55 protein-coding genes (2 of these 55 only partly in view) are annotated in these 54717 nt (G+C 63.8%); 28 read left to right on the forward strand and 27 right to left on the reverse strand.

The window, feature by feature from the left end; translation table 11 throughout:
- The 3 genes from lgt to J5M73_RS02420 form a co-directional block, all read left to right on the forward strand.
- On the forward strand, window positions 1-114 hold the 3' end of the coding sequence (lgt, locus tag J5M73_RS02410) for a prolipoprotein diacylglyceryl transferase (protein ID WP_102862122.1). The gene continues 696 nt to the left of window position 1, outside the view; the window shows 114 of its 810 coding nt (coding positions 697-810); its start codon lies beyond the left edge, outside the window; it ends in the stop codon at window positions 112-114.
- A 46-nt stretch (window positions 115-160) separates the two neighbouring features.
- A complete protein-coding gene (locus tag J5M73_RS02415; protein WP_015637397.1) occupies window positions 161-1132 on the forward strand; it encodes a thymidylate synthase in 972 nt (323 codons plus the stop codon).
- A gap of 179 nt (window positions 1133-1311) precedes the next feature.
- Window positions 1312-1899, forward strand: coding sequence for an undecaprenyl-diphosphatase (locus tag J5M73_RS02420; RefSeq protein WP_102862121.1), 588 nt, complete (start codon window positions 1312-1314; stop codon window positions 1897-1899).
- Window positions 1900-1922: 23 nt separating this feature from the next.
- On the opposite strand, the gene cadR is transcribed toward J5M73_RS02420, so the two are convergent.
- Window positions 1923-2372, reverse strand: coding sequence for a Cd(II)/Pb(II)-responsive transcriptional regulator (gene cadR / locus J5M73_RS02425; RefSeq protein WP_092308673.1), 450 nt, complete (start codon window positions 2370-2372; stop codon window positions 1923-1925).
- An 88-nt stretch (window positions 2373-2460) separates the two neighbouring features.
- Between cadR and J5M73_RS02430 the strand changes: the two genes are divergently transcribed.
- The 7 genes from J5M73_RS02430 to J5M73_RS02460 all read left to right on the forward strand — a co-directional run bounded on the left by J5M73_RS02430 (window position 2461) and on the right by J5M73_RS02460 (window position 11624).
- Window positions 2461-4764, forward strand: a complete 2304-nt coding sequence (locus tag J5M73_RS02430) for a heavy metal translocating P-type ATPase (protein ID WP_102862120.1) — start codon at window positions 2461-2463, stop codon at window positions 4762-4764.
- A 115-nt stretch (window positions 4765-4879) separates the two neighbouring features.
- Entirely contained in the window at window positions 4880-5743 is an 864-nt protein-coding gene (locus J5M73_RS02435; protein ID WP_102862527.1) for a LysR family transcriptional regulator, read from the forward strand.
- A gap of 232 nt (window positions 5744-5975) precedes the next feature.
- Complete coding sequence (locus J5M73_RS02440) at window positions 5976-7052, forward strand: putative 2-aminoethylphosphonate ABC transporter ATP-binding protein (protein ID WP_102881196.1); 1077 nt, start codon at window positions 5976-5978, stop codon at window positions 7050-7052.
- A gap of 1 nt (window position 7053) precedes the next feature.
- Window positions 7054-8778 carry a putative 2-aminoethylphosphonate ABC transporter permease subunit gene (locus J5M73_RS02445; RefSeq protein WP_207814974.1) on the forward strand — a complete coding sequence of 575 codons (1725 nt, stop codon included), beginning with the start codon at window positions 7054-7056 and terminating at the stop codon, window positions 8776-8778.
- A gap of 48 nt (window positions 8779-8826) precedes the next feature.
- On the forward strand, window positions 8827-9852 hold the full coding sequence (locus J5M73_RS02450; RefSeq protein ID WP_207814976.1) for a putative 2-aminoethylphosphonate ABC transporter substrate-binding protein: 1026 nt from the start codon (window positions 8827-8829) through the stop codon (window positions 9850-9852).
- Window positions 9853-9942: 90 nt separating this feature from the next.
- Complete coding sequence (locus J5M73_RS02455; RefSeq protein ID WP_102862116.1) at window positions 9943-11076, forward strand: TIGR03364 family FAD-dependent oxidoreductase; 1134 nt, start codon at window positions 9943-9945, stop codon at window positions 11074-11076.
- Entirely contained in the window at window positions 11076-11624 is a 549-nt protein-coding gene (locus J5M73_RS02460) for a phosphonate degradation HD-domain oxygenase (RefSeq protein ID WP_102881192.1), read from the forward strand. The genes J5M73_RS02455 and J5M73_RS02460 overlap by 1 nt, the downstream gene beginning before the upstream one ends.
- Before the next feature lie 125 nt (window positions 11625-11749).
- Here J5M73_RS02460 and J5M73_RS02465 read toward each other — a convergent pair whose 3' ends face one another.
- Both J5M73_RS02465 and J5M73_RS02470 read right to left on the reverse strand, forming a co-directional pair.
- A complete protein-coding gene (locus J5M73_RS02465) occupies window positions 11750-13129 on the reverse strand; it encodes a GTPase/DUF3482 domain-containing protein (RefSeq protein ID WP_207814977.1) in 1380 nt (459 codons plus the stop codon).
- Entirely contained in the window at window positions 13122-14501 is a 1380-nt protein-coding gene (locus tag J5M73_RS02470; RefSeq protein ID WP_207814978.1) for a DUF2868 domain-containing protein, read from the reverse strand. Before J5M73_RS02470 ends, J5M73_RS02465 begins: the two co-directional genes overlap by 8 nt.
- Window positions 14502-14597: 96 nt before the next feature.
- Here J5M73_RS02470 and J5M73_RS02475 point away from each other — a divergent pair, with 96 nt between their 5' ends.
- The gene (locus J5M73_RS02475) at window positions 14598-15110 is read left to right on the forward strand and encodes a dihydrofolate reductase (protein WP_115581153.1); all 513 of its coding nucleotides are present in this window, start codon (window positions 14598-14600) and stop codon (window positions 15108-15110) included.
- Between the two features lie 56 nt (window positions 15111-15166).
- On the opposite strand, the gene J5M73_RS02480 is transcribed toward J5M73_RS02475, so the two are convergent.
- Window positions 15167-16558, reverse strand: coding sequence for an L-cystine transporter (locus J5M73_RS02480; RefSeq protein ID WP_102881188.1), 1392 nt, complete (start codon window positions 16556-16558; stop codon window positions 15167-15169).
- A gap of 240 nt (window positions 16559-16798) precedes the next feature.
- Between J5M73_RS02480 and J5M73_RS02485 the strand changes: the two genes are divergently transcribed.
- The 4 genes from J5M73_RS02485 to J5M73_RS02500 all read left to right on the forward strand — a co-directional run bounded on the left by J5M73_RS02485 (window position 16799) and on the right by J5M73_RS02500 (window position 22001).
- Window positions 16799-17854: a phosphorylcholine phosphatase gene (locus J5M73_RS02485; protein ID WP_102862110.1), complete on the forward strand. Its 1056-nt coding sequence runs from the start codon at window positions 16799-16801 to the stop codon at window positions 17852-17854.
- Between the two features lie 383 nt (window positions 17855-18237).
- The gene (locus J5M73_RS02490) at window positions 18238-19638 is read left to right on the forward strand and encodes an MBOAT family O-acyltransferase (RefSeq protein WP_240322051.1); all 1401 of its coding nucleotides are present in this window, start codon (window positions 18238-18240) and stop codon (window positions 19636-19638) included.
- A complete protein-coding gene (locus tag J5M73_RS02495) occupies window positions 19625-20776 on the forward strand; it encodes an SGNH family hydrolase (RefSeq protein WP_115581152.1) in 1152 nt (383 codons plus the stop codon). The genes J5M73_RS02490 and J5M73_RS02495 overlap by 14 nt, the downstream gene beginning before the upstream one ends.
- Window position 20777: 1 nt before the next feature.
- Complete coding sequence (locus tag J5M73_RS02500) at window positions 20778-22001, forward strand: SGNH/GDSL hydrolase family protein (protein WP_207814979.1); 1224 nt, start codon at window positions 20778-20780, stop codon at window positions 21999-22001.
- A gap of 148 nt (window positions 22002-22149) precedes the next feature.
- Here the strand turns inward: J5M73_RS02500 and ilvD are convergent, their stop codons facing one another.
- Window positions 22150-23991 carry a dihydroxy-acid dehydratase gene (gene ilvD / locus J5M73_RS02505; protein ID WP_102862106.1) on the reverse strand — a complete coding sequence of 614 codons (1842 nt, stop codon included), beginning with the start codon at window positions 23989-23991 and terminating at the stop codon, window positions 22150-22152.
- A gap of 314 nt (window positions 23992-24305) precedes the next feature.
- On the opposite strand from ilvD, the gene J5M73_RS02510 reads away from it, so the two are divergent.
- Window positions 24306-24872, forward strand: a complete 567-nt coding sequence (locus J5M73_RS02510) for a hypothetical protein (RefSeq protein ID WP_102862105.1) — start codon at window positions 24306-24308, stop codon at window positions 24870-24872.
- Between the two features lie 212 nt (window positions 24873-25084).
- Here J5M73_RS02510 and J5M73_RS02515 read toward each other — a convergent pair whose 3' ends face one another.
- On the reverse strand, window positions 25085-26281 hold the full coding sequence (locus J5M73_RS02515) for a class I SAM-dependent rRNA methyltransferase (RefSeq protein WP_102862104.1): 1197 nt from the start codon (window positions 26279-26281) through the stop codon (window positions 25085-25087).
- A gap of 214 nt (window positions 26282-26495) precedes the next feature.
- On the opposite strand from J5M73_RS02515, the gene J5M73_RS02520 reads away from it, so the two are divergent.
- Window positions 26496-27308, forward strand: coding sequence for an HDOD domain-containing protein (locus J5M73_RS02520; protein WP_162884160.1), 813 nt, complete (start codon window positions 26496-26498; stop codon window positions 27306-27308).
- A gap of 33 nt (window positions 27309-27341) precedes the next feature.
- Entirely contained in the window at window positions 27342-28154 is an 813-nt protein-coding gene (gene mutM, locus J5M73_RS02525; protein WP_102862102.1) for a bifunctional DNA-formamidopyrimidine glycosylase/DNA-(apurinic or apyrimidinic site) lyase, read from the forward strand.
- Window positions 28155-28238: 84 nt separating this feature from the next.
- Here mutM and J5M73_RS02530 read toward each other — a convergent pair whose 3' ends face one another.
- The 5 genes from J5M73_RS02530 to J5M73_RS02550 form a co-directional block, all read right to left on the reverse strand.
- Complete coding sequence (locus J5M73_RS02530; RefSeq protein ID WP_011064042.1) at window positions 28239-28490, reverse strand: YfhL family 4Fe-4S dicluster ferredoxin; 252 nt, start codon at window positions 28488-28490, stop codon at window positions 28239-28241.
- Between the two features lie 133 nt (window positions 28491-28623).
- Window positions 28624-29103: a pantetheine-phosphate adenylyltransferase gene (gene coaD, locus J5M73_RS02535; protein ID WP_003195136.1), complete on the reverse strand. Its 480-nt coding sequence runs from the start codon at window positions 29101-29103 to the stop codon at window positions 28624-28626.
- A 115-nt stretch (window positions 29104-29218) separates the two neighbouring features.
- Window positions 29219-30814, reverse strand: coding sequence for a GMC family oxidoreductase (locus J5M73_RS02540; protein ID WP_102862101.1), 1596 nt, complete (start codon window positions 30812-30814; stop codon window positions 29219-29221).
- Between the two features lie 175 nt (window positions 30815-30989).
- Window positions 30990-31535 carry a twin-arginine translocation pathway signal protein gene (locus tag J5M73_RS02545; protein WP_102862100.1) on the reverse strand — a complete coding sequence of 182 codons (546 nt, stop codon included), beginning with the start codon at window positions 31533-31535 and terminating at the stop codon, window positions 30990-30992.
- A 27-nt stretch (window positions 31536-31562) separates the two neighbouring features.
- A complete protein-coding gene (locus tag J5M73_RS02550) occupies window positions 31563-32993 on the reverse strand; it encodes a coniferyl aldehyde dehydrogenase (protein ID WP_102862099.1) in 1431 nt (476 codons plus the stop codon).
- Window positions 32994-33138: 145 nt separating this feature from the next.
- On the opposite strand from J5M73_RS02550, the gene J5M73_RS02555 reads away from it, so the two are divergent.
- Both J5M73_RS02555 and J5M73_RS02560 read left to right on the forward strand, forming a co-directional pair.
- The gene (locus J5M73_RS02555; protein ID WP_102862098.1) at window positions 33139-33810 is read left to right on the forward strand and encodes a TetR/AcrR family transcriptional regulator; all 672 of its coding nucleotides are present in this window, start codon (window positions 33139-33141) and stop codon (window positions 33808-33810) included.
- A gap of 33 nt (window positions 33811-33843) precedes the next feature.
- On the forward strand, window positions 33844-34698 hold the full coding sequence (locus tag J5M73_RS02560; RefSeq protein WP_102862097.1) for a sulfurtransferase: 855 nt from the start codon (window positions 33844-33846) through the stop codon (window positions 34696-34698).
- 88 nt (window positions 34699-34786) lie between these two features.
- On the opposite strand, the gene J5M73_RS02565 is transcribed toward J5M73_RS02560, so the two are convergent.
- The 5 genes from J5M73_RS02565 to J5M73_RS02585 all read right to left on the reverse strand — a co-directional run bounded on the left by J5M73_RS02565 (window position 34787) and on the right by J5M73_RS02585 (window position 40144).
- A complete protein-coding gene (locus tag J5M73_RS02565) occupies window positions 34787-35617 on the reverse strand; it encodes an AraC family transcriptional regulator (RefSeq protein WP_102862096.1) in 831 nt (276 codons plus the stop codon).
- Window positions 35610-36611, reverse strand: coding sequence for a hydrolase (locus tag J5M73_RS02570; protein ID WP_102862095.1), 1002 nt, complete (start codon window positions 36609-36611; stop codon window positions 35610-35612). The genes J5M73_RS02565 and J5M73_RS02570 overlap by 8 nt, the downstream gene beginning before the upstream one ends.
- Window positions 36612-36685: 74 nt before the next feature.
- Window positions 36686-37306 carry a 16S rRNA (guanine(966)-N(2))-methyltransferase RsmD gene (rsmD, locus tag J5M73_RS02575; RefSeq protein WP_102862094.1) on the reverse strand — a complete coding sequence of 207 codons (621 nt, stop codon included), beginning with the start codon at window positions 37304-37306 and terminating at the stop codon, window positions 36686-36688.
- The gene (locus J5M73_RS02580) at window positions 37306-38796 is read right to left on the reverse strand and encodes a pitrilysin family protein (RefSeq protein ID WP_102862093.1); all 1491 of its coding nucleotides are present in this window, start codon (window positions 38794-38796) and stop codon (window positions 37306-37308) included. The genes rsmD and J5M73_RS02580 overlap by 1 nt, the downstream gene beginning before the upstream one ends.
- Window positions 38789-40144: a pitrilysin family protein gene (locus tag J5M73_RS02585; protein ID WP_102862092.1), complete on the reverse strand. Its 1356-nt coding sequence runs from the start codon at window positions 40142-40144 to the stop codon at window positions 38789-38791. The genes J5M73_RS02580 and J5M73_RS02585 overlap by 8 nt, the downstream gene beginning before the upstream one ends.
- 355 nt (window positions 40145-40499) lie before the next feature.
- On the opposite strand from J5M73_RS02585, the gene ftsY reads away from it, so the two are divergent.
- The 4 genes from ftsY (at window position 40500) to rpoH (ending at window position 44663) form a co-directional block, all read left to right on the forward strand.
- Entirely contained in the window at window positions 40500-42008 is a 1509-nt protein-coding gene (gene ftsY, locus J5M73_RS02590; RefSeq protein WP_207814983.1) for a signal recognition particle-docking protein FtsY, read from the forward strand.
- A complete protein-coding gene (gene ftsE, locus J5M73_RS02595) occupies window positions 42005-42676 on the forward strand; it encodes a cell division ATP-binding protein FtsE (protein WP_016967614.1) in 672 nt (223 codons plus the stop codon). Before ftsY ends, ftsE begins: the two co-directional genes overlap by 4 nt.
- On the forward strand, window positions 42673-43695 hold the full coding sequence (ftsX, locus tag J5M73_RS02600; RefSeq protein ID WP_102862090.1) for a permease-like cell division protein FtsX: 1023 nt from the start codon (window positions 42673-42675) through the stop codon (window positions 43693-43695). The genes ftsE and ftsX overlap by 4 nt, the downstream gene beginning before the upstream one ends.
- Before the next feature lie 113 nt (window positions 43696-43808).
- Window positions 43809-44663 carry an RNA polymerase sigma factor RpoH gene (gene rpoH / locus J5M73_RS02605; protein ID WP_016967616.1) on the forward strand — a complete coding sequence of 285 codons (855 nt, stop codon included), beginning with the start codon at window positions 43809-43811 and terminating at the stop codon, window positions 44661-44663.
- Between the two features lie 98 nt (window positions 44664-44761).
- Here rpoH and mtgA read toward each other — a convergent pair whose 3' ends face one another.
- A complete protein-coding gene (gene mtgA / locus J5M73_RS02610; protein WP_102862089.1) occupies window positions 44762-45484 on the reverse strand; it encodes a monofunctional biosynthetic peptidoglycan transglycosylase in 723 nt (240 codons plus the stop codon).
- Window positions 45485-45558: 74 nt separating this feature from the next.
- On the opposite strand from mtgA, the gene J5M73_RS02615 reads away from it, so the two are divergent.
- The 4 genes from J5M73_RS02615 to trmB all read left to right on the forward strand — a co-directional run bounded on the left by J5M73_RS02615 (window position 45559) and on the right by trmB (window position 47903).
- The gene (locus tag J5M73_RS02615) at window positions 45559-45939 is read left to right on the forward strand and encodes a DUF423 domain-containing protein (RefSeq protein WP_207814984.1); all 381 of its coding nucleotides are present in this window, start codon (window positions 45559-45561) and stop codon (window positions 45937-45939) included.
- A gap of 71 nt (window positions 45940-46010) precedes the next feature.
- Entirely contained in the window at window positions 46011-46211 is a 201-nt protein-coding gene (thiS, locus tag J5M73_RS02620) for a sulfur carrier protein ThiS (protein WP_162884096.1), read from the forward strand.
- Between the two features lie 162 nt (window positions 46212-46373).
- Window positions 46374-47168 (forward strand): thiazole synthase, encoded by a 795-nt coding sequence (locus J5M73_RS02625; protein ID WP_007921204.1) that lies wholly within the window; start codon window positions 46374-46376, stop codon window positions 47166-47168.
- 9 nt (window positions 47169-47177) lie between these two features.
- Window positions 47178-47903, forward strand: a complete 726-nt coding sequence (gene trmB / locus J5M73_RS02630; RefSeq protein ID WP_102862086.1) for a tRNA (guanosine(46)-N7)-methyltransferase TrmB — start codon at window positions 47178-47180, stop codon at window positions 47901-47903.
- 79 nt (window positions 47904-47982) lie between these two features.
- On the opposite strand, the gene J5M73_RS02635 is transcribed toward trmB, so the two are convergent.
- The 10 genes from J5M73_RS02635 to proC all read right to left on the reverse strand — a co-directional run.
- Window positions 47983-48531 (reverse strand): RNA 2'-phosphotransferase, encoded by a 549-nt coding sequence (locus tag J5M73_RS02635; RefSeq protein ID WP_207814987.1) that lies wholly within the window; start codon window positions 48529-48531, stop codon window positions 47983-47985.
- 26 nt (window positions 48532-48557) lie between these two features.
- A complete protein-coding gene (locus J5M73_RS02640; protein WP_011064021.1) occupies window positions 48558-48881 on the reverse strand; it encodes a DUF3392 domain-containing protein in 324 nt (107 codons plus the stop codon).
- Window positions 48882-48890: 9 nt separating this feature from the next.
- Complete coding sequence (hemW, locus tag J5M73_RS02645) at window positions 48891-50093, reverse strand: radical SAM family heme chaperone HemW (RefSeq protein WP_115581142.1); 1203 nt, start codon at window positions 50091-50093, stop codon at window positions 48891-48893.
- Window positions 50090-50686: an RdgB/HAM1 family non-canonical purine NTP pyrophosphatase gene (gene rdgB / locus J5M73_RS02650; RefSeq protein WP_025131031.1), complete on the reverse strand. Its 597-nt coding sequence runs from the start codon at window positions 50684-50686 to the stop codon at window positions 50090-50092. Before rdgB ends, hemW begins: the two co-directional genes overlap by 4 nt.
- Window positions 50683-51117 carry a DUF4426 domain-containing protein gene (locus J5M73_RS02655; protein ID WP_060841544.1) on the reverse strand — a complete coding sequence of 145 codons (435 nt, stop codon included), beginning with the start codon at window positions 51115-51117 and terminating at the stop codon, window positions 50683-50685. The genes rdgB and J5M73_RS02655 overlap by 4 nt, the downstream gene beginning before the upstream one ends.
- A gap of 26 nt (window positions 51118-51143) precedes the next feature.
- Complete coding sequence (metW, locus tag J5M73_RS02660; protein ID WP_011064017.1) at window positions 51144-51764, reverse strand: methionine biosynthesis protein MetW; 621 nt, start codon at window positions 51762-51764, stop codon at window positions 51144-51146.
- Between the two features lie 7 nt (window positions 51765-51771).
- The gene (locus J5M73_RS02665; protein ID WP_102862082.1) at window positions 51772-52911 is read right to left on the reverse strand and encodes a homoserine O-acetyltransferase; all 1140 of its coding nucleotides are present in this window, start codon (window positions 52909-52911) and stop codon (window positions 51772-51774) included.
- Between the two features lie 163 nt (window positions 52912-53074).
- On the reverse strand, window positions 53075-53368 hold the full coding sequence (locus J5M73_RS02670; RefSeq protein ID WP_102862081.1) for a DUF167 domain-containing protein: 294 nt from the start codon (window positions 53366-53368) through the stop codon (window positions 53075-53077).
- Window positions 53368-53955: a YggT family protein gene (locus J5M73_RS02675; RefSeq protein WP_102862080.1), complete on the reverse strand. Its 588-nt coding sequence runs from the start codon at window positions 53953-53955 to the stop codon at window positions 53368-53370. The genes J5M73_RS02670 and J5M73_RS02675 overlap by 1 nt, the downstream gene beginning before the upstream one ends.
- Window positions 53956-53979: 24 nt before the next feature.
- A protein-coding gene (proC, locus tag J5M73_RS02680; RefSeq protein WP_102862079.1) for a pyrroline-5-carboxylate reductase crosses the window boundary here: on the reverse strand, window positions 53980-54717 show its 3' portion. It continues 81 nt past the right edge of the window; the window shows 738 of its 819 coding nt (coding positions 82-819); its start codon lies beyond the right edge, outside the window — the gene reads right to left on this strand; it ends in the stop codon at window positions 53980-53982.

A 54717-nucleotide genomic window follows, 5' to 3' on the forward strand; every position in this document is an offset into this window, starting at 1 on the left:
GCATGGAACTGGCTGACCATGGGTCAGGTTCTGTGCGTGCCGATGATCCTCGGCGGCCTGGGACTGATCTGGCTGGCTTATCATCGCGCTCCGGCCCAGAGCGCGGCGCAATAAATTCGAATCCCGGGGCGTGCCCCGGGTTCAAGGATGCAGGTAATTCATGAAGCAATATCTTGATCTGGTGGCCCATGTCATCAACAACGGCACCAAGCAGGCCAACCGCACCGGTGTGAACACCATCAGCTTTCCCGGGGCCATGCTGCGCTACGACCTCAAGGAAGGTTTCCCGGCCATCACCACCCGCAAGATGGCCTTCAAGTCGGCCATCGGCGAGATGGTCGGCTTCCTGCGTGGGGTGAACAACGCCGCCGAGTTCCGTGCCCTGGGCTGCAAGGTCTGGGACCAGAACGCCAACGAAAACGCCCAGTGGCTGGCCAACCCGTTCCGCCAGGGCGATGACGATCTGGGCGAGATCTACGGCGTGCAGTGGCGCAAGTGGCCGGCCTACAAGCAGATCAAGACCAGCAACCAGGCCGCCATTGACCTGGCGTTGAGCCAGGGCTACCGGCAGATCGCCGCCGGCGAGGAAGACGGCCAGGGTTACGTGGTGCTGTACAAGGCCATCGATCAGGTGCGCCAGTGCGTTGACACCATCATCAACGACCCGGGCAGCCGGCGAATCCTGTTCCACGGCTGGAACTGCGCGCAGCTGGATGAAATGGCCCTGCCGCCGTGCCATCTGCTGTACCAGTTTCACCCTAATGTCGAGACCCGGGAAATCTCCCTGACCCTCTACATCCGCTCCAACGACCTGGGGCTGGGGACGCCGTTCAACCTCACCGAGGGCGCTGCGCTGCTGAGCCTGATCGGTCGCCTGACCGGCTACACGCCGCGCTGGTTCACCTACTTCATCGGTGATGCCCACGTTTACGAAAATCACCTGGACATGCTCAACGAACAGCTCAAGCGCGAGCCGTTCCCGATGCCCAAGCTGGTGATTTCCGAGCGCGTGCCGGAGTTCGCCAAGACTGGCGTCTACCAGCCGGAGTGGCTGGAACTGATCGAGCCGAGCGATTTCTCCCTGGAAGGCTATGAGCACCACGCGCCGATGACCGCGCCGATGGCGGTTTAAGTCTTTTAGCGGCTGTACCCAGGGGCCGCGCGGCCCCTGTCGATTTCCCCCGATATCTTTATCGACCTTTGCCCGGGAGCTATTCCGGGCATTGCCCTGCCTGCCGGGCGTCAAGGCTCTCAGGAGTGGTCCGGGAAAGCCTGGACGTCGTCCTTTTGACGTTGATCGCGAGCCCCTGAATGGAAGAACTCAATCGCAGCCTGTTCCTGGCCATCAATGCCAGCGCCGAGGCATCGCTGCCGATGCGTGAACTGGCGATTTTTCTCGCCCAGTGGGTGGTCCTTTGTGTCCCGCTGCTGCTCCTGGTGCTCTGGGTCTTTGGCGAGCGCCGGCAGAAAATGATCGTCCTGCTGGCGACCTCGAGCATCGTGGTCGCCCTGGCCTGCAACCTGGTGATCCGTGGCCTGTGGTTTCATCCGCGGCCCTTCATGCTGGAGTTGGGGCAGAATTTCCTCGCCCATGCGCCTGGAGCCTCTTTCCCCAGCGACCACGCCAGCGGCATGTTCGCCATGGCTTTTGCCCTGATCCTGGCGTCCCTGCGCAAGACCGGGCTGGTCATGCTGGCCCTGGCCGTGCTGGTGAGCTGGGCGCGGGTCTACCTGGGCGTGCATTTCCCCTTCGATATTCTTGGCGGTTGCCTGGTGGGTTTGTTCAGCGCATGGCTGGTGCGCCTGGGCCTGGCCTGGCGACAGCTGGATCAGCGTCTGCTGGATGTGCTGGAGCTTGTGTATCAGCGACTGCTGGCGGCGGGGCGCCGGGGTTCCTGAAACCACGGCGCCCAGCCCCAGGCTCAATGCCCGTGGCTGCGGCCGACATGGGACGGCTCGGCCTCGCTAGGAGCCACCGAACCGCTGACTTCCAGGCGCTGGAGGATGCCGCAGTGATCCAGGTCCGGCCCTTCGCTGCAGCGCTGGCGCAGGTCCAGCAGTTGTTCCTGGAGCACCAGTAGCCCGTCGATGCGCGCCTTGACGTGGTGGATGTGCTCGTCGATCAGGGCGTTGACGCTGGCGCACTGGCCTTCGGGGCTGTCCCGCAGGTTGAGCAGGCTGCGGATTTCCTCGAGGGTCATGTCCAGGCTGCGGCAGTTGCGGATAAAGGTCAGGCGCTCGGTGTGGGCCTGGGTGTAGAGGCGGTAGTTGCCTTCGCTGCGGGCCGGTTCCGGCAGCAGTCCTTCGCGCTCGTAGTAACGGATGGTCTCGACCTGACAGTCGGTGAGTTTCGCCAGTTCGCCAATCTTCATTGCCGTCGTCTCCGAATGGGTGCTTGACCCTATAGTGGCTACAGGGTGTTCACTTGGCAACAAGCACCTTTATACGGACGCGACCCCTATGAGCGACTCCATTCACAACCCGCGCAAACCCGACGCCCAGCACGCCCATGCTGATCACGACCACAGCCATGCCCCTGCCTCTGCGGGCAAGCTGCAGCCGGTCAAGGCGCACGATCACGCCACCCACGGTGCCTCCTGCTGCGGTTCTGCCGGCCCGGCGCCGTCCAAGGTCACCCTGAGCGAAACACCGACTGCCGGCGCGCGTCTGAGCAGCTTCCGCATTGAAGCCATGGATTGCCCCACCGAGCAGACCCTGATCCAGAACAAGCTGGGCAAGCTGGCGGGGGTTCAGGCGCTGGAGTTCAACCTGATGAACCGCGTGCTGGGGGTGACCCACGACCTGCCGAGCACGACGCCGATCATCGAAGCGATCAAATCCCTGGGCATGCACGCCGAGCCTCTGCAGCAGGATGGCGCCGAAGTCGCGCCTGCCGCAGCGCCGGTGAAAAAAGCCTGGTGGCCGCTGGCCCTGTCCGGTATCGGCGCGCTGGCCGCCGAAGTCATTCACTTCACCAATGCCGCACCCGACTGGGTCGTGGCGCTGGTGGCCCTGGTGTCGATCCTCAGTGGCGGCCTGGGCACCTACAAGAAGGGCTGGATCGCCCTGAAGAACCGCAACCTGAATATCAATGCGCTGATGAGCATTGCCGTGACCGGTGCAGTGCTGATTGGCCAGTGGCCGGAAGCGGCGATGGTGATGTTCCTGTTCACCGTGGCCGAGTTGATCGAGGCCCGCTCCCTGGACCGGGCGCGCAACGCCATCAGCGGCCTGATGCAGATGACCCCGGAACAGGTCACGGTGCAGCAGGCGGACGGCAGCTGGAGCGAACTGGAGGCGAAAAACGTCGAACTGGGCGCCCACGTGCGAGTTCGCCCGGGAGAGCGCATCGGTCTGGACGGCGAGGTCGTGTCCGGCAGCTCCACCATCGACCAGGCGCCGATCACCGGTGAAAGCCTGCCGGTGGAAAAAACCGTGGGCGACAAGGTGTTCGCCGGCACCATCAACCAGGCCGGTTCCCTGGAGTATCGCGTGACCGCCGCCGCCAACAACTCGACCCTGGCACGGATCATCCACGCCGTGGAGCAGGCCCAGGGCGCCCGGGCGCCGACCCAGCGCTTCGTCGATACCTTCTCGAAAATCTACACCCCGGCGGTATTCGCCTTCGCCCTGGCCGTGGCGCTGATTCCACCGCTGTTCATGGGTGGCGTCTGGTTCGACTGGATCTACCGCGCCCTGGTGTTGCTGGTGGTGGCCTGTCCCTGTGCCCTGGTGATCTCCACCCCGGTGAGCATCGTCAGCGGCCTGGCGGCTGCGGCCCGCAAGGGCATCCTGGTCAAGGGCGGGGTCTACCTGGAGGGCGGTTACAAGCTCGACTACCTGGCCCTGGACAAGACCGGCACCATCACCCACGGCAAACCGGTACAGACCGATTTCCTGTCCCTGGACCCGTTGGCGCAGGACACGGCTCCGGCCCTGGCCGCGAGCCTGGCGGGACGTTCCGATCATCCGGTGTCCCTGGCTATCGCCCAGGCGGCTGTGGATAAGCAGCTGGCGCTGCATGCTGTGGATAACTTCGAAGCCCTGACCGGGCGCGGAGTGCGCGGCGAGATAAACGGCCAGCTGTATCACCTGGGCAATCACCGCCTGGTGGAAGAGCTGGGCCTGTGCTCCCCGGCCCTGGAGGAAAAACTCTTCGCCCTGGAGAAGCAGGGCAAGACCGTGGTCCTGTTGCTGGACAGCAATGGCCCCCTGGCACTGTTCGCCGTGGCCGACACGGTCAAGGAATCCAGCCGCGAGGCCATCCAGCAGTTGCATGAGCTGGGGATCAAGACCCTGATGCTCACCGGCGACAACCCTCACACCGCCCAGGCCATTGCGGCCCAGGTGGGCATCGATCAGGCCCGGGGCGACCTGTTGCCCACCGACAAGCTGCAAGCCATCGAGGCGTTGTATGCCCAGGGGCATCGGGTGGGCATGGTGGGCGACGGCATCAACGACGCCCCGGCCCTGGCCCGTGCCGAGATAGGTTTCGCCATGGCCGCGGCAGGCACCGATACGGCCATCGAGACTGCGGATGTAGCGCTGATGGACGACGATCTGCGCAAGATTCCGGCTTTTATTCGCCTGTCGCGCCAGACCTCGGTGGTGCTCAAGCAAAATATCGCCCTGGCCCTGGTCATCAAGGCGATCTTTCTTGGGGTAACCTTTGCCGGGCTCGCCACCATGTGGATGGCGGTGTTCGCCGACATGGGCGTCAGCCTGCTGGTGGTATTCAACGGCCTGCGCCTGCTGCGCAAATAGGCCACCGTAGCGGCAAGCAACAAGCAACTGAGGGGAGAACCAGAGTGATGAACTCACACGCACCGGCTTCAGCTTGCGGCTTGCCGCTCAAAGCTTGCAGCTGCGGCAAGCCGCCATGCTGAGTGCCGAGCTGAAGGCTTTTTACATGGTCGCCCGCCTGGGCAGCATCACCCTGGCGGCGAAGAAGCTTGGCCTCAGTCAGCCGACGGTGACCACGCAGATCCGCAACCTGGAAAGCCAGTATTCGGTGGAGCTGTTCTACCGCGGCGGTCGGCGCCTGAGCCTCAGCGACGAAGGCACGCGCCTGCTGCCCATGGTCAAGGACCTGTTGCAGCAGGAGGCTGACATCGAGTTCTTCCTGCGCAACAGCGGGCAGGTGCAGGGCACATTGCGCATCGCTGCCACCGCGCCGTACTACATCCTCGATCTGGTGAAGACTTTCCGCGAGCGTTTGCCCCAGGTCGAAGTGTCGGTGGAGATCGGCAACTCCCAGCAAGTCCTCGAAGCCCTGGAAGACTACCGGGTGGATGTGGCGGCCTCCTCGCAACTGCTGGAGGATGCGCGGCTGATCCGCCGGGTATTGGGCAGTGATCCGCTGGTGCTGGCGGTGCATCGCAACCACCCCCTGGCGGCGCTGGATCACGTGCCGCTCAATGCCCTGGCCGGGCATACCCTGTTGATGCGTGAACCGGGCTCCACCACCCGCAGCCTTACTGAAACCTTGCTCAAGGACGCCAACGTCAGCTTTGGCCCGCTGCTGGAAATCGGCAGTCGCGAATCGATCCGCGAGGCGGTGCTGCGCAATATCGGCATCAGCATCATTGCCCGTCAGGAAGTGCCCCACGATCCGCAACTGCGGGTCCTGACCATCGAGCATGCGCCGCAGATCGTCGAGTACCTGTACTGCCTCAAGGAGCGCAAGAACGCGCGCCTGCCCGCGGCCTTCCTCGGCCTGGCCCAGGAAATGGCTCCCGCCTGAAAGACCTGCATCGGCCATGCCGATGCCTTCGCGAGCAAGCTCGCTCCTACATTGAAATGCATTCCCCCTGTGGGAGCGAGCTTGCTCGCGAAGGCGTCAGATCAGGCAGCACCTGACTTGCAGGTTGAACCAAAATCCCTGAATACCACTATCGGTCGTTTTTGCCTTACTGCCATATGGCCGACGCATTACAACTCTAGGATTTGCCTCATCTGCTAGATGAGGTCCGTCCATGAACCACTCCACTGCAACTGCCCTGAGCAACCCCGGCGCGCCGATGAAGGTGCGGGGTATCCAGAAGCGTTTTGGCGCCTTCACCGCCCTGGACAACGTGTCCCTGGACGTCGCGGCCGGCGAACTGGTGTGTCTGCTGGGCCCGTCCGGCTGCGGCAAGACCACACTGCTGCGCTGCATCGCCGGCCTTGAGCGCCAGGACCAGGGCGAGTTGTACCTGGGGGATCGGGATGTTTCGCTGCTGGCGCCACAAGCCCGGGACTACGGCATCCTGTTCCAGTCCTATGCGCTGTTTCCCAATCTCACGGTGGAAGCCAACATCGCCTACGGCCTGGCCGGTAGTGGCCGTGAGGAAGTGCGCAAGCGTGTGGCACAGATGCTGGAACTGGTCGGGCTGACCGGCAGCGAGAAGAAATACCCCGGCCAGCTGTCTGGCGGCCAGCAGCAGCGCGTCGCCCTGGCCCGTGCCCTGGCGCCGTCACCGTCGCTGCTGCTGTTGGACGAACCGATGTCGGCCCTGGACGCCCGGGTCCGCGAGCACCTGTGCACCGAGCTGCGCCAGCTGCAACGGCGTCTGGGGATCACCACCCTGATGGTCACCCACAATCAGGACGAGGCCATGTTGATGGCCGACCGCATCGCCGTGATGAACAACGGCAAGGTCGAGCAGTACGCCACGCCCCAGGAAATCTACGATCGTCCGGCCACGCCCTTCGTCGCCGAGTTCGTCGGCCAGGGCAACTGGCTGCCTTTTAGCCGCAACAGCGACAGCCACGCCCAGGTCGGCGGGATGAATGTGCGCCTGGCCGACGATTCGGCCAAGGCCGCTTCGGGTCGCCTGTTCTGTCGTCCGGAAGCCATCAGCGTGAACCCGCCGGTGCATGAGGAAAACCTGTTCCCGGCCAAGGTCCGCGAGATTACTTTCCTCGGCAATCGCTGCCGCATGAGCTTTGAACTCAACGAGCTGCCGGGGCATGCACTGCTGGCGGAGCTGGCCCCGGAAGCCATGCCGCGCCTGGGCGCCCAGGACATCTGGGTGGCCTTGCCGCCGCGCAGCCTCCAGGTGTTTGCCTAAGATGAGCGTGCCAATGTCCCTGTCGCTACCTGCCAAGCGGGCGCGCCAGGCTTCTCGTGCCGAGATCGGCGACCGTATCTTTGTCGTCGGCGGCAAGGTTCTGCTTCTGCTCCTGCTGGGTGTAGCGGTGCTGTTGCCCCTGTTGGCGATCTTCTGGCGCGGTTTCAGCGCCGAGGCCGGGCAGGGCGGTGGCTGGGTGGCGGCCCGTGAACTGGTGACCAGCGACAACTTCCACTGGTTGCTGGGCAACAGCCTGAAAGTCTCCCTCAGCGTGGCCGCCATCGTGGTGCCCCTGGCTTATCTGTTCGCCTACGCGCTGCAACGCACGCTGATTCCCGGCAAGGGCCTGTGGCGTGGTCTGTCGCTGTTGCCGCTGATGGCGCCGTCGATGCTGCCGGGCATTGCCCTGGTCTATCTGTTCGGCAACCAGGGGATGCTGCGTGGCCTGTTCGCCGAGAACATCTACGGCTTCTGGGGCATCGTTCTCGGCGAAGTCATCTACACCTTTCCCCATGCCCTGATGATCCTGCTCTCGGCCCTGTCCCTGGCGGATGCGCGGCTGTTCGATGCCGCATCGAGCATGGGCGCCAGCCCCGCCAAGGCCTTTCGCAGCATCACCTGGCCGGCCACCCGGCAAGCGGTGTTCGCCGCGTTCTGCCTGGTGTTCACCCTGACCATCACCGACTTCGGCGTGCCGGTGGTGGTGGGCGGCGACTATCAGGTATTGGCCCTGGAGGCCTACAAGGCGGTGGTGGGCCAGCAGCAGTTCGGCCGCGGCGCCTTGATCGGCATGGTGTTGCTGCTGCCGGCGTTGTTCAGTTTCGGCGTCGATGCCTGGTTGCGCCGTCGTCATGGCGACTCCATGAGCGGTCGTGCCCAGGTGTTCAAACCGGCGCCGTCGCGGCTGCGCGATGGTTGCTACCTGACCATCGTGCTGCTGATCTGCGCGACCTTGCTGCTGGTGTTCGGCATGGCGGTGTATTCCTCCCTGGTGAAGTTCTGGCCCTACAACCTGTCGCTGTCGCTGAATCACTACCAGTTCAACGACACCGCCGGTGGCGGCTGGCTGGCCTACCGCAACAGCCTGACCATGGCCCTGTGCACAGCGTTGATCGGCAGTGTGGTGATCTTCACGGGGGCCTACCTGATGGAGAAAACCAGCGGCCAGCGTGGCCTGAACCTGGCGTTGCGCATGCTCAGCTTCGTGCCGATGGCGGTGCCCGGTTTGGTGCTGGGCCTGGGCTATGTGTTCTTCTTCAACCTCAACGGCAATCCGCTGCATGTGTTCTACGGCAGCATGGCCCTGTTGGTGGTGTGCACCATCGCCCACTACCTCACCACCGCGCAGATGACTGCCACCACCGCCCTGCGCCAGTTGGATGCCGAGTTCGAGGCCGCCGCGCTGTCGCTCAAGGCGCCGCTGTACCGGCACTACCTGCGGGTTACCGTACCGATCTGCCTGCCGGCGTTGCTGGACATCGTGCGCTACCTGTTCGTCTCGGCCATGACCACGGTGTCGGCAGCGATCTTCCTCTACAGCCCCGACACTATCCTCGCCGCCGTGGCCGTGCTGAACATGGACGACGCCGGCAATGTGGGCGGCGCTGCGGCGATGTCGACCCTGATCCTGTTCACCTCGGCCGGCGTCTCGCTGCTGCTGGCGGGGGCTTCCCGCGGGCTGTTGCGCCGCTCCCAGGCCTGGCGGCAAAGCGCCCCGGGCCACTGATTTCCTGCTCACTCACCCTCTGATCTGCACTCACTAAGGAACCGCACCATGTTCAAGCCCCTGGCTCTTGCCGCTGCCGTCCTCTCTGCTGTCAGCCTGAACGCCTTTGCTGCGAAAACCGAACTGACGGTCTACACGGCCCTTGAAGCCGAGCAATTGAAGTCCTACAAGCAAGCCTTCGAAAAGGCCAACCCGGACGTGGAGATCAAGTGGGTGCGTGATTCCACCGGGATCATCACCGCCAAGCTGCTGGCGGAAAAAGCCCGTCCACAAGCGGACGCGGTCTGGGGCCTGGCGGCGTCCAGCCTGGCGATCCTCGATCAGCAGGGCATGCTGCAAAGCTATGCGCCCAAGGACCTGGGCAAGATCGGCCCGAACTACCGCGACGCCGCCAACCCACCGACCTGGGTCGGCATGGACGTGTGGGCCGCGACCATCTGCTTCAACACCGTGGAGGCCGAGAAGCAGGGCCTGAGCAAACCGGTGAGCTGGCAGGACCTGACCAAGCCCGAGTACAAGGGCAAGATCGTCATGCCCAACCCGGCGTCTTCGGGCACCGGCTTCCTTGACGTCAGCGCCTGGCTGCAGACCTTCGGCGAGAAACAGGGCTGGCAGTACATGGACGACCTGCACCAGAACATCGGCCAGTACGTCCACTCCGGCTCCAAGCCGTGCAAGCTGGCCGCCGCCGGCGAGTTCCCGATTGGCATTTCCTTCGAATACCCGGCCGTGCAGCTCAAGCGCCAGGGCGCGCCGCTGGACATCATCCTGCCCAAGGAAGGCCTGGGCTGGGAAATCGAAGCCACCGCAGTGATCAAGGGCACCCCTCATGAAGAGGCGGCGAAGAAGCTCGCCGACTTCTCCGCCAGCCCCGAAGCCATGGAGCTGTACAAGGAAAACTTCGCCGTCCTGGCTCAGCCGGGCATCGCCAAGCCGCAGACCGAGCTGCCAGCGGACTACGAGCAGCGCCTGATCAAGAATGACTTTGCCTGGGCCTCGAAGAACCGCGACCAGATACTCGCCGAATGGCGCAAGCGCTATGACGGCAAGTCGGAAAAAGTTGCCAAGCAGTAACCGATCAATCGCTTTCGCCGGCCAGCCGCTCCTACCGGGTTTGTAGAAGCCGGCTCGCCAGCGAAGGCGCTTCCCACCAGGACACCACTCATGACCCATCACAGCGATCTACTGATCGTCGGCGCCGGCATCCTCGGCCTGTCCCACGCCTACGCGGCTGCCAAACGCGGTCTGCGGGTGCGAGTTTTCGAGCGCAGCGCCACGCCTTTGGGCGCTTCGGTGCGCAACTTCGGCCAGGCCCTGGTCACCGGCCAGCCACCGGGCCGCATGCTGGAGCTGGCCCGTGCCAGCCGCGATATCTGGGCGGATTGGCAACAACTGGCAGGCCTGCCACTCAAGCGCAACGGTTCTTACCTGTTCGCCCGCAACGAAGCCGAAGAGCAGTTGCTGGAGGCCTTCTGTGCCGGCCGCGCGCGCGAGCACGGCTACCGCGTCGAGCTGCTTCAGGGCGCGGCGCTGAATGATCTGTACGGTGGCCAGTTCCGCCATCATCGGGCGGCGTTGCATGGCTTGGACGACCAGCAGCTGTATTCCCGGGAAGCCATTGCGCTGTTGATCGACTACCTGCGCCGCGACCTGGGGGTGCAGTTCCACTTTTCGACCCTGGTGCGTGACATCGAGCCGGGGCAACTGCACAGCACCGCTGGCCGCTTCCAAGCGCCACGCATCGTGCTGTGTTCGGGGCACGATTATCAGACCCTGCTGGCCGAACAGATCGCGGCCTTGCAACCGCAGATCTGCCGCTTGCAGATGCTTCGCGCCCGGCCCCAGGTCAACCTGAACCTGCAACATGCGTTGCTCACCGGGCTCAGTTGCGTGCATTACGGCGCCTTTGCCGATCTGCCGGAAGCGGCCGCCGTACAGGCGCAGATCCTGCGTGAGGCGCCACACCTGCATGAGCACGGCATTCACTTGCTGATCAGCCCGACTCCTTATGGCGAGGTGATCATCGGCGATTCCCATGATTACGGCAGCGATCCGTCGCCTTTCAATAGCGAACAGGTGGATAACTGGCTGATCGAGCTGGCCGAGCAGACCCTGGGCTGCAAGGTCCAGGTGGTGGAGCGCTGGCAGGGCGTCTATGGTGCTCGCGGGCCTGGGCCGTTCTCCTTCCTGGAGGCGGCCCCCGGGCTCTATGTGGCGCTGATGCACACTGGGGTGGGCATGAGCGTCGGTCCGGCCATGGCCGAGGGCAATATCGTCCGGGTACTGGAGGAGGCGTGATGAGTCGCCAGCAAGTGATTGATGAGGTTTTCGGCCTGTACGAGCGCTTTGGCGATGACGACTACATCGGCGAGCCGGTGTCGCAGATCGAGCATATGTCCCAGGCGGCGCAGTTGGCCCTGGCGGAAGGTTATGACGACGAAGTGGTGCTGGCGGCGTTCTTCCACGATATCGGGCACATCTGTCAGCAGGATGCCGAGAACATGGGCGGTTTTGGCGTGGTCAGCCATGAGCGCCTGGGGGCCGATTATCTGCGCCGGGCGGGCTTCAGCGAGCGCCTGGCGCGACTGGTGGAATACCACGTCCAGGCCAAGCGTTACCTGACGTTCAAGGAGCCGGGGTATTACCAGCGGCTGAGCGAGGCCAGCCGACGTACCCTGGCGTATCAGGGTGGGGTGATGAGCGCGGCAGAGGCGGCGGCCTTTGAACTCGACCCGCTGTGTGCGTTGAGCTTGCGCATGCGTCACTGGGACGAGCAGGCCAAGGAAATGTGGGTGCCGGTGATGGACCTGCAGATCCTCAAGGACAAGGCCTTGGCGCTGCTTTGATCGTGGTTCAGGCTTGGTTTTTGTAGCTGCTGCCGCAGGCTGCGAACGGCTGCGCAGGAGGCGCCGCTTCTGGGAGTGTTGAAGGTCCTGCGGCCCTTGGCGCAGCCTCGCGGGCTTGGCAGCGGCTACAGCAGATGTTGAGCCAGGGCCTCGATCTGCTCCTGGCGCTCGGCCTGGCTCAGGCGCGCATGGGGATTGAGCGATGACCACTGCGGATGAGCCCGAGCCTTGCTCAAGGCTTCCGGCAACTTGCCCTCGCGCCAGCTCTTATCCTCCGGCGTGGCCAGGCGGATGCTGTCCATGGCCGCGTGTCCGCGCAGGTTCAGCGCCTGCACCAGCTGCCGCTGACGCAGGGCCAAGAGGCGCAGCACGCTGTCGTCCACGGTCAATTCGCGCTGGCCCTTGAGCTTGCCCAGCAGGCGACTGCCATAACTGCGTGCGGTCTGCAGCGCGCCGCCGGCAATGGCCCCGGCCAACGCCGCGGCGCCCAGGGTCAAGCCGCCCACCAGCAGATCCACGCCGGCCCCGGCCGCCGCGCCCGCGGCGATTCCGCCACCGACACGCACCCCCAGTTGCTTGAGGGTTTCCGGGTTGAACAGGTCGTCGCCCCAGCGCCCGTCCAGCAGCGGCAGATCGCTGGCCGAGGCGTCCTGAGGGCGGAAAGCGTAGAGCTTGAGCAGGGCTTCGACGCAGCGCTGTTCACGCTGGCGAATCGCCTGACGCAACTCACTGATGGCTTGCTGTTCCTGCTGAGTGTCGCTGGCTACGCTGCGGCGGCAGGCGGCGCAGTCCACCAGCAGTTCGGCAATCAGCCGTGCCGCACTTTGCTGGCGCACCAGACGTTGGGCCTGCTGGTCGTCGATCAGCCGTTGCAGGGCCGGGCGCGCATGCTCCAGCAGCAGGGACAGGCTTTCATACAGGCGCCGTTCGCCGTCTTGCGGTGGCGCCACGCTGTCGAACCGCACCAGGGCGTGCAGCCCCAGGCGGGCCAGGGCTTCGCGCCAATCGCCTTCACGCTGCTCGGCGCTGCTGACGAAGTTCAGCACCGGCAGCAGCGGCTTGCCGCAGCCGCTCAGCACTTCCAGCTCATCCCGGTACTTGGCCAGCACCGGTTCCCGGGCGTCGATCACATAGAGCCCGGCGTCCGAGGCCAGCAGCTGGCGCAGGACCTTGGCTTCCTGCTCGAAGCGTTGCCGAGCCTCACTGCCGTCGAGAAAGCGTGCCAGCCGGGCCGGGCCGTCCATGCGCTCGCCCGGGCGTTCCAGGCGCTCCAGATAGTCCAGCAGGGCGATGGCGTCTTCCAGGCCCGGGGTGTCGTAGAGCTCCAGCAGGGGTTGGCCATCCACCGACAGGCGGGCGCCCTCCACATGCCGGGTGGTGCTGGGGCGGTGGGAGACTTCGCCAAAGTCCACGTCCCGGGTCAGGGTGCGCAGCAGCGAGGTCTTGCCGACGTTGGTGTGGCCGACCACCGCCAGTTTCAGGGGCTTTTGGCGAACATCAGTCATGACCGGTCTCCAGCCAGTTGAGGGGCGCGCAATCGGCGAACGGCAGCTCCAGCTGCTGCAGGGCGGTGTGCCAATCCCCCAGGCGGTCGGCATCCAGGGCCTGGCCGGGCGGAGCTTGCAGCAGCCAGACCCGGGTGGCGCTGGCGCTGCGGGCCAGTTCGGCGATCAGCCCCAGGCTGCCGCGATCCGGCGAGCGTCGTGGATCACAGGCGATCACCAGGCGCGCCGGGGGAAAGCGGCTCATCTGCTCCAGCAGGCGGTTGCGCGACTCGCGGCTGTCGAGGATGCCGGCGTCCTTGACGCTGTCCGGCAGTTGCGGCGGCCAGGGGCGCTGGTCGTCCAGCTCGATGGCCACCAGCAGGGCGCCGCTGCTGTCCTGGGCGCTGACGCCGCCTTCGACGCGGTGCAACTGCTCGGGTGCGGAATCGTTGACCCCCAGGCGCTCGCTACTGGGCATCAGGCGCTCACGCAATTGGGCGTAGCCCGGCAGCTTGAGGTCCAGTTGCAGGCGGGCCTGTCCGCGTTTCCAGCGCCAGCGGCAGAACAGCATCAGCAGCAGGCGCGGCAGCACGCCGTAGATCATCACCAGCACCACCAGCCAGATGGCCCAGGACTGGCGGATCAGCTCGGTGTTGTAGACGTCCCGGGTGCTGGCCTGGATGCTCGCCACGCTCGGCGCGCCGAAGCCCAGGCTTCGGGGCATGGCACTGAGGGCGTTGGTAATGGCCACGAAGGCATCGCTGCCCAGCAGGGTGCTTTCCCAGACAAAGCTGTAGCGGTGGGTGGTCAGCAGCAACAGCAGCATGACCACGGCGCTGAACAGGGCCAGGCACCACAGGCCGTTGACCAGGGCGCCCAGGGCCCAGCGATTGAGCTTGCGCCGCTGCAGCAACAGCAACAGGGCCGGTGGCAACTGCGCGGCTTTGGCGTCGCGGGAGAACTTTTCACTCAGCCATAGCCACAGCCGGCCCAGGCTGGCGCTGTGCTCGCCGGCGAACAGCAGGCCGATCAGCCAGCTCAGCAGCAGGATCAGGTTCAGGCCCAGCAGGCTGCCCAGGGCCCAGAACACATTGACCGGTTGCTGGGTGTTGCCCAGGGCGCTGAAGGCCAGGCCGGCACCGCTGAGGACCGCCAATACTGCCAGCATCAGCAAGGCCAGGCGGGCGCCTTGCAGCCAGTGCAGCAAAGCGCTGTGCAGACCGTCGCGCTGGGCCAGCCACAGGGCTCGGGTCTGGATGCGGGTGGCCAGGTCGCCGCCCTGGTTGCGGGCCAGGCGGTTGGCTTCCTGATCGTCCAGTGGCCCGGCGTGCTGCTCGCGCAGGCGCACGGTTTCGGTCAGCCACAGTCGTTGCAGGGGAGTCAGTGCAGTCACGCGTCATTCCATCGCTTTAAAGTGCGCTGAGCATAACTGCTGCAGCGGCGGTCGGGTGAAGTTGCCAGGCTTGGGCCCTCTGGTATCCTCGCCGGCATGAAAAAATCTCTCCCTCTCAGCCTGATCGCGGCCCTCGGTGAAAACCGCGTGATCGGCGTCGACAACAGCATGCCCTGGCACTTGCCGGGGGATTTCAAATACTTCAAGGCCACGACCCTGGGCAAGCCGATCATCATGGGGCGCAAGACCTGGGACTCCCTGGGCCGGCCCTTGCCGGGGCGGTTGAATATCGTGGTCAGTCGTCAGACCGATCTGGTGCTCGAAGGTGCCGAGGTTTATCCGTCATTGGAGGCCGCGGTGGTCCGTGCCCAGGAGTGGGCCCTGGAGCAGGGGGCCGACGAGCTGATGCTGATAGGCGGCGCGCAGCTCTATAGCCAAGGCCTGGAGCAGGCCGATCGTCTGTATCTGACGCGGGTGGCCTTGAGCCCGGAAGGGGATGCCTGGTTTCCAGCGTTCGATCTGGACCAATGGCAGTTGGTGTCGGATGTGCCGAATCCGCCGGAAGGGGACAAGCCGGCGTACCGCTTCGAGGTGTGGGAGAAGCGTTAAGCGCTTCGCCGGCAAGTCGTCCCTCGTCGGGGGTGGCTTGCCGGCGAAGAGGTCAATCAAGCCTGAGCCAGTTCCGCGTGCTCATCGGCGTCCAGCAACGCCTTGTCGGTTTGCTGCATCACTTGGCTGGTGATGGCGCCGGCGGTCATCGAACCGCTGACGTTCAGCGCCGTGCGGCCCATGTCGATCAGCGGCTCCACGGAAATCAGCAACGCCACCAACGACACCGGCAAGCCCATGGCCGGTAGTACGATCAGTGCGGCGAAGGTCGCGCCACCGCCCACGCCGGCCACGCCCGCGGAACTCAAGGTCACGATTGCCACCAGGGTGGCGATCCACAGCGGGTCCAGCGGGTTGATGCCCACGGTGGGGGCAACCATCACCGCCAGCATGGCCGGGTACAGGCCGGCGCAACCGTTCTGGCCGATGGTGGCGCCGAACGAAGCGGCGAAGCTGGCGATGGACTGGGGAATGCCCAGGCGCCGGGTCTGGGCTTCGATGCTCAGGGGAATGCTGGCGGCGCTGGAGCGGCTGGTGAAGGCGAAGGTCAGCACCGGCCAGATCTTGCGGAAGAAGCGCAGCGGGTTGATCCCGGCCAGGGCCACCAGCAGGCCGTGGACCACGAACATCAGGCCCAGGCCGAGGTAGGACACCACCACGAAACTGCCGAGCTTGATGATGTCCTGCAGGTTGGAACCGGCCACCACCTTGGTCATCAGCGCCAGCACGCCGTACGGGGTCAGCTTCATCACCAGGCGCACCAGGCGCATTACCCAGGCTTGCAGGGTGTCGATGGCGTTGAGCACCTTCTGGCCCTTGTCGGCGTCATCCTTGAGCAGTTGCAGCGCCGCGACACCGAGGAAGGCGGCGAAGATCACCACGCTGATGATCGAGGTCGGCTTGGCCCGGGCCAGGTCGGCGAAAGGGTTCTGCGGGATGAACGACAGCAGCAGCTGCGGCACGTTGAGGTCGGCGACCTTGCCCGCGTAATCGCTCTGGATCACTTGCAGGCGGGCCATTTCCTGGGTGCCGGCCACCAGCCCTTCGGCCGTCAGGCCGAACAGGTTGGTCAGGCCGATGCCCACCAGCGCCGCGATGGCGGTGGTGAACAGCAGGGTGCCGATGGTCAGGAAGCTGATCTTGCCCAGGGACGAGGCGTTGTGCAGGCGGGCCACGGCGCTGAGGATCGAGGCGAACACCAGTGGGATCACGATCATCTGCAGCAACTGCACGTAGCCATTGCCCACCAGGTCGAACCAGCTGATGGAGGCCTTGAGCACCGGGTGGCCGGCGCCGTAGAGGCTGTGCAGGGCGATGCCGAAGACCACGCCCAGCACCAGGGCCAGCAGGACCTTCTTGGCCAGGCTCCAGGTGGTGTGGCGGGTTTGTGCCAGGCCCAGCAGCAGGGCCAGGAACACCAGCAGGTTGAGGATCAGCGGCAGATTCATTGGGGCTCCGATAAGACTTGTGTCAATCGCGGCTCAGGGCGATTGCGAACCGGCAAGCCTAACAGCTTGAAATCTATTGAATTAATAACGATATCGCATGGCAACTGTCGTTTTTGGAATAAGCGGCTGACGCTCAGGCGCATGTGGTTGGCGCTCTCGGGACGCAAGCGGTCGCGTGGAGACGGGAACTGTCACAGGGATTTGTTAGCGTCGAACCTTTCACTCAGGGAGAAACCGCAGATGAAGTTCGCGCCGAAATTTCTAGCCGTTGCACTCTGCCTGGGCCTTGCCGGCCAGGCCTTCGCTACCGAGTTGAAGCACTGGCCGCAGGAGCAGGCCAAGCAGCTGGACGCGATGATCGCGGCCAACGCCAACAAGGGTAACTTCGCGGTGTTCGACATGGACAACACCAGTTACCGCTACGATCTGGAAGAGTCCCTGCTGCCCTTCATGGAAAACAAGGGGCTGATCACCCGCGAGACCCTCGACCCGTCGCTGAAACTGATTCCGTTCAAGGACACCGCCGAGCACAAGGAAAGCCTGTTCAGCTACTACTACCGCCTGTGTGAAATCGACGACATGGTCTGCTACCCCTGGGTGGCGCAGGTGTTCTCCGGCTTCACCCTCAAGGAACTCAAGGGCTACGTCGACGAGCTGATGGCCTCCGGCAAGCCGGTGCCGAGCACCTATTACGACGGTGACGTGGTCAAGACCATCGAGGTCAACCCGCCCAAGGTCTTCACCGGCCAGACCGAGCTGTACAACAAACTGATGGAGAACGGCATCGAGGTCTATGTGATGACCGCCGCCTCCGAAGAGCTGGTGCGCATGGTCGCCTCCGATCCCAAGTACGGCTACAACGTCAAGCCGCAGAACGTGATTGGCGTGACCACCCTGCTCAAGGACCGCAAGACCGGCGCCCTGACCACCGCGCGCAAGCAGATCACCGACGGCAAGTACGACGAGAAAGCCAACCTTGGCCTGGAGCTGACGCCTTACCTGTGGACCCCGGCCACCTGGATGGCGGGCAAGCACGCGGCGATCCTGACCTACATCGACGAGTGGAAGAAACCGGTGCTGGTAGGTGGCGACACCCCGACCAGCGACGGCTACATGCTGTTCCATGATGTGGACGTGGCCAAGGGCGGCATCCACCTGTGGATCAACCGCAAGGACAAGTACATGACCCAGCTCAACGGCATGATGGCCAAGCACGCCGCGGCCCAGGCCAAGGAAGGGCTGCCGGTGACCGCCGACAAGAACTGGGTGATCGTCAAGCCCGAAGACATCCAGTAATCCTGCCCCTACACCGCCCCTCTGTAGGAGCCGGCTTGCCGGCGAACAGGCCTTTGGGTCTGGCGTCGCCCTCGTGGACGCTTTCGCTGGCAAGCCAGCTCCTACGGTAAACCGATCCGCCAAGCCGCTTTCATCCGTAGGAGCCGGCTTGCCGGCGAAGAGGTCCTTGGATCTGGCATCGCCCTTGTGGACGCTTTCGCTGGCAAGCCAGCTCCTGCAAGGGGCGCCTGTCGTTCGGTGCGGAGCCGGCGTCCGCTCCAGGCGGAGGATGTTTCAACTTGTGACTGCCAAACCCCCTCTGCCATAATCGCGCCCGTTTCCACTCCTCCTGCCTGCTCTCCCTGTGCCGGGTTTGTCCCCGTCTGCACGTAATGGACTACGTTGTGAGCTATCTCTCGATCGAATTCGGCCTCTGTTTCATCCTGTTCTTCATTCTTTATTGGGGGTTGGGCTTCAGCCTGCGCCTGCAGAACGGCCTGCTACTGGCCGCCAGCTACGCGATCCTCGCCAGCTTCAGCCTGAACTTCCTCTACATCCTGCTGGGCTATACGGCCCTGGTGTATCTGCTCGGCCTGTTGAGCCAGCGTTACCCCGGGCGGGGCTGGGTCAATGGCCTGATGTTGCTGCTGGTGCTCGGGGCCTTTTACCTGTTCAAGTATCAGGATTTCTTCACCAGCACGGTGCAGAACGCCTTCGCCCAGTTCGGTATGGAAGTGTCGTTGCCGCTGCTGGAGGTGCTGTTGCCGGTGGGGCTGTCGTTCTATGCCTTCCACTCGGTCAGCTACCTGGTGTCGATCAACCGTCGAGAGCTGACGCCGGGTTCGCCCTTCGACCTGGCGCTGTACCTGGCGTTTTTCCCCAGCCTGATTGCCGGTCCGGTGAACCGGGCGATCCCCATGCTGGAACAGATCAACCCGCCGCAGTTGCGTCAGGTGCTGGAGCCGCAGCGGGCCCTGGGCCTGATCGCCGTGGCGGTGGTCAAACTGTTCTTCCTCAGCTCGTGGCTGGCCAATGAATGGGTCGACCCGGTGTTCGACAGCCCGGTGGCCTTCTCGGCCGAGCAGATCCTGCGGGCGGTGTACGGCTATTCGTTCCTGATCTACTTCAACTTCAGCGGCTACACCGATCTGGTGACCGGTATCGCCCTGTTGCTGGGCTTCCGCCTGCCGTTGAACTTCAACTACCCCTATGCGGCGCGCAACCTCAAGGAGTTCTGGGGGCGCTGGCACATCAGCCTGTCGACCTTCATCCGTGACTACGTGTACATCCCCCTGGGGGGCAACCGTGGCCCGGTGTGGCGCGGCAACCTGAACATGCTGCTGGCGATGCTGATCTCCGGCCTGTGGCACGGCGCCAGCGCCAACTTCATTATCTGGGGCGCGCTGCACGGCGTTGGCCTGGCGCTGTACAAACTGTGCAGCCCGTTGCTGGCCCGGGGGCCGAGCTGGATCGGTTCGGATCTGATGGCTCGCCTGCTGACCTTCCACTACGTGGCTTTTGCCTGGATCTTCTTCCGCTGTGCGACCTTGTCCGACGCCATGGACATGCTCAGTGGCCTGGGTGGCCTGTCCTTCAGCGGGCTGGCCAGCAGCGCCTTGAGCCTGTTGGGCTGCCTGTTGTTCGTCGCCTTCTACCCACGGATCGTGGCGCTGCTGCAGCGCCTGTTCGCCGCTGCCACCGGCTTGCCATGGCTGTTGTATCCAGTGCCGCTGGGGCTGTTCATCTGCGTAGTCATCTTCGCCTCACCGTCGGGCGTGCCGGGGTTCATCTATGCCAGTTTCTAACCGTTCGCCCTTATCGGTCAGCCTCGGCAGCGCAGCCAAGGTGTTCTATGCCCTGGTGGTGACCAGCCTGTTACTGGTGTGGTTCAACCAGCAGTCGATCCGTCTCTACTGCCAGCAGAAGTACCACGATGACTGCGAGATCCCGGGGCTGTCGCAGAACCCGCAGTGGCGCTTTGGCGCGCAGCTCAACCAGGCCCTGGAAAATGCCCGGGTGGCCTTTGTCGGCAGCTTTGCCGCAACCGCCGACCTGAGCCTGGTGGCCCAGGCTGAAGCAGCCGCGGACGAAGAGCCTGCGCCGTTGCCGAAGGTCGCGGCGGCACCGGCGCCCGAGCACCCGCCGCTGAGTGCTGCTCACGCGGCACCGACCCATACGGCCACCCAGGCTCCTGTCCCGGCCCCGGTGCATCCGCAGCCAGTGGCCGTGGCTCCCGTGGTCAGCCATCCGCCTCAGGTCGAGCCGGGACGCACGGCGCCGCTGATGGCCAGCCTGGCCACGGGGGATGAGGTGTTCTTCGTCGGTGACTCCTTGATGCAGGGCGTGGCGCCGCACATGGCCAACACCTTGCGCAAACGCTACAACGTCAAGAGCCTGAACCTCAGCAAGCAGAGCACTGGCCTTGCCTACCCGAGCTTCTTCAACTGGCCCAAGACCGTTGAGAGCACCTTGGCCAGCAACCCCAACATCCGCCTGATGGTGATCTTCCTCGGTCCCAACGATCCGTGGGACATGCCGGTGGTCAAGGGCAAACCGTTCCTGCGCTTCAAGACCCCGGACTGGGAAGCAGCCTATCGCCAGCGCATCGATTCGATCCTCGACACCGCCCAGGCCCACAATGTGCAAGTGATCTGGGTCGGTCCGCCGAACATGGAGAAGCCCAAGCTGTCTACGGCCATGGCTTACCTGAGCGACCTGTACAAGAGCCAGATCGAGCGCTATCAGCAGCATTTCGTCTCGGCCAACGAGATTCTCGGCTACCAGAACGACGAGTTTTCCTATTACCGCACCACCGGCGATGGCAAGAAGGTCAAGACCCGGGTCGACGACGGTATTCATTTCACCACCACTGGGCAGAAGCTGATCGCTGAGCGTGTGATCTCGCTGATCAACTTTCCCAGTCAACAATTGACGGAGCACTGATATGGGGCGACTGCAAGGCATTGCGCTGTTGCTGGGCATTACCTTGCTGAGCAGTTGCAGCCCGACCACCGAGGTCCAGGCCACTCCGGCCTCGGCCCTGGCCCGGTCCGGGAGCGGAACCAAGAAAGTCGTGACCACCGGCACCGACCCGAACCTGGCACTGCTGGCGCGCAAGTTCAGCACCTCCAACCGCACCCCCATCAACATCGTGCAACTGGGTGACTCCCATACCGCCGCCGACCTGTTCAGCGGCGAGATGCGTCGCCTGTTGCAAGCGCAGTACGGCGATGGCGGCATTGGTTTCGTGGCGGCCACACCGGTGCCCGGCACCCGCTATGAACGGGTGATCCTCGGGGCGGCCAAGCGCCAGTGGTCCCTGGTATCGGCGCGCAACCAGCAGAGCAACCAGTTTCCCCTGGGCGGTTACCTGTCGCTACCGATGACCCCGGGGGCTCGGGTGCATATCGCCGAGCGCCAGCCGAGCAACCAGCAGTACCGCATTTCCGCGCTGTACCAGGCGTCCAGCAACAACACCCTGACCGCCCGGGACAACCTCAACAAAAGCAGCCGCATGCTGGCCGCCACCGGGGGCCAGTGGCGCTTCAGTCCGCCGTTCAACAATCTGACTCTGCCGCTGGACTTCAACGTGGCCAACAACCAGGGCCTGGCCCTGGGCGGCTGGAACATCCTCGGGCAGAAGAGCGCCGGGGTGATCTACTCCTCCCTGGGCATCAATGGCGCGCGCCTGGATGTGCTGGACAAGTGGCAGCCCGGCTGGCTGGAAACCCTCAAGGCCCTGCGCCCGGACATGGTGGTGCTGGCCTATGGCACCAACGAAGCCTTCGATGACGATCTGGATCTGCAGCTGTACCGCAGCCAGTTGCAGGAAAAGGTCAGGCTGCTGCGCAAGAACCTGCCTAAGGCCGTGATCCTGCTGGTGGGGCCGCCGGACTCCATCAAGCGCCGCAATGCCGGGAGTTGTGCGGCATCGCAGCCGCAGCCACTGCGGCAGATCGTGCAGATCCAGAAGGACGTGGCGAAGACCAGTCGCACCCTGTTCTGGGACTGGCAGGCGTTCATGGGCGGGGATTGCTCCATCAGCAAATGGCAGGGCAGCGACCTGGCGCGTAACGACCTGGTGCACCTGACCGCCGACGGCTACCGCAAGAGTGCCGATGGCCTGTACCGCTTCCTGCGCGGGCAGTTGGGCGAACGCATGCCCTGAGAACCCGGAACCGGCTCCTACGGTGGCGGCGCTAGCACCTCGAATGCTGCTGTGGGAGCTGGCTTGCCAGCGAAGGCGTCCGCAAGGGCGATGCAAGGCCAAAAAAATGCCCCGCACTTGGCGGGGCATTTTCATTTGCGGGCGACGATCACAGGCCGTCGAGCATGGCCTTGTTGCGTACCGCGCCCTTGTCGGCGCTGGTGGCCAGCAGGGCGTAAGCCTTCAGCGCGGTGGTCACTTTGCGTGGGCGAGCTTCCACGGGCTTCCAGCCTTTCTTGTCCTGTTCGACGCGGCGCGCCGCCAGTTCCTCATCGCTGACCAACAGGTTGATCGAACGGTTGGGAATGTCGATCAGTACCTTGTCGCCGTCCTGCACCAGGCCGATGGCGCCGCCGGCCGCCGCTTCTGGCGAGGCGTGGCCGATGGACAGGCCTGAAGTGCCGCCGGAGAAGCGGCCGTCGGTGAGCAGGGCGCAGGCTTTGCCCAGACCCTTGGACTTCAGGTAGGAGGTCGGATAGAGCATTTCCTGCATGCCCGGGCCGCCTTTCGGACCTTCGTAACGGATGATCACGATGTCGCCTTCTTTCACTTCGTCGGCGAGGATGCCGCGCACGGCGCTGTCCTGGCTTTCGAAGATCTTGGCGTTGCCTTCGAACACGTGGATCGACTCGTCGACACCGGCGGTCTTCACCACGCAGCCGTCCAGGGCAATGTTGCCGTAGAGCACGGCCAGGCCACCTTCTTTCGAGTAGGCATGCTCGACACTGCGGATGCAGCCATTTTCACGGTCGTCGTCGAGGCTGTCCCAACGGGTCGACTGGCTGAACGCGGTCTGGGTCGGGATGCCCGCCGGGCCGGCCTTGAAGAAGTGGTGCACGGCTTCGTCGCTGGTCTGGGTGATGTCCCACTGGGCGATGCCCTCGGCCAGGGTCTTGCTGTGCACGGTGGGCAGGTCGGTGTGCAGCAGCCCGCCACGGGCCAGTTCGCCGAGGATGCTGAAGATGCCGCCGGCGCGGTGCACGTCTTCCATGTGGTACTTCTGGATGTTCGGCGCCACTTTGCACAGCTGTGGCACGTGGCGCGAGAGGCGATCGATGTCGCGCAGGTCGAAGTCGATCTCGGCTTCCTGGGCGGCGGCCAGCAGGTGCAGGATGGTGTTGGTGGAACCGCCCATGGCGATGTCCAGGGTCATGGCGTTCTCGAACGCCTTGAAGTTGGCGATGTTGCGCGGCAGCACCGACTCGTCGTTGTCGCCGTAGTAACGCTGGCACAGCTCGACGATGGTGCGCCCGGCCCGCAGGAACAGCTCTTCGCGGTCGCTGTGGGTGGCCAGGGTCGAACCGTTGCCCGGCAGGGCCAGCCCCAGGGCTTCGGTCAGGCAGTTCATGGAGTTGGCGGTGAACATGCCGGAGCACGAACCGCAGGTCGGGCAGGCGCTGCGCTCGTACTCGGCAACCTTCTCGTCAGAAGCGCTGGAGTCGGCGGCGATGACCATGGCGTCCACCAGGTCCAGGCCGTGGCTGGCGAGCTTGGTCTTGCCGGCTTCCATCGGGCCGCCGGAGACGAAGATCACCGGGATGTTCAGGCGCAGGGCGGCCATCAGCATGCCGGGGGTGATCTTGTCGCAGTTGGAGATGCAGACGATGGCGTCGGCGCAGTGGGCGTTGACCATGTATTCCACGGAGTCGGCGATGATCTCGCGGCTCGGCAGGGAATACAGCATGCCGTCGTGGCCCATGGCGATGCCGTCGTCCACGGCGATGGTGTTGAATTCCTTGGCCACGCCACCGGCGCGTTCGATCTCACGGGCCACCAGCTGACCCAGGTCCTTCAGGTGCACGTGCCCCGGGACGAACTGGGTGAAGGAGTTGGCAATGGCGATGATCGGCTTCTTGAAGTCGGCATCTTTCATCCCCGTGGCGCGCCACAGGGCGCGAGCACCGGCCATGTTGCGGCCGTGGGTGGATGTTTTCGAGCGGTAATCAGGCATGGAGCACTCCGGGCGGCTAAATCAGGGAACAAATGGGGAGTGAGCTTCTATTGACCTTGGGAACACTCAGAAATGGCCGTGTGTCCGAAAGCTGCCGATGACGCCGCGGGATCGCCGCGCGCCTCAGCCTGAGCTCATAAACCCGCCGGGGGATGACTGGCGATGAATTCGCCGATTCTACACCGCTGGCGTCAGGAAGGAATGCCGTGGCCGCTCTGTGGCGTGCGATTGCCAGGATCTGAGAGGGAGGCTGCCCGTCTGGCCGCTCCTGGTTTAGACTCGCCGCCCCTCGATCACCTTCCAATGGAGCTGGAATGTCCGCGAACATGCGATCCCTGAGGTTCTACCTCGGCACGGGCCTGCTGCAAGGGCTGATGCTGATGTGGCTGGTGCTCTATAGCGACTGGCCCGGCAGCACCATGGCCGTGGTGGGCGCGGCCCTGCTGACGGGCGGCGGCTTCGTGCAGCTGCTGGCCGGGCAGCGGCGCCAGTGGCGCACCTGGAAGGCCGCACTGTTGCTGGCCTTTGCGGCGGCGGTCGTGGTGCAGGCCTGCAGTGAGTTGCCTTTCACCCGCGGGGTGATCTACAGCGTGGTGGCGCTCCTGCTGCTGATGACGCTGCTCAGCGCCACCTGGCTGCCGGGACGTGACGGTTTTAAACGACGGCTGTTGGGTGACGGAGCCTGGATGCTGGTGGCTCTTTGCGCTGCGTGGCTGGTGCAGGCGTTGTTCGATTTCTGGACCCGCGAGCACCATCTGGACCCCTTCAAGAGCGGGTTTTTGTCCTTGCGCTACTTCACTGGCCCGCCCTTGGCGTTTTCCTTCCTGCTGTATCTCAGGGATCTGTGTCGTCTGCGCGATCTTCAGACGCAAGCGCCCTGATAACGACGGTTGACCGGGCTGTTCAGGCCCTGGGCGGCAGCGCTCAGCAGCAGAATGACTACCGAGGTCTTTTTCGTGGTCGCGGGGGAGTGGCCCATGGTGTGGCGCTCTCGGTCCTTGAGAAGGTGCCGAGAATCGAACCATGGTCGTGCAAAGTCAATCGAGGGCGGTGGCCATTCCCGCGCTGGGCAGGAATGGCCGTCGGCCCGGGCTCAGCTGTTAGGCAGCAGGCGGCAGGTGATGCTCTTGATGTAGCGGGTTTCCGGGATGGCTGGGTGCACCGGGTGATCCGGGCCCTGGCCGCCGCGTTCCAGCAGTTGGATATTGCGGTCCAGGTGACGGGCACTGGTCAGCAGAATGTTCTGCAGGTCGTCCTCGGGCAGGTGCATCGAGCACGAGGCGCTGACCAGGATGCCGTCCTTGTTGAGCAGGCGCATGGCTTGCTCGTTCAGGCGGCGGTAGGCGCCTTCGCCGTTCTTCAGGTCTTTCTTGCGCTTGATGAAGGCGGGTGGGTCGGCAACGATCACGTCGAAGCGCTCTTCACTGGCTTTCAGTTCTTTCAGGGCTTCGAAGACGTCGCCTTCGATGCAGGTCATTTTTTCGGCGAAACCGTTCAGCGCGGCGTTGCGCTCCACGCCATCGAGGGCGAAGGCCGAGGCATCGACGCAGAACACTTCACTGGCGCCGAACGCCGCGGCTTGCACACCCCAGCCGCCGATGTAGCTGTACAGGTCCAGCACGCGCTTGCCCTTGGCGTACGGCGCCAGGCGGGCGCGGTTCATGCGGTGGTCGTAGAACCAGCCGGTTTTCTGGCCCTGGATCACCGGGGCTTCGAACTTGACGCCGTTCTCTTCCAGGGCAACCCATTCCGGCACCAGGCCGAACACGGTTTCGACGTAGCGGTTCAGGCCTTCGGCGTCACGGGCGGCGGAATCGTTCTTGAACAGGATGCCGCTGGGCTTGAGCACCTGGGTCAGGGCGGCAATCACGTCGTCCTTGTGGGTTTCCATGGTCGCCGAGGCGATCTGTACTACCAGGATGTCGCCAAAACGGTCGACCACCAGGCCCGGCAGCAGGTCGGAGTCGCCGTAGACCAGGCGGTAGAACGGTTTGTCGAACAGGCGCTCGCGCAGGGACAGGGCCACGTTCAGGCGGTGCACCAGCAGCGACTTGTCCAGGGCCAGCTTGGCGTCCCGGGACAGCAGGCGGGCGCAGATCAGGTTGTTCGGGCTCATGGCGACGACGCCCAGGGGCTTGCCGCCGGCGGCTTCCAGTACCGCCTGGTCGCCTGCTTTGAAGCCGTGCAGAGGGGTGGCGGCTACATCGATTTCGTTGCTGTAGACCCACAGGTGGCCGGCGCGCAGGCGGCGATCGGCGTTGGCTTTGAGGCGCAGGCTTGGCAGGGACATGACGTCGCTCCGGAAAAAAGGGCGCGATTATACCTTGCTGCGCAACTTCAGCGACGGCCAATGGACCTGCGGCTAAAGGCGCAGGGTAAAGTTCCTGTCCGTTCGCCCAACATTGGCTCGTTAGAGGTTAGAATCGCCGCCTCAGCCAGAGTGTGTACTTATGTCCCAAGAGCTATCAGCCGAACAGATTCAGCAGGCCCTGCAAGGCATCAGCGTGCCGCCTCAACCGCAAATCATGGTGGATTTGCAGATGGAGCAGTACATGCCCGACCCCGACCTGGAAGTGATTGCCAAGCTGATATCCCAGGACCCGGGCCTGTCCGGCGCGCTGCTGAAGATCGTCAATTCGCCGTATTACGGCTTGAGCAACAAGATCGCCTCGATCCAGCGCGCGGTGAATCTCTTGGGCAGCCGCTCGATCATCAACCTGATCAACGCGCAGTCGATCAAGGGCGAGATGAGCGATGAAACCATCGTCACCCTCAACCGCTTCTGGGACACCGCCCAGGATGTGGCCATGACCTGCCTGACCCTGGCCAAGCGCACCGGCTCCCAGGCGGTGGATGAAGCCTATGCCCTGGGGCTGTTCCACGACTGCGGCGTGCCGCTGATGCTCAAGCGTTTCCCCGACTACATGAGCGTGCTGGAAGAAGCCTATGGCAGTGCCGGGCCGGAGCAGCGGGTGGTGGACACGGAAAACCGTGCCTTCAACACCAACCACGCGGTGGTGGGGTACTACACCGCCAAGTCCTGGCGCTTGCCGGAGCATGTGACCAATGCCATCGCCAATCACCACAACGCCCTGGCGATCTTCAGCGACGAGTCCTCGCGCAACAGCCAGCTGAAGAACCTGCTGGCGATCCTGAAAATGGCCGAGCACATCTGCGCGTCCTACCGGGTGCTGGGCAACCAGGTGGAAGATCACGAGTGGAACAGCATTGGCCATCTGATTCTCGACTACGTCGGTCTGTCGGATTACGACTTCGAGAACCTCAAGGAAACCGTGCGCGAGCTGGGCGCACACTGATCCTTCATTTCGCAATGAGTGCCAGGGGCGGACATGCCTGAATTACCTGAAGTCGAAACCACCCGGCGCGGGATCGCACCGCACCTGGAAGGCCAGAAGGTCAGTCGGGTCATCGTCCGTGACCGGCGTTTGCGCTGGCCGATCCCCGAGGATCTGGATGTGCGCCTGTCCGGGCAGCGCATCGTCCAGGTGGATCGTCGGGCCAAGTACCTGCTGATCAATGCCGAGGTCGGCACCCTCATCAGTCATCTGGGCATGTCGGGCAATCTGCGCCTGGTGGAAATCGGCCTGCCGGCGGCCAAGCACGAACATGTGGATATCGAACTGGAGTCGGGCCTGGCCCTGCGCTACACCGACCCGCGCCGGTTTGGCGCCATGCTCTGGAGCCTGGACCCGCTGAACCACGAGCTGCTGGCGCGCCTGGGGCCGGAGCCGCTGACCGACCTGTTCGATGGTGAGCGCCTGTTCCAGTTATCCCGGGGACGCTCCATGGCGGTCAAACCGTTCATCATGGACAACGCGGTGGTAGTGGGGGTGGGCAATATCTATGCGACCGAGGCGCTGTTCGCCGCAGGCATCGATCCACGTCGTGAAGCCAAGGGCATTTCCCGGGCCCGCTATCTGCAACTGGCGATCGAGATCAAGCGCATCCTGGCGGCGGCCATCGAGCGGGGCGGCACCACCTTGCGCGACTTTATCGGCGGCGACGGCCAGCCTGGGTACTTCCAACAGGAGCTGTTCGTCTACGGACGTGGCGGGGAGCACTGCAAGGTCTGCGGCACGGGGCTGCGGGAGATCAAGCTGGGCCAGCGGGCCAGCGTCTATTGCCCACGTTGCCAGCGCTGAGAAGCTGCGCCGGCAAGCCGGCTCCTACGAACGCCGTAGGAGCCGGTTTGCCGGCGAAAATGCCCTGAAGGGCCGCTGAATTCCTCAAGCCTTGCCGGTGATCTTCCGGTACTTGGCCATCAACTCTTCTTCGGTTTCCGGACGCGCCTCGTCCAGCGGAATGCAATCCACCGGGCATACCTGTTGGCATTGCGGCTCGTCGTAGTGGCCGACGCACTGGGTGCACAGGTTCGGATCGATGACGTAGATCTCCTCGCCTTGGGAGATGGCCGCGTTGGGGCACTCGGGTTCGCAGACGTCGCAGTTGATGCAATCGTCGGTGATGATCAGGGACATGGGGGACTCCGGCCTGGGCGGCAGGCCCGGGCATGTAAAAACGAATGCGCGCAATTGTGCCGTATTGACGCCCGCAGTGCACGCGGGCGCGATGGCTGACGCCTGGCAAGGGCCCTCTGCGGGGCCGCACGGCTTATTTCTTGAAGCGCAGGGTCAGTGCATCGGCGACGGCCGGATGGACGAACTTGGTGATATCGCCACCCAGGGCAGCAATTTCACGAACCAGCGTCGAGGAAATGAACGAGTAGCGCTCCGACGGCGTCAGGAACAGGCTTTCCACGTCCGGCGCCAGTTGGCGGTTCATGTTGGCCAGCTGGAACTCGTATTCAAAGTCCGAAACTGCTCGCAGGCCCCGCAGAAAGACATTGGCGTTCTGCTCCTTGGCAAAGTGCGCCAGCAGGGTGGAGAAGCCGACGACTTCAACGTTGGGCAGGTGCTTGGTCACCTCTTGCGCCAGTTCCACGCGTTGTTCCAGGGGGAACAGCGGGTTTTTCTTGGGGCTGGCGGCAACGGCGATGATCACGTGGTCGAACAGCCGGGAGGCGCGCTCGACCAGATCGCCGTGGCCCTTGGTAATAGGGTCGAAGGTACCTGGGTACAACACTCGGTTCATCGCGTCGTCCTGGCGGGAATCCGTTGGGGAGTCGGATGGTATCGCAGCCTTCCCGGTCGGCCAAGTCGCCTTTTAGGGAAGAAAGCACTATAGACGACGAAAATACCCCGCTTTTTCACGCCGTTTTCAAGCGCTCCGCCAGGGCCGTGGCCAATTGCGCGGTCAGGCCGTAGACCGACAGCTGCGGGTTGGCACCGATGCTGGTGGGAAACAGCGAGCCGTCGTGGATCGACAGATTGCGCAGTTGATGGTGGCGCCCGAGGCTGTCGGCCACGGCGTTTTTCGGGTCTTCGCCCATGGCGCAGCCACCCATCACGTGGGCGCTGCCCAGGCGGGTGCGGTACAGCGTCAGGTCCAGGCCGTCGATCTGGGTGCGGACTTCATTCAGGGTCTTGGCGAAGCGGGCGTCGCTGTGCAGCGGCTTGACCGCCTTGGCGCCGCCGGCGAACTGGATCTCCGCCATGCTGTGGAAGGCCCGGCGCAGGCCGTCCCAGGCGTAGGGCGAGACCTGATAGTCGAGCACCGGGGTGCCGTCACCGCGCAGCTCGACGTTGCCGCCGGTGCTGTCGGGGTGGAAGCCGTCCCGCAGCAGGGCCAGCATGGCGTGGGTGTGGGGCAGTTGCTCCATGGACAACCCGCTCTGCGGCCCGAAACCACCTAGCAGGGTGCTGGCCAGGGCCGGTTGCAGGGGTGGCACTTCAAGTTTGTAGGACATCTTGCCGGTGGTGCCGTCCTGCCACTGGAAATGGTCGGAGTAGATCGATTGCGGCGCGCCGTAGAACGGGTTGATCACCTCGTCGAACTGGCCGGCGGAGAAGTTCACCAGGTGCAGGAAGGTGCGTTTGCCCAGGCGCGAATGCGGGTCCGGGGCATCGGAGCGCAGCAGCAGGGCGGGGCTGTTGATGCCGCCACCAGCCAGCACGTAGTGCCTGGCCTTGACCGTGATGGTGCGCCCGGTGGGGGCGACGCAGCGGGCGTCCATGGCCTGGCATTGCAGGCCGCTGACCTTGTCATCCTTGATCAACAGGCGTTCGGCCCGGGCCAGGTACAGCAGCTCACCGCCTTTCTCCAGGGTTGCCGGAATGGTGGTCACCAGCATCGATTGCTTGGCATTGGTGGGGCAGCCCAGGCCGCAATAGCCCAGGTTCCAGCAGCCACGGACGTTGCGCGGAATCACGTGCCAGCTGTAGCCCAGGGCTTCGCAGCCCTTGCGGATCACGTCGTTGTTGGCGTTGGGCGGCATGACCCAGGGCGCCACCCCCAGGCGCTGCTCCATTTTCTCGAACCAGGGCGCCATCTCCGCCGAGCTGTGGCCCACTACCCCGTGTTCCCTGGCCCAGTGTTCCAGGGTCGGGTCGGGAGTGCGGAAGCTCGATGTCCAGTTGATCAGGGTGGTGCCGCCCACGGCGCGGCCCTGGAGGATGGTGATGGCGCCGTCCTTGCTCATGCGCCCGATGCCTTCCTGATAGAGGCTGGTGTAGGCCTGGTCCTCCAGCATCTTGAAGTCGTCGCTGGTCTTGAGCGGGCCTTCCTCGATCAGCAGCACCTTGTAGCCGGCGGCGCTGAGGATTTCGGCGGTGGTGCCGCCACCGGCGCCGCTGCCGATGATGGCGACATCGGCTTCCAGGGTCAGGTCCTGCTCCAGCTGCGAGCCGTTGTAGGTTTTCCAGCCACGGTTCAGGCCTTCGCGGAACAGATCAGGTACAGGCATATCGAACGCTCTCTTATTATTGAAGGCTCGGCGCGGATCCACTGTAGCCGCTGCTGAGCCTGCGAAGCTGCGAAAAGGCCCGCAGGGCCTTGCTTGACGATCCCCAGCCGCTGCCCCATCGCCCCACGAACCTAAGCGCTCGTGCGCAGCCTGTGGCAGCGACTACAAAGGCCGGTCAGACCTTCGGTGGCCCGGGATAACCGCAATGGGCCCAGGACTCAGGGCGGGTGTACCAGGCCATCATCACCAGTTGCAGCAACGAGGCATGGCCCATGCGCAGCAGGGCCAGGAAGCTGTTTTCCCAGCGGCTGAGGAAGTTGCGGATGGCCTCGGCGCTGGCGTTTTCCCAACTGCCCCAGATCCCCGTCAGCGGGCCGCGGGTGACCGCCATGCCCAGCACATCGAACAACTGCTGGGTGAGCTTGAACATTTCCGGCGATAGGTGATTGAGGGCGTTGTCCAGGTTGGCCAGGGTGCCGTCGATGGCGGCGGGCATCTTGTCCGCCGCCACGGCGCCTTCAAGCATCACCGGGATCAGCGCCCGCAAAAACGGCAGGTCATTGCTGCGCAGCATGGCGAAGCCGCTGGCGGGCGTGCTGGCAGAGCAACCGCTGAGGCTTGCGCCCAGTCCCGCGGTGGCCAGGAAGGCGCTGGCGCAAAGGCTGATTTTCAGCAATCCGCGCCGTGACAGCGCGGGTGTTTCAGACAGGCTAGGGGTCATTGTTGTTATTACCCGGCGATGTACTGGTTAACGAATGAACAGCTTCTGGATGAGTTTCTGGATCGATTTTCCATAAGGTGGGTAGATCAGGCGCGCCGCGTTGAAGCGCTGCTTGATGAACACTCCCTTGGCCTTGCTGAAGGTCAGGAAGCCTTCATGCCCGTGGTAGTGGCCCATGCCGGAGGGGCCGACACCACCAAACGGCAGGTCATCCTGGGCCACATGCAGCAGGGTGTCGTTGAGGCACACGCCGCCGGAGTGGGTTTCGTTGAGCACCCGCTGCTGTTCGGACTTGTCGTAGCCGAAGTAGTACAGGGCCAGGGGGCGCGGACGCTGGGTGATATAGGCGAGGGCCTGGTCCAGGGTCTTGTAGGGCACGATGGGCAGGATCGGACCGAAGATCTCGTCCTGCATCACGGTCATGTCGTCGGTGACATTCAAGAGCAGGCTATGGCCCAGGCGCCGCTCCTGGCTCTGTTCGAACAGCGGCACCAACAGCGCGCCCTTGCTGGTGGCGTCGCTCAGGTAGCCGTTGAGCCGGGTCAACTGGCGCTGGTTGATGATCGCGGTGTAGTCGGGGTTGTCCGCCAGGGTCGGGAAGAAACCACGCACCACCTGGCGATAGGCTTCGACAAAGGCACCGATGCGTTCTTCCGGCACCAGCACGTAGTCCGGGGCGACGCAGGTCTGCCCGGCGTTCAGGGTCTTGCCGAAGGCGATACGTTCGGCGGCGTCCTTGAGGGGCACGGTGTGGGACACGATGGCCGGGGACTTGCCGCCCAGCTCCAGGGTCACCGGGGTCAGGTTTTCCGCGGCGGCGCGCATCACATGCTTGCCGATGCTGGTGGCGCCGGTGAACAGCAGATGATCGAAACGCAGCTTGGAGAACGCCATGCCCACTTCGGCTTCGCCCAGCACCACGCACACCAGATCCTCGGGGAACACCCGGGCCAGCAACTGTTTGAGCAACTGGCCGGTGGCCGGGGTGGATTCACTGAGCTTGAGCATCACTCGGTTGCCGGCGGCCAGGGCCCCCACCAACGGGCCCATGCACAGGTACAGCGGGTAGTTCCACGGCACGATGACGCCCACCACCCCCAGCGGCTGATAAACCACCTTGGCCGAGGCTGGCTGGAAGGCCAGGCCGACGGCGCGACGAGACGGCTTCATCCATTTTTTCAGGTGCTTGCTGGCGTAGTGAATGCCATGCAGGCTGGGCATCAGCTCGGCCAGCAGGGTTTCATCGGCGCTGCGGTTGCTGAAGTCCTGGCTGATGGCATCGATCAGCGCCTGGCGTTCGGTGTCGAGCAGGTTCTGCAGTGATTTGAGCCATTGTTGGCGTTGTGCGGCCGGTGGCATGGGATTGGCGGCGAAGGCCCGGCGCTGGGCTTCGAACAGCGCATGCAGCTCGTCCTGTTGCTGAAGGGAATCCTGCAGGTAAGCGATTTCGGCAGACATGGACGGGCTCCGGTTTTTATAGGGTGGCTAGTTTTTTAGAGCTTATGCTCTAAATTGTCAAATACCATCCGGTGCCGGTCGCGATTTATCCACAGGGGGATAGAACGTAAGATGCACCCCAGCCTTCTGATTAAAGCCCACGCCCATGGCCCCACGTATAAAAACCCGCGAGCGCATCGTTCAGTTCAGTCTTGAGCTGTTTAACCAACAGGGCGAGCGCAACGTCAGTACCAACCATATTGCTGCGCACATGGAGATTTCTCCGGGCAACCTGTACTACCACTTCCCCAACAAGCAGGCGATCATCGCCGTGTTGTTCGCCGAGTACGAGAGTCTGGTGGACAGCTTCCTGCGCCCGCCCCCCGGGCGTGCGGTTACCGTCGAAGACAAGCGCTATTACCTGCAGGCGCTGCTGGCGGCCATGTGGCGCTACCGCTTCCTGCACCGCGACCTGGAGCACCTGCTGGACAGCGACGCCGAACTGGCGGCTCGCTACCGGCGCTTCTCCCAGCGCTGCCTGATCCAGGGCATGGCCATCTACGGACGTTTCGTCGAGGCCGGGATCGTCGCCATGGACAAGGTGCAGATCGAATCCCTGACCCTCAATGCCTGGATCATCCTCACCTCCTGGGTGCGTTTTCTGTGCACCACCCGGGAGAACTCCACCCACCTGAGCGAGGAAGCCATCAAGCGCGGCGTCTATCAGGTGCTGGTGCTGGAAGCCGGTTTTGTCACCGAGCAGGCCCGGGAAGCGGTCAACGGCCTGTTCGAAGAGTTTTACGTGCCGCTGGCCCAAGCCCTGGAAGAAGTGCAGTAGGATCAATCTCCGACTTACTCACAGGAGCCCGCTATGCCCCTCGCGCAGTTGATCAGCCCGCTTGCCCTGGACCAGAAAAAACAACAGCCCGGCCTGGTGATTCTGGATTGTCGCTTTGCTCTGGAAGACCCGGATTACGGCCAGCGCAGTTACGCCGACGGGCATATCGCCGGGGCCCATTTCGCCGATCTGAACCGGGATCTGAGCGCGCCGGTGATCAAGGGCGTGACCGGCCGGCATCCGTTGCCGGAACCGGCGCAACTGGTGGCCCGCCTGCAGGCCTGGGGCATCGATAACGACAGCGAGATCGTGCTCTATGACGACGGCCCCGGTGCCTACGCTGCCCGCGCCTGGTGGTTGCTGGCCTGGTTGGGCAAGCGTGATGGCGTGTTCATTCTCGATGGCGGCCTCAAAGCCTGGCACGCCGCGGGCCTGCCCCTGAGCCTGGATGCACCGCAAACCGTGCCGGGCCGGTTCGCCGGCCAGCCCGACCACAGTCTGCTACTGGATGCCGAGCACTTGCGCCAGCGCCTGGGCCAGGCGGACCTGACCCTGCTGGATGCCCGTGGCCTGCCGCGTTTTCGTGGTGAGGTGGAGCCCATCGATCCGGTGGCCGGGCATATTCCCGGTGCCCAATGCGCGGCATTCACCGACAACCTGGGCGAGGACGGGCGCTTCCTTGCGGCCGACCGACTCAAGCAGCGATTCGCGCAAAAGCTCGCCGGACGCTCCCCGGAGCAGTTGGTGGCTTACTGCGGCTCTGGCGTCACCGCTTGCCACAACCTGTTCGCCTTGTGCCTGGCCGGCTACCCGCTGGGGCGCCTGTATGCCGGTTCGTGGAGCGAATGGATCACCGATGCCCAGCGGCCTGTCGCCACCGGCGATTGACGGGCTGCCCCCGTCGGCCTCTTCGCTGGCAAGCCAGCTCCTGCGGCCCGCAGGCCCCCGCGAACCTGCTCGCGAAAGCCGCGCCGCCCTACTTCAGAGCGGCGCTGCGATAAGCCGCCGGCGTCACCCCATACACCTGTTTGAACTGCCGGCTCAGATGGCTTTGGTCGGCAAATCCCAACTGTGTCGCCACTGCCAGCGGCAGGCAGCCATCACGCAACAAGGCCCGGGCTTTGGCGATGCGCTGTTGCATCAACCAGGTATGGGGTGCAATCCCGGTGGTCCGGCGAAACACCCGGGCGAAATGAAACGGCGACAGGTTTACCGCCGCCGCCAACTCTTCCAATGACGGCGGCGCGGCCAGTTGCGAGCGCAGCAGTTCCTTGGCTTGGACAATCGCCCGGTGTTCCTGCCCAGGTTCACCCGGTGCCCGGACGCCGGCGTGGCGCTGCAACAGCATCAGCAGCATTTCACGCCACTGGGTCTGTTGTTGCAGGGCGGTGGCCGGGCTTTCCAGCAGGTGGTGCAGGCGGGCAAAGCCCTGCACCAGATCCGGGTCTCGATACAGGGTGGCGCCAAAGGCCGGCAGGCTGCCGCTGGGCAGTTCCAGTTCATCCAGCAAGCCGAGAATCTGCCGGTTGTCCGGGTAAAAGGCCCGATACAGCCAGCCGTCTTCAACACCCTTGGCCCCGGTGTGCAATTCGTCCGGGTTGATCAGCACCAGGGTGCCGCTGCCCGCCAGGTGTTCGGCCCCGCGGTAGCGGTAGCGCTGAGCGCCAGCCATGATCATGCCGATCACATAACCCTCGTGCACATGGGGCACGAAGCGCTGTTCGATATAACGCGCGGCCAGCAACTCGACCCCGGCCAGGGGCGCGGTCTGCCAGAAGCGGATCGACTCCCGGGCGGGCTTATCCATGGCGGTCCAGGCCGGTCAGCCATTGTGGGATGCGTTGTTCCAGGTAGTAGCTCGGGTGTTTCAGGCTGCCTCCGACAAAGCCCACGTGGCCGCCCTTGGCCTGCAGTTCGAACTGGGTACTGGCGGACAGTTCGCCGGCCTCGGGCAGGCTGTGGGGGAACACAAAGGGATCGTCCGCGGCCTGGATGATCAGGGTCGGGGTACGGATTTCCCCGAGGTAATAGCGGCTGGAAGCGCGGCGGTAGTAGTCCTGGGCATCGGCAAAGCCATGCAGCGGCGCGGTGACCCGGCCATCGAAGTCCCAGAAGGTGCGCATCTTGGTCAGCGGGCCCAGTTGCGCCAGGGTCGCCAGGCCTTCATGGCGACCGTCGTGCTGGAACTGGCGTTGCTTGTCCTTGATGTAGGCCAGCATCTCGCGCATGAAGTGGGCCTGATAGACCTTGGAGAACCCCTGGCCAATGCGGTCGGCGCACTGGTCCAGGCGAAACGGCACCGACACCGCCGTAGCCCCTTGCAGCGGACTGGCGCTGCCGCTTTCCCCCAGGTACTTGAGCAGTACATTGCCTCCCAGGGAGTAGCCCACCGCGTACAGCGGTGCCTGGGGGCGCTTGGCCCGCAGATGGGCAATGGCCGAAGCCAGGTCTTCGCTGGCGCCGGAGTGGTAGCTGCGGGGCAGCAGGTTGGGTTCGCCGGAGCAGCCGCGCCAGTTCAGCGCTGCGCTGGCCCAGCCTCGGGCGGCGAGGGCCTGTTGCAGGCCGGCCACATAAGGTGAATTGGAAGAACCGGTCAGCCCATGCAGCACCAGCACCAGCGGGGCCTCGGCGCTATGGGGGCCGTGCCAGTCAAGATCGAGAAAGTCGCCGTCATCCAGCCACAGACGTTCGCGCTGGCGCTCAAGGTGGGTGGTCGGGCGCCACAGCGGACCCCACAGCGTCTGCAGGTGCGGGTTGCCAAGGCCGAAGGCGGGGATGAAACGATCAGGCGAGTTGGGCACGGGGTGAGTCTCGATGCGGCGCTGCGCAGCCCGGGTGGGCTGCGCAGCTTGTTCCGGCCGAGCGTAAACAGGTTCTACGCGGCGCTGTCTGCCATACGTTGCCACAAGGAGTAATACACCTGCCCGGATTTTTGTTCACGGTGCAGGCGCCAACTGCCGGGCAGACCCAGGGTCGATGGCGCGGTTTCGCTTTCGGTGTAGATCCAGGCGTCGTCCGCCAACCAGCCGCGTTCCTCCAGCAGGGCGCAGGCGGCGGGCAGCAGGTTCTGGTTGAACGGCGGGTCCAGAAACGCCAGGTCGAACGGCGTGGCCGGCTGGGTTTCCAGGTAGCGCAGGGCGTCAGCGGTCTGCGCCTGGCCCACGGTGCAACGCAGCGTTCCCAGGTGCTCGCGCAGGCTGGAGACCGCTACGTTGCTGCTGTCCAGGGCCAGCCCCGAGGCGGCGCCGCGGGACAGGGCTTCAAGGAACACTGCACCGCTGCCGGCGAACAGGTCGATGACCTTGGCCCCGGCCACATAGGGGGCCAGCCAGTTGAACAGGGTTTCGCGCACCCGGTCCGGGGTCGGGCGCAGCCCCGGCAGATCGGGGAAGCTCAGCTTACGGCTGCGCCACTCGCCGCCGATGATGCGCAGCTGGCCCACGCCATTGTGCTGGTTGTGGACGGGCTTCTTGCTGGGACGGGCTGGACGGGCCATCAGTGCTCCGGAACCCCGAGCGGCTGCTCGGCGGGTTTGTCAGTGGGGGGCGGCAACGGCTTCTGCGCGACGGTGGGGCCGGCGCTGACGATGACCATCTTGTCGACGCCGAGGTGTTTGTTCATGGCGGCCTTGACCTGTTCCACCGTCAGTGCCTGGGATTGACGCATGAAGTCTTCCAGGTAGCTCAACGGCAGGTTGTAGAAGCCCATGGCGCCCAGCTGGCCGACGATATCGGCGTTGCTCGCGGTGGACAGCGGGAAGCTGCCGGCCAGTTCGCGCTTGGCGTCATCCAGTTCCTTCTGGGTCGGGCCGTTTTTCAGGTAATCGGCGAACACGTCCTGCACCAGTTTCAGGGTGCCTTCGCTCATTTCTGCGCGGGTCTGCAGGTTGATCATGAACGGCCCGCGGGCCTGCATCGGGGTGAAGCCCGAGTACACGCCGTAGGTCAGGCCGCGTTTCTCGCGCACTTCACTCATCAGCCGGGTGCCGAAGCCGCCACCGCCGAGGATCTGGTTGCCCAGGGACACGGCGGCGTAATCCGGATCGTCACGGTCGATCCCCAGTTGCGCCAGCAGCAGGTTGGTCTGGCTCGACGGGAATTCGATGTGGCCGATGCTGGCCTTGGGTTCAGTGGGTTGCTCGACCTTCGCCAGGGCCGGGCCTTTGGGCAGGGCGGCGGAGACTTGCGCGGCAATTGCCTCGGCGTCGCTGCGGGACAGATCGCCGACCAGAGCGATCACCACGTTGCCGGCGGTATAGGCCTTGGCGTGGAAGGCCTGCAGTTGCGCCTGGGTGATAGTCGGAACGCTCTTGGCATTGCCTTCGCTGGCATGCGCATAGGGATGGCTGCCGTACAGGCGCTGCATCAGCTCCAGGCTGGCCAGCTTGCCCGGGTTCTGCTTCTGGTACTCGAAGCCGGCGAGCAACTGGTTCTTGATCCGCGCCAGGGAGTCGGCAGGGAAGGTCGGCTTGCCCACCACTTCGGCGAACAGCTCAAGCGCCGGTTCGCGTTTATCCACAGCGCTGAGGCTGCGCAGCGAGACCACGGCCATGTCCTTGTAGGCACCGTTGCCGATATCCGCGCCCAGGCTTTCAAAGCCCTGGGCGATGGCGCCCACATCCTTGCCGGGCACGCCTTCGTTGAGCATGGCGTTAGTCAGCAGGGCCAGGCCGGAAGTGTTGCCGTCCTGGCTGCTGCCGGCGGCGAAGATCAGGCGCATGTCGAACATCGGCAGCTCGCGGGCTTCGACGAACAGCACCTTGGCGCCTTCGGCAGTGTTCCAGGTCTGCACATTGAGGTTGCGATGGCTGGGGGCCTTGCCATCCAGCTCGGCCAGAGATTGCAGCTTCTGGCTGCTCTTGGCGTTGTCCAGGGCCTGGCTGGCATTGCTCTCGCCGGAGCGCGACAGGTACAGGCCACCGGCGGTAAGCAGGGCGACCAGGGCCAGGCCCAGCAGGACCGGTGAAGCATTCTTGCGCTTACTCATGAGCGGACTCCTCAGGCAGTACATGGGCCACGCTCATACGCTCCCGAGTGAAATAGGTGCGGGCGGCTTTCTGGATGTCTTCCGGGGTCACGCTTTGCAGTTCCGCCAGCTCGGTGTCCATCAGCTTCCAGGACAGGCCGACGGTTTCCAGCTGGCCGATGGCGCTGGCCTGGCTGGTGATCGAGTCACGCTCGTAGACCAGCCCGGCAATCACTTGTGCCCGGACCCGCTCCAACTCTGCGGCCGACGGCGGGGTGGTTTTCAGTTGGTCCAGCAGGCGCCACAGCCCGGCTTCGGCCTGGGCGATGGTTTTCTTCTTCTGGCTGTTGGGGGTGGCCGAGAGCATGAACAGGCTGTCGCCTCGGGTGTAGGCGTCATAGCTGGTGGAGCCGTTGGACAGCAACTCTTCGCCGCGCTCCAGCTGGGTCGGAATGCGCGCGCTGTAGCCGCCGTCCAGCAGGGCCGCGGCCAGGCGCAGGGCGTTGACCGAACGCTTGTCTTCAGCTGTGGCGATGCTGGGCACGTTGAAGGCCAGCATCAGACTCGGCAGTTGGGTCTTCACATGCAGGGTGATCAGGCGCTCGCCGGGTTCGGCCAGCTCCAGGGGGATCTTCGCCGGTGGCACGTCGCGCTTGGGGATGGCGCCGAAATAGCGTTGGGCCAGAGCCTTGACCTCATCCGGGGTGACATCGCCCACCACCACCAGGGTGGCGTTGTTCGGCGCGTACCAGGATTGGTACCAGTGGCGCAGTTCCTCGACCTTCATCCGGTTCAGGTCGGCCATCCAGCCGATGGTCGGCGTGTGGTAGCCGCTGGCGGGGTAGGCCATGGCCTTGAAGCGCTCGTAGGCCTTGGACAGCGGCTTGTCGTCGGTGCGCAGGCGGCGTTCTTCCTTGATCACTTCGATCTCGCGGGCGAACTCGTCGGCCGGCAGGCGCAGGCTGGCCATGCGGTCGGCTTCCAGCTCCAGGGCTACGCCCAGGCGGTCGCGGGCCAGGACCTGGTAATAAGCGGTGAAGTCGTCGCTGGTGAAGGCGTTCTCTTCGGCGCCAAGATCCCGCAGGATCAGGGACGCTTCACCCGGGCCGACCTTCTCGCTGCCCTTGAACATCATGTGTTCCAGGGCGTGGGACAAACCGGTCTGGCCCGGGGTTTCGTAGCTGGAGCCGACCTTGTACCAGACCTGCGACACCACTACCGGTGCGCGATGGTCTTCGCGGACCACCACTTTGAGGCCGTTGTCGAGGGTGAATTCGTGGGTGGGTTGCGGGTCGGCAGCCAGGGCTGCAAGGGGCAGACAAACTGTGCTGAGCAGCAGGCCTGCAGCGCGGCGGGCTAGAGCATTCATTCGTTTTTAAACCTGTTGGGCTGCCCGCTTGGTCTTAGCCTGTGCGGGCGAGGAGGTGCTAGGATACTGATCCGTTTTACTGGCGGCCACGCCTATCAGGCTTGCACGAATCAGAGTGTGCTTGAGCAGGTTGTATGAGTTACCGGCAAAAAGCCTTGATTTGTCAGCTAAACTTCGACTTTTCGCCGATTTTGCCGTTCCAGTCCTTAAGTAAAATCGATCCTTGAAGTGCTTTTGGGCATTTCGACAACATGTTGCGCGTGAACAAGCTGGATGAAACACAGTCTGTTCTGCATCGAATATTTATTTACCGAAGCGCCCACTGGCGCATCGCTACCTTGAGATAGCCGTCTCCATGTTTGGTTCCAACGACGACAAAAAGACCCCAGCCGCGGCTGGCGAGAAGAAAGGCCTGTTCGGATGGCTGCGCAAAAAGCCGCAGGAACCCGTCGTCGAACAGCCGCAAGTGCCTGTCGAGCCGGTGCCGGCTCCAGTTATTGAAACCGCTCCCGGCGTTGCCCCGAGTGAGCCGGTTGTGCTGTCGACCGGCGAGCCGGTGCTGCAACCCCGGGGCGAGGCCGAGCCGGTAGCGGCCGTTGCGCCCGAGTTGCCCCTGACTCCGAGCCCGGAGCACAAGCCCTGGCTGACTCTACCGGTAGCGGAAGAGCCGGTGGCCCTGGTGGAGGACGCTCAGGCGGAGCACGTCACTCCGCCGATTCCAGCCCTGACCCCAGCATCTGAACCGGTGGTCGAAGCGCCGGTTGTCACCCCGGCTCCTGTGCTCGAAGTGCAAACGCCGGTAGCGCCGGTAGCGCCGGTATTCGTCGCGCCGGAGCCTGTTGCTCCTGCTCCTGCTCCTGTTGCCGAGCCGGTTGCCCAGGTGGCGGAGCCCGAGCCCGTGGTCGAGCCGGTCCGTCCTGTTGAAGAGAACAAGGTCGGTTTCTTCGCCCGCTTGAAGCAGGGCCTGTCCAAGACCAGCGCCAGCATTGGCGAAGGCATGGCCAGCCTGTTCCTGGGCAAGAAGGCCATCGATGACGAGTTGCTGGAAGACCTGGAAACCCGTCTGCTGACTGCCGACGTCGGGGTCGAAGCGACTTCGGTGATCATCCAGAACCTGACCCAGAAGGTGGCGCGCAAGCAACTCACCGACTCCGATGCGCTGTACGCCTCGTTGCAGGCCGAACTCACCAGCATGCTCAAGCCGGTGGAGCAGCCGCTGAAAATCGTCGCCCAGAACAAACCCTTCGTGATCCTGGTGGTGGGCGTCAACGGCGCCGGCAAGACCACCACCATCGGCAAGCTGGCGAAGAAACTGCAGCTGGAAGGCAAGAAAGTCATGCTGGCGGCTGGCGACACCTTCCGCGCCGCGGCGGTGGAGCAACTGCAAGTCTGGGGCGAGCGCAACAAGATCCCGGTCATCGCCCAGCACACCGGAGCCGATTCCGCTTCGGTGATCTTCGACGCCGTGCAGGCGGCCAAGGCCCGTGGTATCGATGTGCTGATCGCCGACACGGCGGGGCGCCTGCACACCAAAGACAACCTGATGGAAGAGCTGAAGAAGGTTCGCCGGGTGATCGGCAAGCTCGACGCCGATGCGCCGCACGAGGTGCTGCTGGTGCTGGACGCCGGTACCGGCCAGAACGCCATCAACCAGGCCAAACAGTTCAACCAGACCGTGGAATTGACCGGCCTGGCCCTGACCAAACTCGATGGCACGGCCAAAGGCGGGGTGATCTTCGCCCTGGCCAAGCAATTCGGTCTGCCGATCCGTTATATCGGGGTCGGTGAAGGCATCGATGACTTGCGTACTTTTGAAGCAGAACCCTTTGTCCAGGCACTGTTTGCCGAGCGGGAGCGTTCATGATTCGTTTCGAACAGGTCGGTAAGCGCTATCCCAATGGCCACGTTGGCCTGCATGAGCTGAGCTTTCGCGTCCGTCGTGGCGAATTCCTGTTTGTCACCGGCCATTCCGGCGCCGGCAAAAGCACCTTGCTGCGCCTGCTGCTGGCCATGGAACGTCCGACCTCCGGCAAATTGCTGCTGGCGGGTCAGGACCTGGGTCAGATCAGCAATGCACAGATCCCTTTCCTGCGGCGGCAGATTGGCGTGGTGTTCCAGAATCACCAGTTACTGTTCGATCGCACGGTGTTCAACAACGTCGCTCTGCCGTTGCAGATCCTCGGTCTGTCCAAGGCGGAAATCGCCAAGCGCGTGGATTCGGCCCTGGAGCGCGTGGCCTTGTCGGACAAAACCGATCTTTACCCAGGTGATCTGTCCACCGGTCAGCAACAGCGCGTAGGTATTGCTCGGGCCATCGTCCATCGCCCGGCTCTACTGCTGGCGGACGAACCCACCGGTAACCTCGACCCGCGTCTTGCGGCGGAAATCATGGGCGTGTTCGAAGACATCAACCGCCTGGGCACCAGCGTACTGATCGCCAGTCACGACCTGGCGCTGATCGCGCGCATGCGTCACCGCATGCTGACCCTGCAGCGCGGCCGATTGATTGGTGACGGGGAGGCCGGCGTATGAGTGCCACACGTACTCCTAAAGTGGCGGAGCGCGTAGCGCCCAAGGCCTCCGAAGCACCGCCACCGAAGAAAAAACGCGACGAGGACGACGGTCCGGATTTCGCCACCCTGTTGCATGCCTGGATCGAAAGCCATCGCGCCAGCTTGCTGGACAGCCTGCGGCGCCTGGGCAAGCAGCCCATCGGCAGTTTCTTTACCTGCCTGGTGATGGCTGTGGCCCTGAGCTTGCCCATGGGCCTGTCGTTGCTGCTCAGCAACGTCGAGCGCCTGGGCGGTTCCTGGCAGCGGGCAGCGCAGATTTCGCTGTACCTGGATCTGGGGGCTTCAGCCAGCGAAGGTGAGAAGCTTGGCGAAGAGATCAAGGGCCTGCCCGGTGTGGCGGATGCCGAGTTCATCAGTAAGGAAAAGGCGCTGGAAGAATTCCAGCAGCAGTCCGGCCTGGGTGAGGCTTTGCGCGAGCTGCCCCACAATCCGCTGCCGGGCGTAGTGCTGGTCACGCCGAGCGAAGTGGACAAGGCGACCCTGGAGGCCTTGCGTCAGCGGTTGTCGGAAATGCCCAAGGTGCAACTGGCGCAGTTGGACCTGGTATGGGTCGAGCGGCTGGCGGCCATCCTCAAGCTGGGGGACCGTTTTGTCTTCGGCCTGACGGTGTTGCTGGTTTCTGCATTACTTTTGGTGATAGGCAATACCATTCGTCTTCATATTGAAAACCGCCGCACAGAGATAGAAGTGATTAAACTCGTCGGCGGCACAGACAGCTATGTGCGCCGTCCCTTCCTTTATATGGGCGCGTTGTATGGCTTCGGTGCGGGGATTCTGTCCTGGGGCGTATTGGCGTTTGGCCTGAACTGGCTGAACGACGCGGTGATCGGCTTGGCCGGCTTGTACGGCAGTGATTTTGCCCTGGCAGGGGTGCCGGTTGCTGATGGTCTATCGCTCTTGCTTGGTGCGGTGCTGTTGGGTTATATCGGTGCGTGGATTGCGGTGGCCCGCCACCTGAGGGAGTTGGCACCGAAGTAATGTCATTTTGCTTGTATTGACCTTTCAGAATATTTGGGAACTTGTTTCGCGGTTTCCGGTCAATTTTCGCAGTGCTGAACTGCACGAGTTATGTGAGTCGGAGGTTTTTTCGTATGACCACTTCTTTGCAACCTGCTTACGCATTGGTTCCAGGCGCAAACCTGGAGGCCTATGTGCACACGGTGAACAGCATTCCATTGCTGACGCCCGAGCAGGAGCGTGAACTGGCCGAGAGTCTCTACTATGAGCAGGATCTTGAGGCGGCTCGGCAGATGGTGCTCGCCCACCTGCGTTTTGTCGTACATATCGCCCGTAGCTATTCCGGCTACGGGTTGGCCCAGGCTGACCTGATCCAGGAAGGCAACGTTGGCCTGATGAAAGCCGTGAAGCGCTTCAACCCGGAAATGGGTGTGCGCCTGGTGTCCTTTGCGGTGCACTGGATCAAGGCGGAAATTCACGAGTTCATCCTGCGTAACTGGCGGATTGTGAAAGTCGCGACCACCAAGGCTCAGCGCAAGCTGTTCTTCAACCTGCGCAGCCAGAAGAAGCGTCTGGCCTGGCTGAACAATGAAGAAGTGCATCGCGTGGCGGAGAGCCTGGGCGTTGAGCCCCGTGAAGTGCGCGAGATGGAAAGCCGTCTGACCGGCCAGGACATGGCCTTCGATCCGGCTGCTGAAGCGGATGATGACAGCGCCTTCCAATCGCCGGCCAACTACCTGGAAGACCATCGCTACGACCCGGCGCTGCAACTGGAAGATGCCGATTGGAGCGACAACTCCACCCACAACCTGCACGAAGCGCTGGAAGTGCTGGACGAGCGCAGCCGTGACATCCTCTACCAGCGCTGGCTGGCCGAAGAGAAAGCCACGCTGCACGACCTGGCGCAGAAGTACAACGTTTCGGCCGAGCGTATCCGCCAGCTGGAAAAGAGCGCGATGAACAAGTTGAAGCTGTCCATCGCCGCTTAAGCCTGAAGCGTCATGCAAAACGCCCCGAGATGATCGGGGCGTTTTTGTTTGCGCGTCTTTTGTAGGGGCCGGCTTGTCGGCGAATAGACCTGGTTTACCTAACCCGCCCACGGCGCTTTACGGGCTTCATTCAACCGATTCAGGTAATCGGCCCCACCCAACTGGCTCATCTGCCGCCGAACCCAGCCCGCCCGCTGCATCACATAAGTGCTGGGCCGCGCTGCGCTCCACACCCTTGGATTGGGCAGGACAGCGGCCAGCAGGCTGGCTTGCTGGCGTGACAGGTTGGCCGCGCTGACGCCGAAGTGATGGCGCGCCGCGGCTTCTGCCCCGAACACCCCTTCATCCCATTCGACACTGTTGAGGTAGACCTCAAGAATCCGCTGCTTGGGCCAGAACACCTCGATCAGCGCGGTGAACCAGGCTTCCAGCCCCTTGCGCAAGTAGCTGCGGCCGGACCAGAGGAACAGGTTTTTCGACACTTGCTGACTCAGGGTGCTGGCACCACGGATCGAACCGCCCCGTTCGTTGTGGATCAACGCTGCCTGGATTGCATCGATATCAAAGCCCCAGTGCTCGGGGAATTTCTGATCCTCGCCGGCGATCACCGCCACCTTGAGGTTGTCGGAGATTTCATCCCAAGGCTTCCAGGTGCGTTGCAGGTCGATGGGGTCGTTGTCGATCCAGGATTCGACCTTGCGCTCCACCATCAGGGCGGTGCCCGGCGGCGGCACGAAACGGAACAGCAGCACCAGCAGCACGCTACCGACGACGAACCACATCAAGGCTTTTACAAGGCGACGAAACAGATAACGCAGCATAGAGATGGCTTGGCCGAACCCGTTGAGCGCGCCATTATACAGACCCTTTGCGCTGAATCTGACTGGAGTTCCTCATGTTGCGTGGCTTCCTGATGCTGGCCGCTTTCTTCGGTTTCACCGGGGTCGCCCTCGGCGCCTTTGCCGCTCACGGTCTGAAAAACCGCCTGAGCACCGAGTACCTGGCTATTTTTCATACAGGGGTCACTTACCAGCTGGTGCATACCCTGGCGCTGTTCGGCGTCGCCTTGCTGGCGGCGCATATTCCAGGGCGGCTGGTGACCTGGGCCGGTATCGCGTTCACCCTGGGCATCCTGTTGTTCTCCGGCAGCCTGTACCTGCTGACCCTGAGCGGCATCAGCAAGCTGGGCATCGTCACCCCCTTCGGTGGCCTGGCCTTCCTGGTTGGCTGGTTTCTGCTGGGCCTTGCCGCCTGGCGCCTGCAAGGGGCCGGCTGACGCTTGTAGCTGACCTTTAGGTCACGATCGGGCTAGAATGCTGGCCCCTAAAAATGATGGCGGCCTCGAGCATGCGCATTCAGTTGAACGGTGAATCCTTTGAACTGCCCGACGGCTCGACCGTTGCGGCCCTGCTGACCCGTCTGGACCTGACCGGACGCCGGATCGCGGTGGAACTCAATCTGGATATCGTTCCGCGCAGCCAGCACGCCGAGACCGCCCTCAACGAGGGCGACCAGGTGGAAGTGGTCCACGCCATCGGCGGCGGCTAGCCACTGGCGTCAATCGCGCTGCTACGTATTCCGCGCAGCGCCCTGGCCCGGCTCCGGGCCTCTCCCATGGAAGACGCGTTCACCGGCCCCGGAATGAGGGCTCCAGGGCCCCGGGCCTGATGAAGAATTCTGCAAGAACCTCACCCCAACAGAGGATTTCCGATGAGCAACGTTCGTAGTGACAAGCCTTTCGTCCTGGCCGGTCGGACGTACCAGTCGCGTTTGCTGGTAGGCACCGGCAAGTACCGCGACATGGAAGAAACCCGCCTGGCCATCGAGGCCTCGGGTGCCGAGATCGTCACCGTCGCCGTGCGCCGGACCAATATCGGCCAGAACCCGGGCGAACCGAACCTGCTGGATATCCTGCCACCGGATCGCTACACCATCCTGCCCAACACCGCCGGCTGCTATGACGCAGTGGAAGCGGTACGCACCTGCCGCCTGGCTCGCGAACTGCTGGACGGCCACAACCTGGTCAAGCTGGAAGTCCTGGCCGACCAGAAGACCCTGTTCCCCAACGTGCTGGAAACCCTCAAGGCCGCCGAAGTGCTGGTCAAGGAAGGTTTCGACGTGATGGTCTACACCAGCGATGACCCGATCATCGCTCGCCAACTGGCGGAAATGGGCTGCATCGCGGTCATGCCCCTGGCGGGCCTGATCGGCACCGGGCTGGGGATCTGCAACCCGTACAACCTGCAGATCATCCTCGAAGAAGCCAAGGTCCCGGTGCTGGTGGATGCCGGTGTCGGCACTGCCTCCGACGCCACCATCGCCATGGAGCTGGGGTGTGAAGCGGTGCTGATGAACTCGGCCATCGCCCATGCGCAGCAACCGGTGCTGATGGCCGAAGCCATGAAACACGCAATTGTCGCGGGCCGCCTGGCGTACCTCGCCGGTCGCATGCCGAAGAAACTCTATGCCAGCGCCTCCTCGCCGCTGGATGGTCTGATCAAGTAAGAGCCATTGATGACTGAATCAAACGACACGCCAATCCAGCCGGAAGCCGGCGACGAGCGCCAACACCGCCGCATCAAGAGTTTCGTGATGCGCGCCGGGCGCATGACCGAAGGCCAGCAACGTGGCCTGGACCAGGGCGCGCCGCTGTACGTGCTGCCCCTGGCTGACGCCCCGGTGGACTACGACCAGGTGTTCGGCCGTTCAGCGCCGCGCTCTTTGGAAATCGGCTTCGGCATGGGTCACTCGCTGCTGGAAATGGCCGCGGCGGCTCCGGAGCAGGACTTCATTGGTGTGGAAGTTCACCGTCCGGGCGTCGGCGCGCTGCTCAATGGCGTGCTGACTCAGGGCCTGACCAACCTGCGGGTCTACGATTGCGACGCCATTGAAGTGCTCAATCGCTGCATCGCCGACAACAGCCTGGATCGGCTGATGCTGTTCTTCCCCGATCCGTGGCACAAGAGCCGGCACCACAAGCGCCGCATCGTCCAGGCCTCTTTCGCCGAACTGGTGCGCAGCAAGCTCAAGGTGGGCGGCATTCTGCACATGGCCACCGACTGGGAGCCCTATGCCGAATACATGCTGGAGGTGATGAACGTCGCTCCGGGTTACCGCAACCTGGCCGAAGACGGCAAGTGCGTGCCGCGCCCGGCCGAACGCCCGATCACCAAGTTCGAGCGTCGTGGCGAGCGCCTGGGGCATGGCGTGTGGGATCTGAAGTTCGAAAAGCTCGACTGAGCCCCGTACAGCCGCTGTTGTAGGCGCTGGTTTGCTAGCGAAGGTGCCCTCAAGGACGCCTTCGCCAGCCAGCTGACTCCTACAAGGCTTTGATGAAACTGACCGGCACCTGGTCGGTCAGCCACACCCCATTCTCTGCCTGATAGAAGGTGAAACCCTGGGCCTGCATGGCCTGGGCGTCGATCTGCAGGATCACCACCTTGCCGTAACGCTGGCCCACGGCCCGGGCGGTGTCGATTTCCTGGGACAGGTGCACGTGATGGCGTGAGCCCGGGATCAGCCCCTTCTCATTGATCGAATCCATGAAGCGCGTGGCGGTGCCGTGGTAGAGCACGGCGGGCGGTTGCTTTGCCTCAAGCTGCAATTGCACGGCCTTGTTGGAGTGTCCCTGAACGGCGCGGATTTGCTGGCCGTCAGCGGAGAGGGCGAAGCGCTTCTTGTCGTTGCCTTCGACCACCCGCTCGATCAGTTCCCGGCTCAGTTGCCGGCCGTTCTTGGCCGCGCCGCTGATCAGCGCGTCGAGATCGCCCCAGCCTTGGCTGTCCAGCTCAAGACCGATGGCCTGGGGCTCGTGGCGCAGCACGTAGCTGAGGAACTTGCTGGTGTCTTCGATGACTTTCTTGCTCATGTTCTTCCTTGATAGCGGGCTGCAGGTCAGCGGCGGTCGGCGACCACGCCAATCAGCACCAGCACCACCAGCAGCACTGGCGCCAGGCTGTAGTTGTTGAACTGGCTCAGGCCGCGGACGATCCACGGCGTGGCGTAGATCAGCGCCAGGCCGCTGCCGACCATGCACAGCAGGGCCATCAGCGGCACGCGCAGGGCGCCGGCGATGCCGCCCAGGCGCTGCTCGACCCAGCCCTTGATGTCCGCGCCGAACAGCACCAGCAGGCAGCCCACCAATGCCAGGGCGATTTCCGAGAGGTTGCTGCGACTCCAGCGGGACACGGTGGCAAGCAGGTCGAGTACCAGATCCATGTGATTTCCTTAGATCAGAAAGTATTGCAGCAGGTCATTGAGGAAGAGTTGCCCGCGGGCCGTGGCCGCCAGGCGTGACGGTTCGACCTGCAACAAGCCACTTTGTTCGGCCTGACGCCGACCTTCGGCAAGGCTGGCCAGATCCAGGCCGGTGCGCTGGGCGAACAGTGCGGCGTCGACGCCATCGGTGAGGCGCAGGGCGTTCATCAGGAACTCGAACGGCAGCTCGTCGTTGCCCAGGGTCTTCTCGCCAGCCTTGAACGGCTTGGCCGGGTTCAGGTAGTCCTTGGGCAGGCGGGTCTTCCAGGTGCGCAGAATGCGCCCGTCCGGGTGGCTGAGCTTGCCGTGGGCGCCGGCACCGATGCCGATGAAGTCGCCGAAGCTCCAGTAGTTCAGGTTGTGCCGCGCCGCGCGTCCGGGCTGGGCGTAGGCCGACACTTCATACTGGGCGTAGCCATGCTCGGCCAGCAGTGCCTGGCCGGCTTCCTGGATATCCCACAGGGTGTCGTCCTCCGGCAGCACCGGCGGCTGGTTCCAGAACACCGTGTTGGGTTCCAGGGTCAGCTGATACCAGGACAGGTGGGTCGGCTTCATGGCGATGGCCTGACGCAGATCGCCCAGGGCATCGTCCAGGGACTGATCCGGCAAGCCGTGCATCAGGTCCAGGTTGAAGTTGTCGAACCCGGCCTGGCGCGCCATACCGGCGGCGCGTACCGCTTCGTCACCGTTGTGGATGCGGCCCAGGGCCTTGAGCTTCTGTTCCTGGAAGCTCTGGATGCCGATGGACAGGCGGTTGATTCCCAGGGCGCGATAGGCGGTGAATTTCTCCTGCTCGAAGGTCCCGGGGTTGGCTTCCAGGGTGATTTCGATATCGCTGGCGAAGGCGATGCGTTGTTCCACGCCCTGGAGCAGCCGCCCCAGGGCCTGGGCACTGAACAGGCTCGGGGTGCCGCCGCCGAAGAAGATCGAACTCAGCTCGCGGCCATGCACCGCGTGCAGCTCCAGGTCGAGGTCGGCCAGCAGGGCGTCGACGTACTCTTCTTCCGGCAACGTCGGGCTGGCGGCGTGGGAGTTGAAATCGCAATAAGGGCATTTGCGTACACACCACGGGATGTGGATGTACAGCGCCAGGGGCGGCAACTGGGGCAGCGCCGCCCGAGGCGTTGGCGCGCCGCCGAGAATCAGCGGCGACGCGGATCGGTCCTGGCTCATTTCAGGCCCAGGCGTTGCCGCAGAATGGCCATGGCGCGGGCGCGGTGGCTGAGCTGGTTTTTCTCCACGGGGCCCAGCTCGGCGCTGGAGCAGTCACGTTCCGGCACCCAGAACAGCGGGTCGTAGCCGAAACCGTGTTCGCCACTGGCGGCGGTGAGGATGCGCCCGTGCCACAGGCCTTCGCAGAGGATCGGCAACGGATCGTCGGCGTGCCGCACCAGGGCCAGGACGCAGACGAACTGCGCGCCGCGCTGGGCTTCGGGGACGTCTTTCAGGGCTTCGAGCAGCTTGGCGTTGTTCGCCGCGTCGCCCTGGCCGTCGGCATAGCGCGCCGAGTAGATGCCCGGCGCGCCGCCGAGAAAGTCCACGGCCAGGCCGGAATCGTCCGCCAGTGCCGGCAGGCCGGAAATGCGTGCGGCATTGCGCGCCTTGAGGATGGCGTTTTCGACGAACGACAGACCGGTTTCTTCCGGCTCGACGCTGCTGAACTCGCCGATCGAGCGCAGTTGCACCGAGGCGCCGAGCATGGCCTGGAGTTCTTTGAGTTTGCCGGCATTGTGGCTGGCCAGTACGAGTTGCGTAAGGTTCATTATTCGCCCGGGAATAGCTCTTGGTTGAAGCTGAAGCTGTTGGTATCGCCACCCGTTTGCACGGTGATGGTGAAGGTACGGGTTTCCTGCTGTTCCACCGGGAACTGGGCGATGTAGTAGATCGCGCCCTGTTCGGTGATCTGGCGGAATTTCAGCGGGATGCTCTTGCTGGTCAGGTCCTTGACCGTACCGCTGACCTGGCCGACCAGCGGCTTGCCGTCCTTGATCAGCGAAACGTTGATCACGCCCTGGTTCTTGCTGCGAACCAGCTCCGCGGCCCTGGCGACGTCAGGTTGCAGGTAGGTGGAGTTGAAGGTGTTGTAGTGCACGGTGATGTCACCGAACACCTCCTTGCGCTCGCTCTTGATCGGGTCTGCCGCCAGGGCACTGAAGCTCAGGCAGGCAGCCAATAGAAATGTCACCAGACGTCCCATGATGGTTCTCCTCGATGCAACGTGGTTTATACCGCGACCTTGTGATCTTGCAGGCCGGGACTGCTGACGCGGTAGATGCCGATCTCTCCCAACAGATTAGGCCATAGCTTACTGGCCCACCCGTGACGGTGTTGTTGATCGACGGCAAGGCGGTTGATCACCCGGGCTTGGCGCTCGCGGCACAGCTCTTCGAAGTCCTCGAAGGTGCAGAAGTGGATGTTCGGCGTGTTGTACCAGGTGTACGGGAGGAACTCCGAGACCGGCATCCGCCCCTTGCTGGCCAGGTACCAGCGGCAGCGCCAGTGGCCGAAGTTGGGGAAAGTGATGATGCACTGGCGGCCGACCCGGAGCATTTCGTCGAGGATCTTGTCCGGGTAGTGCACGGCCTGCAGGGCCTGGGTCATGACCACGATATCGAAGCTGTTGCTGGCGAAGTTGCCCAGACCCTTGTCCAGGTCCTGCTCGATCACGTTGATGCCCTTGGCCACGCACTCGGCAATGTTGTCCGGGTCGTTTTCCAGGCCGTAGCCGGTGACTTGCTTGTGTTCCTGCAGCCAGCTCAGCAGCTCGCCGTTACCGCAGCCCAGGTCGAGGACGCGGCTGCCGGCGGGGATCCATTCCTGGATGATTTCCAGATCGGCTCTCATCGTGTCCTCACAAGGTAATGCGGTTCATGTAGTGACTAAAGGCCTGCAAGTAGCGCGGGATCGGGATCAGGAAGGCGTCGTGCCCCTGGGGTGCGTCGATCTCCAGGTAGCAGACGTCCTTGCGCGCCGCCATCAGCGCGTCCACCAGCTCCCGGGAACGGGCCGGGGAGAAGCGCCAGTCGGTGGTGAAGGACATCACGCAGAACTTGGCGCTGGCGTTGGCGAAGGTCTTGGCCAGATCGTCGTCGAAGTTCGCCGCCGGGTCGAAATAGTCCAGGGCCTTGGTCATCAGCAGGTAGGTGTTGGCGTCGAAACGCCCGGAAAACTCTTCGCCCTGGTAGCGCAGGTAGCTTTCCACCTGGAATTCGACGCTGTGGAAGTCGTAGTTGAGCTTTTCGCTCTTGAGGCCGCGGCCGAATTTCTCGCCCATGGAGTCATCGGACAGGTAGGTGATGTGCCCGACCATGCGCGCCAGCATCAGCCCGCGTTTAGGGATCACGCCTTGTTCCTGGAAAGAACCGCCGTGGAACTCCGGGTCGGTGAGAATCGCCTGGCGTGCCACTTCGTTGAAGGCAATGTTCTGCGCCGAGAGCTTGGGCGCCGAGGCGATGGCCAGGCAGTGCCGTACCCGGTCCGGGTAGGTGATGGTCCATTGCAGGGCCTGCATGCCGCCCAGGCTGCCGCCGATCACCGCTGCCCACTGGGCAATGCCCAGGCGGTCCGCCAGGCGCGCCTGGCTGTGCACCCAGTCTTCCACGGTGAGCACCGGGAAATCGGCGCCGAACGGCTTGCCGGTTTCCGGATTGAGGCTGCTGGGGCCGGTGGAGCCGTTGCAACCGCCGAGGTTGTTGAGGCTGACCACGAAGAACTTGTTGGTATCGATGGGCTTGCCGGGACCGATGCAGCTGTCCCACCAACCGGGCTTGCGGTCATCGACGCTGTGGTAGCCGGCGGCGTGATGATGGCCGGACAGGGCGTGGCAGATCAGCACCGCGTTGCTGGCGCTGGCGTTGAGCTGACCATAGGTTTCGTAGATCAGGTCGTAGGCCGGTAGCGCGCGTCCGCAGGCCAGAGCCAGAGGATCGCTGAAGTGCGCTATTTCTGGCGTGACCAGACCAACAGAATCGGGGGGAAAGGCAGTTGGCATCGACCCTGCTCTCATTTAAATGAGGCGTAAGTCTAAAGACCGCTGCCCCCAGCGGCAAGCAAAGCCCGGGGCTGTATTTGGTTGGAGAAATGGCGGGGTGAGATTCGCTGGCAAGCCAGCGCCTACAGCGGACCTGGGGCGTAGGAGCCGGCTTGCCGAAGAATCAGGCAGGGCGCGCCAGCCCCGGCAGATCCGGCAGCTTCTTCGGCGCTTGCAGGCGCACGCGCTTCTGCCGGTTCAACTCGCCACTGACCAGGCTGACGTGGCTCTTGGGAATGCCGAAAGCCTTGGCCAGGAACCCCATCAAGTGAGCATTGGCCTTGCCCTCCACAGGCGGGGCGGTGAGGCGGATCTTCAGCCGCTCCCCATGCAGGCCAGCGAACTCGTCGCTGCTGGCCTTGGGTTGCAGGTGACAATCGAGAATCAGATCGTCACCGTCCCAGCGGAAGTAGCTCATCAGATCAGCCCGAACAACTCAGGGGGCATGAAGGTGTAGAGCGCCAGGCGCGGAATCAGCCACTGTTGCACCAGCTGGATCACGATGAAGGCCAGGATCGGCGAGATGTCCAGACCGCCCAGGTTGGGCACGATGCGCCGGAATGGGGCCAGCAGCGGCTCGCTGATCTGGTAGGCCAGTTCCGCGCCCGGGCTCTGGCTGCCAGGAGCGACCCAGGACAGGATCACGCTGATGATCATGGCGAAGAACCAGATCTTCAGGAACAGCGCGAAGATCCCGATCGGCGCCCACAGCAGCAGTCCCAGGGCATTGAAGGAGATTTGGCTGAGGGTCAGGACGATGGCGAACAGCGCCATTTGGACGATCAGGGCCAGGACCAGCGAGGACATGTCGAGCCCGAACATGCTGGGGATCACCCGGCGCAGGGGTTTGAGCAATGGCTGGGTGGCGCGCACGATGAACTGGCAGATAGGGTTGTAGAAGTTCGCCCGCACCACTTGCAGCATGAAGCGCAGCAGGACCACCAGCAGGTACAGGCTGCCCAGGGTCTGAATCACAAAAATGGCAGCGTCGTTGAGTCCGAACATTATCGATTCCTTTGTAGGGGCGAGTTAACGACCGAGTTGTTCGGCCATTTCGGCCGAGCGGTGCGCGGCGGCACCCAATGCTTTTTCCACCAGGGCTTCAAAGCCGTTGGCCTGGAACGATTTGATCGCGGCTTCTGTGGTGCCGGCTGGCGACGTTACGCGGCGGCGCAGCTCGGCGGCGTCGACGTCACTGGACACTGCCATGTGAGCCGCCCCCAGGGCGGTCTGCAGGGTCAGTTGGGCGGCGGTTTCCCGAGGCAGGCCGAGCTTTTCGCCAGCGGCGGTCATGGCTTCGATCAGCAGGAAGAAATACGCCGGGCCGCTGCCGGACACCGCGGTCACAGCGTCCAGTTGTTGCTCTTGATCCAGCCACAGGGCGATGCCCACGGCGGACAGCAGTTCTTCGGCCTGATGGCGCTGTTCAGGGCTGACCTGGGCGGTGGCATACAGGCCGCTGACGCCCTGGCGCAGCAGCGCCGGGGTGTTGGGCATGCAGCGCACGATCGGTTGCTCGCCGAGCCAGTGGTTCATGCTGGCGCAGGTGATGCCGGCGGCAATGGACACCACCAGCTGCTGCGGCTGCAGGCTCGGGCGCAGGGCTTCGCACACGGCTTTCATGGCCTGGGGTTTGACCGCCAGGACGATCACATCGACGCCGGCGATGGCTTCGGCGTTGTCGGCGAACACCTGGATGCCGTGTTCGGCAGCCACCTTGGCCCGGGTTTCGGCGCCGGGGTCACTGGCACGGATCTGTGCCGCCTC

Source organism: Pseudomonas sp. 50_B (assembly GCF_017491625.1).
GTDB classification, from domain to species: domain Bacteria; phylum Pseudomonadota; class Gammaproteobacteria; order Pseudomonadales; family Pseudomonadaceae; genus Aquipseudomonas; species Aquipseudomonas danubii.

Excerpts from the sequence above, each read along its gene's own strand:
- J5M73_RS02550 (WP_102862099.1), bottom strand. The coding sequence starts at position 32,993 with ATGTCTGCCGAAATCGCTTACCTGCAGGATTCCCTTCAGCAACAGGAC.
- J5M73_RS02635 (WP_207814987.1), bottom strand. The coding sequence starts at position 48,531 with ATGAGCAAGAAAGTCATCGAAGACACCAGCAAGTTCCTCAGCTACGTG.
- J5M73_RS02545 (WP_102862100.1), bottom strand. The coding sequence starts at position 31,535 with ATGACCCCTAGCCTGTCTGAAACACCCGCGCTGTCACGGCGCGGATTG.
- J5M73_RS02500 (WP_207814979.1), top strand. The coding sequence starts at position 20,778 with ATGGGGCGACTGCAAGGCATTGCGCTGTTGCTGGGCATTACCTTGCTG.
- J5M73_RS02445 (WP_207814974.1), top strand. The coding sequence starts at position 7,054 with ATGAGCGTGCCAATGTCCCTGTCGCTACCTGCCAAGCGGGCGCGCCAG.
- J5M73_RS02460 (WP_102881192.1), top strand. The coding sequence starts at position 11,076 with ATGAGTCGCCAGCAAGTGATTGATGAGGTTTTCGGCCTGTACGAGCGC.
- rsmD (WP_102862094.1), bottom strand. The coding sequence starts at position 37,306 with ATGGCCCGTCCAGCCCGTCCCAGCAAGAAGCCCGTCCACAACCAGCAC.
- J5M73_RS02465 (WP_207814977.1), bottom strand. The coding sequence starts at position 13,129 with ATGACTGATGTTCGCCAAAAGCCCCTGAAACTGGCGGTGGTCGGCCAC.
- J5M73_RS02455 (WP_102862116.1), top strand. The coding sequence starts at position 9,943 with ATGACCCATCACAGCGATCTACTGATCGTCGGCGCCGGCATCCTCGGC.
- coaD (WP_003195136.1), bottom strand. The coding sequence starts at position 29,103 with ATGAACCGAGTGTTGTACCCAGGTACCTTCGACCCTATTACCAAGGGC.
- J5M73_RS02450 (WP_207814976.1), top strand. The coding sequence starts at position 8,827 with ATGTTCAAGCCCCTGGCTCTTGCCGCTGCCGTCCTCTCTGCTGTCAGC.
- J5M73_RS02625 (WP_007921204.1), top strand. The coding sequence starts at position 46,374 with ATGAGCAACGTTCGTAGTGACAAGCCTTTCGTCCTGGCCGGTCGGACG.
- metW (WP_011064017.1), bottom strand. The coding sequence starts at position 51,764 with ATGAGAGCCGATCTGGAAATCATCCAGGAATGGATCCCCGCCGGCAGC.
- J5M73_RS02540 (WP_102862101.1), bottom strand. The coding sequence starts at position 30,814 with ATGCCTGTACCTGATCTGTTCCGCGAAGGCCTGAACCGTGGCTGGAAA.
- mtgA (WP_102862089.1), bottom strand. The coding sequence starts at position 45,484 with ATGCTGCGTTATCTGTTTCGTCGCCTTGTAAAAGCCTTGATGTGGTTC.
- J5M73_RS02510 (WP_102862105.1), top strand. The coding sequence starts at position 24,306 with ATGTCCGCGAACATGCGATCCCTGAGGTTCTACCTCGGCACGGGCCTG.
- thiS (WP_162884096.1), top strand. The coding sequence starts at position 46,011 with ATGCGCATTCAGTTGAACGGTGAATCCTTTGAACTGCCCGACGGCTCG.
- J5M73_RS02430 (WP_102862120.1), top strand. The coding sequence starts at position 2,461 with ATGAGCGACTCCATTCACAACCCGCGCAAACCCGACGCCCAGCACGCC.
- ftsE (WP_016967614.1), top strand. The coding sequence starts at position 42,005 with ATGATTCGTTTCGAACAGGTCGGTAAGCGCTATCCCAATGGCCACGTT.
- ftsY (WP_207814983.1), top strand. The coding sequence starts at position 40,500 with ATGTTTGGTTCCAACGACGACAAAAAGACCCCAGCCGCGGCTGGCGAG.
- mutM (WP_102862102.1), top strand. The coding sequence starts at position 27,342 with ATGCCTGAATTACCTGAAGTCGAAACCACCCGGCGCGGGATCGCACCG.
- J5M73_RS02580 (WP_102862093.1), bottom strand. The coding sequence starts at position 38,796 with ATGAGTAAGCGCAAGAATGCTTCACCGGTCCTGCTGGGCCTGGCCCTG.
- J5M73_RS02480 (WP_102881188.1), bottom strand. The coding sequence starts at position 16,558 with ATGAATCTGCCGCTGATCCTCAACCTGCTGGTGTTCCTGGCCCTGCTG.
- cadR (WP_092308673.1), bottom strand. The coding sequence starts at position 2,372 with ATGAAGATTGGCGAACTGGCGAAACTCACCGACTGTCAGGTCGAGACC.
- J5M73_RS02675 (WP_102862080.1), bottom strand. The coding sequence starts at position 53,955 with ATGTTCGGACTCAACGACGCTGCCATTTTTGTGATTCAGACCCTGGGC.
- J5M73_RS02615 (WP_207814984.1), top strand. The coding sequence starts at position 45,559 with ATGTTGCGTGGCTTCCTGATGCTGGCCGCTTTCTTCGGTTTCACCGGG.
- J5M73_RS02495 (WP_115581152.1), top strand. The coding sequence starts at position 19,625 with ATGCCAGTTTCTAACCGTTCGCCCTTATCGGTCAGCCTCGGCAGCGCA.
- J5M73_RS02485 (WP_102862110.1), top strand. The coding sequence starts at position 16,799 with ATGAAGTTCGCGCCGAAATTTCTAGCCGTTGCACTCTGCCTGGGCCTT.
- J5M73_RS02655 (WP_060841544.1), bottom strand. The coding sequence starts at position 51,117 with ATGGGACGTCTGGTGACATTTCTATTGGCTGCCTGCCTGAGCTTCAGT.
- J5M73_RS02475 (WP_115581153.1), top strand. The coding sequence starts at position 14,598 with ATGAAAAAATCTCTCCCTCTCAGCCTGATCGCGGCCCTCGGTGAAAAC.
- J5M73_RS02670 (WP_102862081.1), bottom strand. The coding sequence starts at position 53,368 with ATGAGCTACTTCCGCTGGGACGGTGACGATCTGATTCTCGATTGTCAC.
- J5M73_RS02440 (WP_102881196.1), top strand. The coding sequence starts at position 5,976 with ATGAACCACTCCACTGCAACTGCCCTGAGCAACCCCGGCGCGCCGATG.
- ilvD (WP_102862106.1), bottom strand. The coding sequence starts at position 23,991 with ATGCCTGATTACCGCTCGAAAACATCCACCCACGGCCGCAACATGGCC.
- J5M73_RS02530 (WP_011064042.1), bottom strand. The coding sequence starts at position 28,490 with ATGTCCCTGATCATCACCGACGATTGCATCAACTGCGACGTCTGCGAA.
- trmB (WP_102862086.1), top strand. The coding sequence starts at position 47,178 with ATGACTGAATCAAACGACACGCCAATCCAGCCGGAAGCCGGCGACGAG.
- J5M73_RS02435 (WP_102862527.1), top strand. The coding sequence starts at position 4,880 with ATGCTGAGTGCCGAGCTGAAGGCTTTTTACATGGTCGCCCGCCTGGGC.
- J5M73_RS02515 (WP_102862104.1), bottom strand. The coding sequence starts at position 26,281 with ATGTCCCTGCCAAGCCTGCGCCTCAAAGCCAACGCCGATCGCCGCCTG.
- hemW (WP_115581142.1), bottom strand. The coding sequence starts at position 50,093 with ATGAGCCAGGACCGATCCGCGTCGCCGCTGATTCTCGGCGGCGCGCCA.
- J5M73_RS02640 (WP_011064021.1), bottom strand. The coding sequence starts at position 48,881 with ATGGATCTGGTACTCGACCTGCTTGCCACCGTGTCCCGCTGGAGTCGC.
- J5M73_RS02585 (WP_102862092.1), bottom strand. The coding sequence starts at position 40,144 with ATGAATGCTCTAGCCCGCCGCGCTGCAGGCCTGCTGCTCAGCACAGTT.
- rpoH (WP_016967616.1), top strand. The coding sequence starts at position 43,809 with ATGACCACTTCTTTGCAACCTGCTTACGCATTGGTTCCAGGCGCAAAC.
- J5M73_RS02565 (WP_102862096.1), bottom strand. The coding sequence starts at position 35,617 with ATGGATAAGCCCGCCCGGGAGTCGATCCGCTTCTGGCAGACCGCGCCC.
- J5M73_RS02415 (WP_015637397.1), top strand. The coding sequence starts at position 161 with ATGAAGCAATATCTTGATCTGGTGGCCCATGTCATCAACAACGGCACC.
- J5M73_RS02555 (WP_102862098.1), top strand. The coding sequence starts at position 33,139 with ATGGCCCCACGTATAAAAACCCGCGAGCGCATCGTTCAGTTCAGTCTT.
- J5M73_RS02665 (WP_102862082.1), bottom strand. The coding sequence starts at position 52,911 with ATGCCAACTGCCTTTCCCCCCGATTCTGTTGGTCTGGTCACGCCAGAA.
- ftsX (WP_102862090.1), top strand. The coding sequence starts at position 42,673 with ATGAGTGCCACACGTACTCCTAAAGTGGCGGAGCGCGTAGCGCCCAAG.
- J5M73_RS02420 (WP_102862121.1), top strand. The coding sequence starts at position 1,312 with ATGGAAGAACTCAATCGCAGCCTGTTCCTGGCCATCAATGCCAGCGCC.
- J5M73_RS02560 (WP_102862097.1), top strand. The coding sequence starts at position 33,844 with ATGCCCCTCGCGCAGTTGATCAGCCCGCTTGCCCTGGACCAGAAAAAA.